Source organism: Galbibacter marinus, assembly GCF_000300875.1.
Lineage (GTDB): Bacteria > Bacteroidota > Bacteroidia > Flavobacteriales > Flavobacteriaceae > Galbibacter > Galbibacter marinus.
In genome coordinates this window covers 173,015-230,685 of record NZ_AMSG01000002.1, presented here as the reverse complement: position 1 = coordinate 230,685, position 57,671 = coordinate 173,015, and the positions used below count along the sequence as shown (strand labels likewise).

At 36.3% G+C, this 57,671-nt stretch carries 43 protein-coding genes (2 of these 43 running past the window's edge); 25 read left to right on the top strand and 18 right to left on the bottom strand.

From position 1 onward, the window contains the following. Positions 1–665, top strand: partial view of a tyrosine-protein phosphatase gene (locus I215_RS02755; protein WP_008990425.1) — the 3' portion only. 76 nt of this gene lie to the left of the window's left edge; the window shows 665 of its 741 coding nt (coding positions 77–741); the start codon falls outside the window, past its left edge; its stop codon occupies positions 663–665. Between the two features lie 5 nt (positions 666–670). Here the strand turns inward: I215_RS02755 and I215_RS02750 are convergent, their stop codons facing one another. From I215_RS02750 to I215_RS02735, 4 genes are read right to left on the bottom strand one after another with little or no spacing between them, the layout of a single operon-like run. Next, positions 671–3,019: a GumC family protein gene (locus I215_RS02750; RefSeq protein WP_008990424.1), complete on the bottom strand. Its 2,349-nt coding sequence runs from the start codon at positions 3,017–3,019 to the stop codon at positions 671–673. Beyond that, positions 3,016–3,774, bottom strand: coding sequence for a polysaccharide biosynthesis/export family protein (locus I215_RS02745; protein ID WP_008990423.1), 759 nt, complete (start codon positions 3,772–3,774; stop codon positions 3,016–3,018). The genes I215_RS02750 and I215_RS02745 overlap by 4 nt, the downstream gene beginning before the upstream one ends. A gap of 18 nt (positions 3,775–3,792) precedes the next feature. Continuing rightward, positions 3,793–5,760 (bottom strand): polysaccharide biosynthesis protein, encoded by a 1,968-nt coding sequence (locus I215_RS02740; RefSeq protein ID WP_008990422.1) that lies wholly within the window; start codon positions 5,758–5,760, stop codon positions 3,793–3,795. Continuing rightward, positions 5,757–6,890 carry a DegT/DnrJ/EryC1/StrS family aminotransferase gene (locus I215_RS02735; RefSeq protein WP_008990421.1) on the bottom strand — a complete coding sequence of 378 codons (1,134 nt, stop codon included), beginning with the start codon at positions 6,888–6,890 and terminating at the stop codon, positions 5,757–5,759. Before I215_RS02735 ends, I215_RS02740 begins: the two co-directional genes overlap by 4 nt. Positions 6,891–7,510: 620 nt before the next feature. Between I215_RS02735 and I215_RS02730 the strand changes: the two genes are divergently transcribed. The 9 genes from I215_RS02730 to I215_RS02690 all read left to right on the top strand — a co-directional run bounded on the left by I215_RS02730 (position 7,511) and on the right by I215_RS02690 (position 17,655). Then, positions 7,511–8,851 (top strand): nucleotide sugar dehydrogenase, encoded by a 1,341-nt coding sequence (locus tag I215_RS02730; RefSeq protein ID WP_008990420.1) that lies wholly within the window; start codon positions 7,511–7,513, stop codon positions 8,849–8,851. A 109-nt stretch (positions 8,852–8,960) separates the two neighbouring features. Further along, positions 8,961–9,116, top strand: coding sequence for a DUF1272 domain-containing protein (locus tag I215_RS16600; protein WP_316928321.1), 156 nt, complete (start codon positions 8,961–8,963; stop codon positions 9,114–9,116). A gap of 546 nt (positions 9,117–9,662) precedes the next feature. Beyond that, positions 9,663–11,177 (top strand): lipopolysaccharide biosynthesis protein, encoded by a 1,515-nt coding sequence (locus I215_RS02720; protein WP_008990419.1) that lies wholly within the window; start codon positions 9,663–9,665, stop codon positions 11,175–11,177. A 59-nt stretch (positions 11,178–11,236) separates the two neighbouring features. Next, the gene (locus tag I215_RS02715) at positions 11,237–12,364 is read left to right on the top strand and encodes a glycosyltransferase (RefSeq protein WP_008990418.1); all 1,128 of its coding nucleotides are present in this window, start codon (positions 11,237–11,239) and stop codon (positions 12,362–12,364) included. Positions 12,365–12,371: 7 nt separating this feature from the next. Further along, positions 12,372–13,391, top strand: coding sequence for a glycosyltransferase family 2 protein (locus tag I215_RS15660; protein WP_008990417.1), 1,020 nt, complete (start codon positions 12,372–12,374; stop codon positions 13,389–13,391). Beyond that, entirely contained in the window at positions 13,373–14,446 is a 1,074-nt protein-coding gene (locus tag I215_RS02705; protein WP_008990416.1) for a polysaccharide pyruvyl transferase family protein, read from the top strand. The genes I215_RS15660 and I215_RS02705 overlap by 19 nt, the downstream gene beginning before the upstream one ends. Further along, positions 14,446–15,543, top strand: coding sequence for an EpsG family protein (locus I215_RS02700; protein ID WP_008990415.1), 1,098 nt, complete (start codon positions 14,446–14,448; stop codon positions 15,541–15,543). Before I215_RS02705 ends, I215_RS02700 begins: the two co-directional genes overlap by 1 nt. A 1-nt stretch (position 15,544) precedes the next feature. Beyond that, on the top strand, positions 15,545–16,525 hold the full coding sequence (locus I215_RS02695; protein WP_008990414.1) for a glycosyltransferase family 2 protein: 981 nt from the start codon (positions 15,545–15,547) through the stop codon (positions 16,523–16,525). Continuing rightward, on the top strand, positions 16,522–17,655 hold the full coding sequence (locus I215_RS02690) for a glycosyltransferase family 4 protein (protein WP_008990413.1): 1,134 nt from the start codon (positions 16,522–16,524) through the stop codon (positions 17,653–17,655). Before I215_RS02695 ends, I215_RS02690 begins: the two co-directional genes overlap by 4 nt. A gap of 69 nt (positions 17,656–17,724) precedes the next feature. On the opposite strand, the gene I215_RS02685 is transcribed toward I215_RS02690, so the two are convergent. Together I215_RS02685 and I215_RS02680 are read right to left on the bottom strand one after the other, a co-directional pair. Next, on the bottom strand, positions 17,725–19,617 hold the full coding sequence (locus tag I215_RS02685) for a right-handed parallel beta-helix repeat-containing protein (protein WP_156800180.1): 1,893 nt from the start codon (positions 19,615–19,617) through the stop codon (positions 17,725–17,727). 321 nt (positions 19,618–19,938) lie between these two features. Beyond that, entirely contained in the window at positions 19,939–21,246 is a 1,308-nt protein-coding gene (locus I215_RS02680; RefSeq protein WP_008990411.1) for a phenylacetate--CoA ligase family protein, read from the bottom strand. Between the two features lie 172 nt (positions 21,247–21,418). On the opposite strand from I215_RS02680, the gene I215_RS16570 reads away from it, so the two are divergent. From I215_RS16570 to I215_RS02670, 3 genes are read left to right on the top strand one after another with little or no spacing between them, the layout of a single operon-like run. Next, positions 21,419–21,553 carry a hypothetical protein gene (locus tag I215_RS16570; protein WP_262486261.1) on the top strand — a complete coding sequence of 45 codons (135 nt, stop codon included), beginning with the start codon at positions 21,419–21,421 and terminating at the stop codon, positions 21,551–21,553. Then, on the top strand, positions 21,553–23,799 hold the full coding sequence (locus I215_RS02675; protein WP_008990410.1) for a TonB-dependent receptor: 2,247 nt from the start codon (positions 21,553–21,555) through the stop codon (positions 23,797–23,799). The genes I215_RS16570 and I215_RS02675 overlap by 1 nt, the downstream gene beginning before the upstream one ends. Before the next feature lie 18 nt (positions 23,800–23,817). Further along, entirely contained in the window at positions 23,818–24,171 is a 354-nt protein-coding gene (locus I215_RS02670; protein WP_008990409.1) for a heavy-metal-associated domain-containing protein, read from the top strand. Between the two features lie 10 nt (positions 24,172–24,181). Here I215_RS02670 and I215_RS02665 read toward each other — a convergent pair whose 3' ends face one another. Continuing rightward, positions 24,182–24,997 carry a hypothetical protein gene (locus I215_RS02665; RefSeq protein ID WP_008990408.1) on the bottom strand — a complete coding sequence of 272 codons (816 nt, stop codon included), beginning with the start codon at positions 24,995–24,997 and terminating at the stop codon, positions 24,182–24,184. A gap of 215 nt (positions 24,998–25,212) precedes the next feature. On the opposite strand from I215_RS02665, the gene I215_RS02660 reads away from it, so the two are divergent. The 5 genes from I215_RS02660 to I215_RS02640 all read left to right on the top strand — a co-directional run bounded on the left by I215_RS02660 (position 25,213) and on the right by I215_RS02640 (position 30,940). Then, a complete protein-coding gene (locus I215_RS02660) occupies positions 25,213–26,190 on the top strand; it encodes a GlxA family transcriptional regulator (protein ID WP_008990407.1) in 978 nt (325 codons plus the stop codon). A gap of 282 nt (positions 26,191–26,472) precedes the next feature. Continuing rightward, positions 26,473–26,937: a DUF2975 domain-containing protein gene (locus I215_RS02655; protein ID WP_237738914.1), complete on the top strand. Its 465-nt coding sequence runs from the start codon at positions 26,473–26,475 to the stop codon at positions 26,935–26,937. A 3-nt stretch (positions 26,938–26,940) separates the two neighbouring features. Continuing rightward, a complete protein-coding gene (locus I215_RS02650; protein WP_008990405.1) occupies positions 26,941–27,156 on the top strand; it encodes a helix-turn-helix domain-containing protein in 216 nt (71 codons plus the stop codon). 266 nt (positions 27,157–27,422) lie between these two features. After that, positions 27,423–29,942, top strand: coding sequence for a zinc-dependent metalloprotease (locus tag I215_RS02645; protein WP_051009160.1), 2,520 nt, complete (start codon positions 27,423–27,425; stop codon positions 29,940–29,942). Positions 29,943–30,055: 113 nt separating this feature from the next. Continuing rightward, positions 30,056–30,940, top strand: coding sequence for a DUF808 domain-containing protein (locus tag I215_RS02640; protein ID WP_008990403.1), 885 nt, complete (start codon positions 30,056–30,058; stop codon positions 30,938–30,940). A gap of 58 nt (positions 30,941–30,998) precedes the next feature. Here I215_RS02640 and I215_RS02635 read toward each other — a convergent pair whose 3' ends face one another. Then, a complete protein-coding gene (locus I215_RS02635; protein WP_156800179.1) occupies positions 30,999–31,460 on the bottom strand; it encodes a protease complex subunit PrcB family protein in 462 nt (153 codons plus the stop codon). 504 nt (positions 31,461–31,964) lie between these two features. Between I215_RS02635 and I215_RS02630 the strand changes: the two genes are divergently transcribed. Both I215_RS02630 and I215_RS02625 read left to right on the top strand, forming a co-directional pair. Beyond that, positions 31,965–35,006, top strand: a complete 3,042-nt coding sequence (locus I215_RS02630) for a SusC/RagA family TonB-linked outer membrane protein (protein WP_008990401.1) — start codon at positions 31,965–31,967, stop codon at positions 35,004–35,006. Between the two features lie 11 nt (positions 35,007–35,017). Beyond that, entirely contained in the window at positions 35,018–36,490 is a 1,473-nt protein-coding gene (locus I215_RS02625) for a RagB/SusD family nutrient uptake outer membrane protein (protein ID WP_008990400.1), read from the top strand. Positions 36,491–36,940: 450 nt separating this feature from the next. Here the strand turns inward: I215_RS02625 and I215_RS02620 are convergent, their stop codons facing one another. From I215_RS02620 to rpmH, 4 genes are all read right to left on the bottom strand, one after another. Next, a complete protein-coding gene (locus I215_RS02620; protein WP_008990399.1) occupies positions 36,941–41,155 on the bottom strand; it encodes a hybrid sensor histidine kinase/response regulator in 4,215 nt (1,404 codons plus the stop codon). Positions 41,156–41,957: 802 nt separating this feature from the next. Further along, on the bottom strand, positions 41,958–43,502 hold the full coding sequence (locus I215_RS02615) for a glycoside hydrolase family 43 protein (protein WP_008990398.1): 1,545 nt from the start codon (positions 43,500–43,502) through the stop codon (positions 41,958–41,960). 213 nt (positions 43,503–43,715) lie between these two features. Continuing rightward, on the bottom strand, positions 43,716–46,568 hold the full coding sequence (gene carB / locus I215_RS02610; protein WP_008990397.1) for a carbamoyl-phosphate synthase large subunit: 2,853 nt from the start codon (positions 46,566–46,568) through the stop codon (positions 43,716–43,718). Between the two features lie 100 nt (positions 46,569–46,668). Then, positions 46,669–46,827, bottom strand: coding sequence for a 50S ribosomal protein L34 (gene rpmH / locus I215_RS15815; protein WP_008990396.1), 159 nt, complete (start codon positions 46,825–46,827; stop codon positions 46,669–46,671). Positions 46,828–47,156: 329 nt separating this feature from the next. Between rpmH and I215_RS02605 the strand changes: the two genes are divergently transcribed. Then, the gene (locus I215_RS02605) at positions 47,157–47,672 is read left to right on the top strand and encodes a membrane protein (protein ID WP_008990395.1); all 516 of its coding nucleotides are present in this window, start codon (positions 47,157–47,159) and stop codon (positions 47,670–47,672) included. Between the two features lies 1 nt (position 47,673). On the opposite strand, the gene cls is transcribed toward I215_RS02605, so the two are convergent. From cls to I215_RS02590, 3 genes are read right to left on the bottom strand one after another with little or no spacing between them, the layout of a single operon-like run. Then, a complete protein-coding gene (cls, locus tag I215_RS02600) occupies positions 47,674–49,128 on the bottom strand; it encodes a cardiolipin synthase (RefSeq protein ID WP_008990394.1) in 1,455 nt (484 codons plus the stop codon). Continuing rightward, a complete protein-coding gene (locus I215_RS02595; protein WP_008990393.1) occupies positions 49,128–50,084 on the bottom strand; it encodes a lytic transglycosylase domain-containing protein in 957 nt (318 codons plus the stop codon). The genes cls and I215_RS02595 overlap by 1 nt, the downstream gene beginning before the upstream one ends. A 41-nt stretch (positions 50,085–50,125) precedes the next feature. Further along, positions 50,126–50,776, bottom strand: coding sequence for an alpha/beta hydrolase (locus I215_RS02590; RefSeq protein ID WP_008990392.1), 651 nt, complete (start codon positions 50,774–50,776; stop codon positions 50,126–50,128). Positions 50,777–50,987: 211 nt separating this feature from the next. On the opposite strand from I215_RS02590, the gene I215_RS02585 reads away from it, so the two are divergent. After that, positions 50,988–51,281, top strand: coding sequence for a GNAT family N-acetyltransferase (locus I215_RS02585; protein WP_008990391.1), 294 nt, complete (start codon positions 50,988–50,990; stop codon positions 51,279–51,281). Positions 51,282–51,340: 59 nt separating this feature from the next. Here I215_RS02585 and mtaB read toward each other — a convergent pair whose 3' ends face one another. The 3 genes from mtaB to I215_RS02570 all read right to left on the bottom strand — a co-directional run bounded on the left by mtaB (position 51,341) and on the right by I215_RS02570 (position 54,414). Further along, on the bottom strand, positions 51,341–52,675 hold the full coding sequence (mtaB, locus tag I215_RS02580; protein WP_008990390.1) for a tRNA (N(6)-L-threonylcarbamoyladenosine(37)-C(2))-methylthiotransferase MtaB: 1,335 nt from the start codon (positions 52,673–52,675) through the stop codon (positions 51,341–51,343). 151 nt (positions 52,676–52,826) lie between these two features. Beyond that, a complete protein-coding gene (locus I215_RS02575) occupies positions 52,827–54,002 on the bottom strand; it encodes a GlmU family protein (RefSeq protein ID WP_008990389.1) in 1,176 nt (391 codons plus the stop codon). Between the two features lie 160 nt (positions 54,003–54,162). Beyond that, on the bottom strand, positions 54,163–54,414 hold the full coding sequence (locus tag I215_RS02570; RefSeq protein ID WP_008990388.1) for a type B 50S ribosomal protein L31: 252 nt from the start codon (positions 54,412–54,414) through the stop codon (positions 54,163–54,165). Between the two features lie 180 nt (positions 54,415–54,594). On the opposite strand from I215_RS02570, the gene I215_RS02565 reads away from it, so the two are divergent. The 3 genes in view from I215_RS02565 to I215_RS02555 are tightly spaced (at most 49 nt apart) and all read left to right on the top strand, a layout consistent with a single transcriptional unit that may run on beyond the window. Next, a complete protein-coding gene (locus I215_RS02565) occupies positions 54,595–55,116 on the top strand; it encodes a DUF4199 domain-containing protein (RefSeq protein ID WP_008990387.1) in 522 nt (173 codons plus the stop codon). Between the two features lie 40 nt (positions 55,117–55,156). Beyond that, positions 55,157–56,104 carry a glycosyltransferase family 2 protein gene (locus tag I215_RS02560; RefSeq protein WP_008990386.1) on the top strand — a complete coding sequence of 316 codons (948 nt, stop codon included), beginning with the start codon at positions 55,157–55,159 and terminating at the stop codon, positions 56,102–56,104. 49 nt (positions 56,105–56,153) lie between these two features. Further along, positions 56,154–57,671, top strand: the 5' portion of a protein-coding gene (locus I215_RS02555; RefSeq protein WP_008990385.1) for a phospho-sugar mutase. Its footprint extends 201 nt past the window's final position; the window shows 1,518 of its 1,719 coding nt (coding positions 1–1,518); it begins with the start codon at positions 56,154–56,156; its stop codon lies off the right edge, out of view.

The window sequence follows — 57,671 nt, the reverse complement described above, 5'->3', positions numbered from 1 at the left end:
TACACGATATCGATGATGGGCCTAAGACCCTTGAGGATTCTTACCTTCTGGTTAAAAGGGCTATGGAGTTAGGAATCAAAGGTTTTATTGCTACGCCTCATATAATGGCTGATATGTATCCTAACACCCCTCAAAATATCAGTGCTAAATACGATGAACTCAAACTTCACTTACAGCAGAAAGATTGTTTGCCTAAGGTGTTTAAAGTAGCAGCCGAATACATGGTTGATGACAACTTTGAGATTCAACTCAACGACAAAAATTTATTGCTATTAAGCGAACGTTATGTCCTTATAGAATTCCCATTTATTCAAATCCCCATGAATATTGAATTTATTATTGACAGTCTCTTCGCCCATGAGTATATACCTGTTTTAGCACATCCAGAACGCTATCGTTACTTCCATGAACAAGGTGATTTTCTAACCCTTTTAAAACAAAAAGGGTGTAAATTTCAAATCAACGCTTTATCCCTTAGTACTTATTATGGTAATAGCATTCATAAATCCGCTATGAACTTATTGGATGAAGGATTCTACTCTTTCTTAGGCACCGATATTCACAATCAAATGCACCTTGACAAATTATCAGAAATTAAGGTAAAAAAGAACATGGAAAAATTAATCGTTCCCTTGATTGAAAATAACAAAAATATTTTTACCTAAACCTGCTATCCCCTCTTTAGCCAAGAACGTTTGGAAGTTCCCTCCACTGCGTAACCATAGCCCAATTTTGCTCCATATCCAAGATTGGAATACTTTACATCATTAAGCACTAGGAACAAGTTTGGTAATTTCTTTTCTTGATGTAACTCATCAATAAAATCCAAAAGTGGTTTTTCAGAATAATTCGCTCGTACAATATATAATACTCTATCAGCATATTTACCAATTAACAAAGTATCGGTTACTGGCAAAGAAGGTGCGGTATCAACAATGATCACATCATATTGTGTTTTCAGGGTTTCAAACAAGATTTCAAGGCGTGAATCCATTAATAGTTCTGCTGGATTAGGAGGTATTTTGCCAGAGTGCACCAAATCCAAGTTCTTCTGCGATAATACCGGCTGAATCAAGTCCTCAACCTCTATATCACCGTTGAGGTATTCAGATAATCCTGGCCCTGGTTTAGCACGTGTAAAAGAATTTAAACCTGGTTTTCTAATGTCCGCTCCGATGAGCAACACCCGTTTATGGGAAAGGGCATAAATCGAGGCTAAATTTTGTGCAACAAAGGACTTCCCTTCCCCAGGTATGGAGGATGTTACAAAGATCACCTCCCCTTTACCATGTCCATTAGAGGATCTCATGTAATCGATATTAGTTCGAAGGATTCTAAAGGATTCTGCCAATATAGAACGATCATTATCCTTTATCATCATTTTACTATTGTGTTCAACATGTGGTAGCTGGGCCAATACCCTTGAAGATGGGACCTCACTAGTCACATCTTCTTTGGTTCGAATCTTAGTATCAAAAAGTTCTTTACCATAAATCACACCAAATGGAATAATGAGCCCTAACATCAATGCCGCAAAATAAACTTTTGTACCAGAAGATATAGGATTGAAGCTACTATAAGCTGGCTCAATTACCTTTGAGTTAGGTGAGGTAGCAGCCATAGAAATCGCAGATTCCTCCCTTTTTTGTAACAGGTATAGATAAATTGCTTCTTTAATATCTTGTTGACGTTGAATATCCCTGTTTTGACGCTCCTGTCCAGGTACTGCAGAAATTCTCGCATTGATTAATTGCTCCCTAGCTTGAAGATTTCTAGACTGTATATTCAAGGTGGATTCCAAATTGTTTAAATTCTGAAGCATGGTGGCTTTTAGACCATTTAGTTGCTGATCTAGCTGAACTACAACTGGGTTATTCTCCCCTGAAGCCTTCAAGAGTCTTTGACGCTCTAAGACAAGTTCATTATACGTGCTTGTGACTGAAGCCACGTTTTGATCTGACAACCCGACATTGCTCGGTAAGAGCTCAAAATTATCCTGATCCTCAAGATAAGAAGACATATAACTAACTGTGTTTAATTGTGTTCCTAATTGGATAAGTTGTTGTTCATTCTGAGCCCCAGTTTCAAGAAAAATTCCAGCTTCGGATTGAATATCTGTAAGTTTATTACCTACCTTAAACCTTTCCTTTGTAACATCTACCTCAGATAGATCAGCTGAGATAAGTTTAATACGATCATCGATAAAAGTTGCAGTAGCTTTAGCCACTTGATTCTTTTCATCTACGGAATTTTTGTTGTACACCTTGACCAAGGTATTGACAATATCCTTGGCTTTTTCTTGTACGGGATCTTTTAAATAAATTGAAAGAATATTAGATCCTTTACTAATGGGATACACTGAAATTCGATTCTTATACTTCTCCCGCACTTTACGAACAGGGGTAATAACTACCTCGAGTGTTTTACCAATGAATTTATCAAATTGCGTTCCACTGGGAATAACGATCAGATTACCTGCTCTGGTTTGAATGGTTTCACCAAACAGGTAGGTTTTAGGGGTTCCGTCTTCAACACTGTACTGATATTCTGTTTTGGAAGAAATATGAATATTAAATTTATCCGCGATGTTTTCAAGGATAGAATCTGAGATCAAAAAATTCAACTTTACAGGTGGGTCATTATAAACCTCAGCCTTTGTAATTCTACCTTTGGTAAAAAATTGTACCTGAAGATTTAATCGTTCTACCACCTCTTGCATTATGGCTCGGGATTTTAAAACCTGTATTTCTCCCTCGACCATAGTTGAATTAGTGCTGTTACCTGAGAGTCCTGCTAAAAGTGTAGCGTCTGGAGATAAATTATTTTCATCCACGATCATAATGGTCGCCGAAGCATCATATGAGGGTACGGTGTATCTTTGGTAGACAAAGGCTATAATCAAGCATATTAAAGGAACAATTATAAACCAGTACCAGTTTCTTAGATAAGGTTTTAGCACATCTTTAAGCACAAGTTTAGGTGCCCTTAAATCATCATTGTTTTTTCCTACGGTGTTCATCGAATAAGCGCAATTACGGTGGTTAGAATAATAGAGAAAACAGATAAGCCAATGGTTAGTCTGCTATCTAAATTTGATGTTCTTACTACAGAATTATTTGGTTCTACATAGACCACATCATTCTGGGTGAGATAATAAACGGGCGAATTCACAAATTCTTTACTGGTTAAATCTACCCTAGTATAGGTTTTCACGCCATCAAAATCACGTATTATTAATACATTTTTGCGTTTTCCTTTTATATCTAGATCCCCCGCCAAACCAATAGCTTCTAGTAGGGTAATACGTTCGCTTTCTACCATATAGGTGCCAGGTTTATGAACTTGACCCAGGACGGTGACTCTAAAGTTTTTAATCCTTATATTGACAATAGGATCCTTTAAGTAGCCCCCCTCTACAAGTCGCTCTTTAAAAAGCTCTTTAGCATCGGTGGTAGAGAGTCCTAGAAGTTTGATTTTACCAAGAACAGGAAAATCTATATTCCCTTGCTTGTCAATTACATATTCGAGTTCTCTTATGTTTTGCCCAGCACCAATAGTGAGATTAAAAGGGGCTGTCGCTTCCATATCAAAACTTGAAATATAAATGCTGACAATGTCATCTATTTTAAATTTAGGTTCAAAGGTATTTGTGACAACCTCTGTTTCAAAGGGTCGTGCATTTTGTAAATACACGATATTTTTTCTTGAACCACAGCCTATAAACATAAAGAGCACAGCAATTCCAAGACTAAATTTAATCAACTTATAATACATAGTACGTGTTTTCTTAGCTTAGATATTGAAATTATTAGGCGTGTAATTCAGTGACTGCAACAAGGAGTAATTGGGCAGATTTCTTTCAATAACACGAGCATCCATATTTTCGTATTCTGAATTTTGTGAAATAAACTCAGGCACAATTTCCTTCAGCTTTTTTACAATGATATTGGTATCGTGGTAGAGGTTTAACATACACAATGCATCGATCTGAGATTTTTTCTTTTCATAATCTAAGGTCATTGTCTTGCTAATCATTATTTTCTCATGATAGGTCGGCAAAGTGTTCTCGCCATCGGCTAGCAATTCCTCATAGAGCTTTTCACCAGGTCGCAAACCAGTGATTTTAATTCCCATCTCCTCTGGATATTTAAAGCCGGAGAGTCTAATCATGTTTTTAGCCAAATCCATAATTTTAACGCTCTCACCCATATCGAAAATAAAGATTTCTCCTCCCTCTCCCATGGAACCAGCTTCAAGAACTAATTGTGATGCTTCAGGGATGGTCATAAAATAGCGGGTTATTTTTTCATGAGTAACCGTTAGTGGTCCGCCTTTTTCGAGTTGTTTTTTAAACAATGGAATCACTGAACCATTAGATCCAAGGACATTTCCAAAACGTGTTGTTATGAATTTGGTAGTGTTGTCCGGGTTGTTTTGTAAACTTCCAATATAAATTTCAGCAGTTCTCTTTGTAGCTCCCATGACGTTGGTTGGATTTACGGCCTTATCGGTAGAGACCATTACAAACTTATCTACCTGGTATTTCATGGCTATTCTGGCCAAGGTTCGAGTACCTCCAACATTGATTTTAACAGCCTCATAAGGGTTTTCCTCCATCAGCGGCACATGCTTATAAGCAGCAGCATGAAAGAGAATATTAGGCGTGTGTGTTGAAATAACATTTTCAATTCCAAACTGATCCCGTACATCTGCCACAATTGCTACAAAATCTTTCACACCATCTCGTTTAAATTCCTGTTGAAGATCATATAGGGCCGACTCCGCAATATCGACAAGGATAAGTTTTTTAAAATTAAACTTGCTCAGTTGTCTGGCGATTTCACTTCCAATAGAACCTGCAGCACCAGTAACCATTAACACCTTACCTTTAAATTCGTGTTGCAATTTTTTATTCTCGATGTTAATAGGGCTTCGATCCAATAAATCTTCGAGCTTAATTGGTTTGATTTGATTTACGTTCAATTCTCCACTGATCCACTGTTCAATTGGAGGTACCACTTTAATAGTAGGTACGTAATCAATAAAAGTTTCCACTCTAGTTCTCAGCTTAGAAGAAGCTGTATTTTGAATGGAAATGATGATTTCATTTATTTGATGTTTTTGTATGAAATGCTTATCAACGGCTCCAGTTTCAATCACTCTAGTTCCATTAATGCTATTGCCAACCTTTCTTAAATCATCATCGATAAAGGCCACAATTTTAGTGTTTTTATCCATGTTACTAGCCAGGGCATATTGCGTCATAATTCCTGATTCACCAGCCCCATATATCAAAATATTCTTTCTTGCTTTAAGTTTACAATTCACAAACCTATAAGCTAATCCAACGATAATACTTGTAATAGCCAGTACTACAAAACTTAAGAATGTGTGTAAGATGATGATCGATTTAGGTATGGTAATACCAGGTAGTATGACATAAGTCTTATTAAGCGCCACTACACCCATGGCTAAAAATCCTAACAGCAAACAAGCTCCAAAGATATTTAAAAGATCCTTCATTCCTGTATAACGAATCATACGTTTATAGGTTCCCATAGCCGTAAAACTTACCACTGACAGCACAGCAACAATAGGCAAATCCATTAGGAAATTTTCAATATTAAAGTTCACCGTTAGGTGAAACCTTATGAAATAGACCATAAAAAAGGTTAACAAGACAAGGGTCACATCGAAGGTTAGTACTAACCATTTCGAAACAAATTTCGGTGCTAATGAGCTTAGATATCTATAAATCATCTCAGTAAAGTATTTTTAATCAGGTTGGTTGTTCTCTCTAATTCTTCTTCACTGAGATTTGAACCACTGGGCAGACAAAGACCAGTGTCAAATAAGGACTCAGAGAAGCCATTCACATACGCCTTACAATCTTTAAAGACTGGTTGCATATGCATGGGTTTCCACAGAGGGCGGGATTCAATATCTTCTTTAGCTAAGGCCAATCGAATACGTTCCCTGGTCTGGTAGGAATCGGTCCTAATGGCGGTTAACCAACGGTTGGAATACACCCCTTCTGGTTCACTTAAAAAATTGAGCTCTTGGAAATCTCCTAATTGCTCAAAGTAATAGTTATAATTTGCTCTTCTTTGTTGTACTCTATCCTCTAGGACTTCCATTTGCCCTCGTCCAATTCCAGCCACCACATTGCTCATGCGATAATTATATCCAATTTGTGAGTGCTGGTAATGAACTGCTTGGTCTCTTGACTGGGTAGCCAATTTTACAGCTGCATCCTTTTGTGCCTTGGTTTTAGTTATCAAAGCACCTCCTCCTGAGGTTGTAATAATTTTATTTCCGTTAAAAGATAGAATAGACAAATCCCCTAAAGTACCACACTTGATCCCTAGATATTCACTTCCAAGAGCCTCCGCACTATCCTCAATCACGGGGATATCATACTTTCTAGCTACCTGGTTAATAGCCAAGGCATCATAAGGCATTCCATAGAGGTGGACCGCGACGATAGCTTTAGGTTTTTTATGATTCTTTATACGATCCACAATTGCATTCTCCAATAATTCTGGAGACAAATTCCAAGTCTGTTCTTCACTATCGATAAAAATCGGATTAGCTCCCTGATACACTATAGGGTTTGCTGAGGCAGAAAAGGTTAAACTTTGACATAATACGTCATCGCCTTTACCGACTCCCAGCACTATCAAGGCTAGATGGATTGCTGATGTTCCTGAAGAAACTGCTGCGACATGAACGCCTTCTTTTAAATATGAAGTAATCGAAGCTTCAAATCCGTCTACATTTGGTCCAAGAGTGGCTACCCAATTGGTAGAAAAAGCCTCCTCAACATACTTTTGTTCCTGACCACCCATATGGGGAGATGAAAGCCAGATTTTTCTTTGCGTTGTTATCATTTTTAACTCTTATGTTTTTTCTTTAAAAGAGTTAAGCTATGTAAGATGGGTTGGTTAATGTTGATTTAATACCAATGGTACTACATCAAATTAAGGAACATCTTAAAAGGAAGTTTTTAAATGATAGCTGATAACTATCATGGAATTTCTCCGGTATCCAATTAAATTAATTCCTTGCTATTAATCAATTTAACTTTTCGAAGAATCAGCGTAAAATTAACAAAGTAAAGCGTCCTTCATTCGCTATTTCGGTGAATGTTAGCTTTATTTCGGTTAACGACGAAATCATAAATTAAAGTTAAAATGCTTTAACCATTCATCGGTAAAATTGGAAGTAAGCCGCATTTATTTTGAATTGGAACCCGCAATACAAATACCCCAAAACACTACATTTTCAACAAGTTACGCTTCTATGAATTTCACTTGATACAGGGTATAAATTAAACCAAGTCGATTTTTTAGGTAAGAAGTGTGCAGAAGCTTATATATTTGTAGGTAACTTAAAGTTGCTTCGATACTAAAGGAGTAATTTTCATACTGTAGTACTTTTAAATCAATTGAAGTTGAAAACGATTAAAAATATATGTTGCATAGGTGCGGGCTATGTAGGAGGACCGACAATGAGTGTGATCGCATTTAAATGTCCAGATATTAGGGTTACCGTGGTTGATATTAACCAAGAACGAATCAAGGCCTGGAATGATACCGATTTGGAAAATCTTCCCATATACGAACCAGGACTTAAAGATATTGTAGCCACAGCTAGGGGAAGAAATTTATTCTTTTCCACTGATATAGATCAGGCTATCGATCAGGCTGATATGATATTTATATCTGTAAATACTCCTACCAAAACCTATGGTAAAGGCAAAGGACAAGCGGCAGATTTAAAATACATTGAACTTTGTGCTAGAAACATAGCACGTGTGGCTAAGGATGATAAAATAGTTATCGAAAAGTCAACACTTCCAGTACGTACGGCTCAAGCAATAAAAAATATTCTGGACAATACGGGTAATCATGTCAATTTTGAAATTCTGTCAAATCCCGAATTTTTAGCAGAAGGAACTGCTATCAATGACTTATTAAATGCAGACAGAGTCCTAATTGGTGGAGACTCCACTCCAGGTGGTGAGGCCGCAAAACAAGCCTTAAGCTCTATTTATGAGAACTGGCTCCCTAAAGAAAGAATCCTTTTGACTAATGTATGGTCATCAGAACTCTCTAAACTTGTGGCCAATGCTTTTCTAGCGCAACGAATTTCTTCAATAAACTCCATTTCTGCTCTGTGTGAGAAAACGGATGCTAATGTAGATGAAGTTGCCAAGGCCATTGGTTTGGATAGCAGAATTGGACCTAAGTTTTTAAATGCATCTGTTGGGTTTGGTGGATCGTGTTTTCAAAAAGACATCCTCAATTTAGTTTACATTGCTAAGAGCTACGGATTAGAAGAGGTTGCAAATTATTGGGATCAAGTAATTAAGATTAATGATTACCAAAAACAGCGCTTCGCAGACACCATTTTATCCACTCTGTACAATACAGTGGCAGGTAAAAAAATCGTATTCTATGGTTGGGCCTTTAAGAAGGACACTAATGATACCCGAGAATCGGCGGCAATTTATGTCGCTGACGCACTCTTAGAGGAACAAGCTGAAATTGTAGTATATGATCCAAAGGTTAGCGAGCAGCAAATTTACGCAGATCTGGACCGGTTAAACACCCGATCAGAGCAGGAAAATCGTCGATTGTTAAGGGTAAGTAAAGATCCATTAGATAGCGTAGATGACGCACATGCCATAGCTGTACTTACAGAATGGGATGAATTTAAAACACTGGATTGGGAAAAAATCTATACCAAAATGCTAAAACCTTCATTTGTATTTGATGGAAGGCGAATTTTAGATAGTAATAAACTAAATGGTATCGGTTTCAAATATTACAGAATCGGTGAATCTTAAATAGGATATTTAAGACAGTTGATTATACTAATAAATTTAAACGCATATGTTAGAGTTAAGACAATGGTGTGAAAACTGTGGTAAGTAGTTACCAAATGATAGCGACGCCATGATATGCAGCTATGAATGCACTTACTGCAAAGATTGTGTTGAAAATATATTACAGAATGTTTGCCCAAATTGCGGTGGTGGTTTTGAAAAAAGACCTACTAGACCTAAAAAAACAATTGGAAAAACACCCCATGAGCACTGCAAAAATCATTAAGCCAACCAAGAAAATATCTTTTTTAATCGAAATATAAATATCGACCCCAGAGAGCGATAAATTTACTTTGAAAATACGTTAGCTAATCGATGATTAATCGGTAGGTCATAAGCTTATAAAAACCTAATATCCATTATACAACCAACAAATTGGGCTTTTAAAAGCTTCTTAGTAAAATGTTTTAACTCGATCAATGACATAATTGTTATTTGTGCAGTGTTCCCTTTTTAAATAGAAATAGACTAAATCCCATATAGTTGGAAGCTTATTATTTCCGCTAATCTACAGCAAGTGGAATCGCTCTCAAAAGTATCAACAAACCCTTTAGTTCATTTGAAAAATACCGTTCAACCGATTAATGAGCATTTCAAATTATTCTCAATTTCAATTAACGCTTTTTCTAGATATTTAACACGACTTACAGGAATCTAAGTACTTAAAATTTCTGTTTTTAGTATACGTCCACACTAGTGTAGCCAAAATCAACAGTCATTAAATAGATTAATAGCAGGATTTATTTAAAGGAATTGAATTTTAGGAAGCACCATGATATCAAAAGAAATTAAAGGCGGAGCACTGCTTTCATATGCCACCATATTTGCAACAAATATAGTAGGTATCGTATTAACGCCATATATTATAAAGTCACTTGGAGCTTCAGAGTATGGGCTTTATACAATGATAGGTGCCTTTGTGGGCTACCTAACTGTGCTAGATTTTGGGATCAACAACTCTATCATACGTTTTGTTGCCAAGTATCGCGCTGAAAAGGATAAAAAAGGAGAAGAAAATTTCCTAGCGGTTTCATTTATAATTTATGCCATCATCTCTCTGACAATTATTATTTTGGGAAGTATTGGTTATTTATACCTAGATGACCTCTTTGGTAAGACGCTTACTTTAGAACAATTGAATAAGGCTAAAATCATGGTGGTTATCCTAATTTTCAATGTAGCGGTGACTATCCCTGGAGGCGCATTTAATGCTATTTGCATGGCTTATGAAAACTTCCGTCTTCCAAAGGCAATCAACCTTGTAAAGTACATACTACGATCCATTTTGGTGGTGGTTATTCTATTTTACGGTGGGGATTCAATAAGCTTAGTGATCATAGACACTGTAATGAATTTAATTTTTATTGTTGCTATGGCCTATTTAGCCTTGTATAAGCTAAAGGTTAAAATTCGCTACTATACCTTTGAGAAAACTCTAGCCATGTCCATATTTCATTATTCGGTATGGGTCTTTGTTCTGGCTTTGGTTAATAAACTAAGATGGCAGTTCGGTCAGCTGGTTCTCGGGCTTAATTATGAAACAACTATCATAGCCATTTATGCAGTCGGAATTACTTTAGGAAGCTATTATGGGGCATTCTCTTCAGCCATTTCTTCATTGTTTCTTCCCAAAGCTATGCAGATGACTGTAAAGAGTGAATCACCTCAGGTAATGACAGAAACTTTTATTAAGATCTCTCGAATTTCTACCTACATCCTATTTTTTATCCTAGGGGGCTTTATACTCGTGGGTAGACAATTCATCCACCTATGGGTAGGTGACACTTTTAGAGAAGCCTATCTATTTACAGTTCTTATAATGATTGGACTCACCTTCACCCTTAGCCAATCCTTTGGTAATGATTTACTACAGGCTAAAAATAAGCACCGTTTTAGAGGCATTGTAATTTTAACAGCCACCTTACTCGGTGTTGCCCTTGGTTGGTATTTATCACTCAGTCACGGCGCCATCGGCTTAATTAGCTCCATAGTAGCATTTATCTTTCTAGAGCGCATTGTCATGTGGTGGTATATGAATAAAGAGTTACAAATCAATATGCTCTATTACTTTAAAGATTTCTCTGGACAGTTGATTTGTTTCCTTGTAGCCTTGGTGATTTCCTATCCACTTTTAGGATTAGTGACCACCGCTGGTTGGTTAGGTCTGTTTTGCAAAATAGCACTTTTTGGGGCGATGTACAGTTGCTGTATGTACCAAGTGATGAACAGAACTGAAAAACGTCTTGTCTGTGATTTGATACCAGCATCTTTAAAAGTACGAAGATAACCTTTCAAATGTTAAACCTAATTATTTAAAAAACACATTATACCATAACCACTAAAACAATGATCATTAAAAAACCTAGCATATTATTTGTACATCCCGATTTAAGAGGAGGAGGCGCCGAAAAGGTGCTGGTGAACCTTTTGAATTCCTTGGATCCCGATAGGTACGACATACATCTTTTGACTTACTTCGAGGAAGGTGTTAACCGAAAAGACCTCAGGGCTTCGATTAAACAGCGCTATATATTTAAAAAGGTCTTTCGAGGTTGGTCTGTACTTCAAAAGCTTTTTTCACCAAGGAAGCTCTATAGACTATTCATCAACGAAAAATACGACATTATAATTGCTTACCTGGAAGGCGTGCCCACTAGAATGGTAAGTGGTTGTCCACATAAACAAACCAAACTCATTTCTTGGCTACATACGGATTTAAATCTGGCTGGAATTGAAAAAGTATATTGGAATAACAAGGAAATGAAGGCTTGTTATGCACGCTTTGACCGCGTGATAGCAGTATCCGATCAGACCCTAGAGTCCTGTATCAATCAATGTAATTTAGATAGAGCTCATGGTCAGATTATTCACAATGTAATTGACACTGATTCTATCATAAAAAATGCAGTTCAATCTCTCAATGGTCAAGGGTTGAAAAGAGATGTTATAAATATTTGTAGTGTAGGAAGGTTGACCAAAATAAAAGGCTACGATCGATTAATACAATCGCTGAGTAAAATAATAGAAGACTTCCCCAAAGTTCATCTTTATCTCCTAGGAATTGGGGAGGAAAAGACTGCCTTGGAAAATTTAGTAAGTCAGCTAAAGATGGAAGACTATGTTAGCTTTTTAGGCTTCCAAAAAAATCCACATCGCTTTGTTTCAAAATGTGATTTGTTTGTCTGCTCCTCCTATCACGAAGGATATAGCACAGCAGTTACGGAAGCTGTTATACTAGGGACTCCTGTCCTGACAACTCAATGTTCTGGAATGAATGAAATTTTGGATAATGGAGAAATTGGAATGATTGTAGAGAATTCTAATCATGGAATATATCAAGGTCTTTATAAGCTCCTATCAAGGCCAGAACTGCTGGCTTTATATGCCGATAAGACTAGGGGTAAATCCAACTATTATCAACAGAACAATAATGCAACTCAAGTAGAGGAACTCTTTGACACTCTTTTAAATTAAAATTATTATGAATAATCCGTTTTTCTCGGTCATCATGCCTGCCTATAAGGTAGAACAATATATTGCCAAAGCTGTTGAAAGTGTACTGAATCAAAGTTTTGAAAACTTTGAGTTGCTTATAATCAATGATGGTTCACCAGACAATAGTGCTGCACTTGCAAAAGATTATTCCGCCCTAGACTCCAGAGTTAAGTTATATAATAAAGAAAATGGTGGGCTCTCGGATGCTAGAAATTTTGGTATAGAACATGCTAAAGGAAGCTATCTATATTTTATGGACAGTGATGATTGGATCGAAAATGATCTTTTAGAATCCATCTACAATAAAATTCAAATTAACCCAGTAGATATCTATGTGTTTGGATATTTCCTAGATCAAGAAGACCAACAGGGTCAATTATTAAAGAGACATCCTACCAAGCCTGAAGATTACAAATTTGATATCGGAACTGAGAAAGCGCCAAAATTAAACGGTGATTTAATGGGACTGCTAGGGTACGCGTGGAATAAGATCTATTCCAAAATATTTATCGATTACTACAAGCTTCGATATGACCAAGGAATTTCGTTAGTGGAAGATATGCTCTTTAACGCTAGGGCTTATCAAAAGGCAAATACTGTTGTAATGATAGAAGACTGTTTTTACCACTATATCAGCCGAGAAGTTCCCACACTAATCAAAAGTTACCACAAGGATTCCTTTGAACTAATATTGTCTAAACACCATGCTATAAAGCCTTTTTTAGTGAAATGGGGGTATGGTAAAAACAAAATAAAACAGACAATGGCTAACAACTTAGTGGTGGGTATACAGTACTGTATCAACAATCTATTGTATTATAAAAGCGAACTGTCTACAGCGGAAAAAAAGAAATACATAAACGAAATTCTTCAACATAAGGAGACTAAAAAATATATCGATTACTATCAACCCTCTACCAAAAGTGATCAATTGTATAAAAAACTAATTAAATACCGGTTAAGCTCGGTTATAATGTATATCAAATCATGGAAAAAAGCAGCTTGATAACACAACTAAAAAATAAAATTCCCTTTGAGACTAAGGTACAGTTTCAATTACAAAAATTAAAGTGTAGTTCTGATCAGGATGATTATTTTAATTTTAATGCTAAAGAGAAGAGAATTTTCATATTCCTCGCCGCAGATTATGGCAATCTAGGGGATGTGGCTATAACCTATGCTCAGCATCAATTCTTAAGCAAAACCTATCCCGAGTACCAAGTAGTTGAAATACCAATAAGTAGAACCCTTAAAGGAATTGTTCAGCTAAAGAAAGTCATCAAAGAAATGGATATTATAACTACCGTTGGAGGAGGTAACACAGGTGATATGTACTATCAAATTGAACATTTTAGGCAGTTGGTCATTCAAAATTTCCCAAATAATCCAATAATTTCCTTTCCGCAAACAATCGATTTTTCAACGACAGAAAAAGGTAGAAGACGTTTAAATAAGGCCAGTACTATTTATGCCAACCACCCTAAATTAACGCTCATTGCAAGAGAGTTAAGGTCATATCACTATTACAAAAAGCATTTCAAGAATAAGGTATTGCTTTTGCCTGATATCGTGACTACTTTGGATCGCTCCAAACCCGAATTTGAACGAAATGGAGCAATTATTTGCCTTAGAAAGGACAAGGAGCGAAAACTCAATGAGCAACAAGAATTGGAACTCACAAATTATGTAAAAGAACGCTTCAAAAACTTTGAATACTACGATACGCATATTGGCGGTCAAGGGATGAGTATGAGAAGTAAGATCACTGGACTTTTTAAAATCTGGGATGCCTTTAAAGGAGCTGAATTGGTGATCACAGATAGACTGCACGGAATGATCTTTTGTCATATCACCAATACACCAGCATTGGTGTTTTTAAACAATAATCACAAAATTGAACAGTCCTATAAATGGATCGCTCACAATCCCAGAATAAAACTAGTTAAAAAGTATCACGTCGGGGATATCGCTACAAAAATTAACCAGCTAAGTCAGCTTCCTGAAACCGATAAAATTTCATTGATCTCAGCGTATAATAACTTTAAAACCATGGTTGATTAATGTATGATTTATTCCCTATAGAAAACTACAGTAGTATCTATTACAACATCCAATTGGTTGTTATATTGTTAACCCTACTACATACCCAACTATTCGATTATAGAGATAAGGCTACCCATAAGTACCTCTCTATAATTGGGTGGCCATATGCACTGTTTATAGTTCTGTTCATTGGGCTGCGCCCAGTGAATGGAATCTTTGTGGATATGACTACCTACGCTTATATGTTCTACAGGGAAACCATTGGAAACCCCGTTGAAATCGGAACTGATATTGCCTTTGCTTTTTTATTAAAACTAAGTGCACGTCTAACCAATGAGACTGGATTTTTCTTTATATGTGCCTTTCTTTACATTGGAAGTTTAGTCATCGCTAGTAAGAATTTCTTTAAATCCTATTGGATCTACTGTTTTATAGCCTTGGTGGCTTCTTTTTCCTTCTACGCCTATGGAGTAAACGGAATTCGAAATGGAATGGCTACTTCTATATTTGTATTGGGAATTTCTTATCATAAAAAACCAGTGATTTCCGGTATAGTTCTCACGGTATCTTGTCTATTCCACCAATCGATGTACCTACCCACTCTAGCCTATTTAATTACTTTTTTCCATAACAATCCCAAAACTTATCTTATTGCCTGGTTTGCCGCAATTCCACTTTCACTTGTTTTTGGATCTTTTTTCGTGGGGTTATTCGCAGGACTTGGTTTTGCGGATGATCGTTTAAGTGATTATTTGCTCTCAGAAGCAAGCGCTAATGAATTTTCCAGTACTGGATTTCGATGGGACTTTTTAATTTATGGAGCCACTGGAACTCTTGCAGGCTGGTATTTTATATTTAAAAAACAATATAAAGACAAGGCGTATCATCGCATATATGGAACCTTTCTTATTGCCAATGCCTTTTGGATTTTGGTGATTACTGCTAATTTCTCTAACCGCTTTGCCTATCTATCTTGGTTCTTGTTGGCCATTGTAATCTTTTATCCCTTTTTAAAAAAACGCTTCTTTGCCTATCAACACCAAGTCTTTGGAGCGGTATTACTATTGTACTTTTTGTTTACCTATTTGATGAATCTATTAAAACCGAGCTTATAAAATGAAGTTAAGTATCATTATACCCGTTTATAATGTCGAAAAATACATTGAAAGATGTATTCGTTCATGCTACGATCAAAAGTTGGCACAAAGCGAATACGAAATTTTAGTGATCGATGACGAATCACCAGATAACAGTGTTAAAATAATCCAAGGCCTCATTGATTCTTATAGCAATTTAAAAATCATAAGTCAAAAAAACAAAGGCTTAGGTGGTGCAAGAAATACTGGCATTCAAAATGCTAAGGGACGTTATGTGCTTTTTTTAGATTCGGATGATTATCTACTGCCCAATGTTCTAGATAAACTAATGGAGATCGCCATTGTAAATACTTTGGATATTATCGATTTTGCAGCCAATGGTGTACGCGAGGATGGTAGGGTTGTATATTCCATTAGCCATCAAAATTGTCCACAACCTATTACAGGCCCTGAATACTTTATCAAAGGCCACCATAACTCGGCTTGTGTTCGCTTATATCGTACTGAATTTCTCTTACAAAACAATTTATTATTTAAGGAGAAAGTGTACATAGAGGATGTGGAATTTAATTTTAAAGGGGTATTTTTGGCACAGCGAATTATGTCCACCCCTATAGTGGTTTCCAACTTTGTCCAAACCTCAGACTCTATTACACGCAGTAGTAATACTAAAAAAAACCAGAAGCTAATCCAAGACATTCTAAAAAGTACACTTCTAATTGATTCCTATAGCAAACACAGCATCACCCCAAATTCCATCGCTTATCAAAAAAGTCGAGCTAAGGTAAATGAATTGGTTATTTCATTGCTCAAAAACCTATTTTCCAAAAGCAAAAGCCAACAGCTCTTCTACGCTACTATTAAGGCTTTAAGAACCGCGGAATTATACCCTGTACGCTATATTTCAGACAATCCCCAACGGAATTTATTTAAAAATTTTGCTAACCAGTATTGGATTTTCAAACAATTCTATACACTAAAAACACGATTTGGATCATGAAAGATACCTTTCTCATAATAACCACCGTGCCGCAGTCTCTAAATTTTTATCAGGGACAAGTTAAAGTACTTAAAACAAAGTACCATATCGAAGTTGCCTCGAGTCCTGGGCAGAGACTTGATACCTTTGGAGAACTCGAAAAAGTTCCCATTCACCCAGTGCCCATGAAAAGAGAAATTTCGATATTTTCAGATCTTTTAAGCTTGTATAGGCTCTTTAAACTTATCAAAAAAATAAAACCGAAAGTAGTTCACGCTAGTACTCCAAAAGCAGGATTCTTAGGAATGCTAGCGGCATATTTAAACAGAACACCCGTAAGAATTTATTTTGTACTAGGTTTACGATACGAGGGTACTAGTGGATTTAAAAGGAAGTTCTTAATGTGGATGGAAAGCTTAAGTTGCAAACTTTCAACCCATGTGTTTGCCGTGAGTAAGGGCACCAAAAAAACCCTATTAGAACAAAAGATTACTAACAAAGAAGTACGGATTATTTGGAATGGTAGTATCAATGGCATTAATACAAGTCAATTTAACCTTGAAGCAACTCCTTGTGCCAATATTGACAAAAATCTCATCCCAGAAGGAAGTTTTGTCTTTGGTTATGTTGGACGTCTTGTAGGCGATAAAGGCACCAACGAACTTATCGATGCATTTACCCAAATGCATCAAAGCCATCCCGAGATTCGATTACTGTTGATTGGAGATTTTGAAGATATCCAGGACCCTGTTTCTGATAGAACGAGATCTTTAATTAAGAATCATCCAGCTATTGTATATGCAGGTTATCAAAGCAACGTAAAACCATTTTTTAAACTCATGGATGTTTTCGTTTTCCCATCCTATAGAGAAGGATTTGGAATGGTTGTCATGGAAGCCGCTGCCATGGAAAAACCTGTAATTTGCTCTGATATCACTGGATGCAATGAAATCATAATCGATGGTCATACTGGTGTTTTAATTCCACCGAGATCCACTGATATGTTATTATTAGCAATGAGTTCCCTTCGCACCAGACCTGAACTTTTAGAAAAGCTTAGTTCAAACGCTAGAGCATCTGTCATCCAGCGATATGAACAACAAACTTTGTGGAAACATTCGTTAGAGGCGTACGCTAAAATAACCAACTAAAATTCTAATATAAAAAAACCACCCCAAAATACAATGGGATGGTCAAATTTAAACTATGATTCAATTGAACTATAGAATCTGATTATTGGTCAATACAATATTCTCAGAATTTACAGCTTCTACTCTTTCACTTATTTCTGAATTTTGAATGGTTATATTTTTACTATTATAAATATATAATTCTCTATTAGACAAGAAGGTACAGTTATCGAACAACAATCTATCAACACTGCCCGACAATCTCTTGTTTAAATCATTCAAATATATTGGACGGTGTTGTACACTAATTTTATCACCTTTAATGGTCACATTTTTGGCAATAGAATTACCTCTAGAAAAATAACCATAGCTAACACTTCTATTACTCTCCAAGGTATTATTTGAGATTTGAGCATTTTCAATATCAGTGATGTTAATACCTGTCACAAAATCATATAATTTATTTTCAGAAACAGTTACATTTTGAGTACCGACTTTCATAGAGGTATCATAGCCTGAAATGGTATTTCCCGTCACTTCTATATTATACGTTAAATGTTCTGTATCGTTCACAATAAAATTATCAAAGCTCACTGCAATTTGGGTTGTAATTCTATCACCAGCGGTAAATTCATTATTGGCGATTTTCACATCATGACCAGCATGAACTCCTACCCTATTGTCAAAGGTATTCCCTATAATATCAACAAAGCTAGCGGTATAAACAATCACATCGGCTACATCATTTCCAACAAATTTATTGTTTCTTATGGTTACATTGGTAACTCTTTCATATTTATATAGACTACCATCAGCTCTACGCTCTCGATATGCTTCTAAATCGATTCCAACTTCAGGAGCAGTACCTGCATAATCTTGTCCACTTTCATCTTCACCGCCTGCATTAGAAATCACATTATTTTCTATAATCACCCCATTAGCATCAATGATAGAGAAGTTATTTCTTCTACATTTATCAATTAAGCTATTCTTAATTACAACATTTGAAGACTCCATTTCACCTGGCTTTATTGAACCGTCCGTATTTCTAATGGCTGAAATCTGAACTAAAACACCATCGCCTTCTCCTTCATAGATATTGACATTATCCACTGTTATATTCTGAGATCCAGCTATATTAACAAGTGAACCATACCCATGAGTATTTCTGGAAACCCCTGTCTCATCGGTAACATTTGAATAATCATGTAAATAACGGTCACCTACTAGGTTTCCACCTTCAATAATCACATTTTGTGCCTTAAAGGTCATAAGCAAACGGCTAAACGGATTGTTTGTTGGTTGTACACGGATAAAGGTATTATCACTCATAAGAAAATGAGTGTTAGAAGGCACCTTAATAGAGTTATCCTCATAGGAAAAAGGAGCATGTGAGGTAAGTCTTCTTCCAAAAAAGTATGCATCTAATTTATCGATTTCAAATACTTCCATACCTAAATCATGCGTAAGTTCAATGGCAGTATTTAGATTTTCTTTATTTTGGAAAGCTTTATCATCCGTGGTTTTTCCTTGAACCATGTCCCAACGAGAAGGCACAAAGATAAAATGGGGATGTTCAATAGCTAAATCTCCCTCTACTTGAAGATCAATATTGAGTAATTGTCCGTCGATGACCCCCTTTGAGGAAAAAACCAAACTACCGTTGGTGATTTTACCTCCATCAAAATTAAGCTTAACTCCATCTGGTAAACTTATACGTTGACCTTTAAGATCGTAATCACAACTAATATTTAAGGATGCATTCACCGTTGTAGTTGTAAAATCATAATCACATGGAATATCAACAGCATCTGTAATGACATTATAGGGATCATCCGTTCCAGGTTCGGGATCAGGATCAATTATTTCAGAGTTCTCATCATCTCCGTTTAAAAACCCATCTAATACCTGATCGTCATCACAGGAAATAAACATAAACACTAAACTTACGAATAGCAGCATCAACCAACTTCTTTTATACATGGCTAAGTTCAATTTTATTAATAATTATACATTAGGGCTTGTCAAAAAAATAGATGAAATGCACTTTTCATCGACAAACCACAATTCTTTTGTAATTATACGCTTAATTGCTTGATTTAGATTGCTTAAGACTACGCATAAACTGTTAAAAATTGTGATTAAAATGCAATTCATTGTATTTCAATGCATTAAACATACATTAAAAAATACTTTTAACATATAAAAGAATGAAAATCAGTCGTTTGTGCCGATATTTAGGACGAAAAATAAGAAGGTCATCAAGAAAAATCTTACACTCTTATGACGAAGAAACTGAACCAATTACTTCGAATGCATTTTGTTGATGACTAATTTTCGTTTTCCTGAGTGAAGTAAAGGGATATCATTGACATAAATGACCTTAATATTAGCATCTTCTCCAAGATGGTTTTTGAATTCATCTATGATATAATTTTGCTGATCAAAATCATTATAAACATTAAGTTTAATAATATAGGTATTGTGGTTCTCTTGTATAAGTTGGAACTGTTTAATCTTATCATACTTAAGTAAGTGATAGGTAATGTAGGAGGTAATGAGTTCTCCTTGGGTATTGTAGATCATGTCCATTTTTCTCCCTTCCACATGTTGCAAATAAGGTGCCCCGTTAAATGGATCATCATTCTTTAAGTATCCAATATCTCCAGTATCATAGCGAATTAACGGCATGCTGTAATTGTATAAATCGGTAATTACTATTCTACCTGGCTTTCCTATTGCCACAGGCTTGTCACTGTCCAATTCCAATATTTCAACATTGTAACTAGCCCAATTGATATGAAATATAGGACTCCCTGGAAATTGTTGAGCAATAATACCATTTTCCACATTGGAATAACGGGAAAGACCTTCAACTCCAAAGTAAAACTTAAGTTGCTCCTTAATATCAGGGCTTAAATATTCTGACATGGCAATAATAGACTTCATGTTTGCATCTATTGGATCGGATTCAATCTTGGTGAGGTAATTGCAAATTGTGGTTAGTGCTGAAGCATAGCTAAGCATAGCCTTCGGGCTTTTATCCGTAGTGATTTTTTGAATTAAATCTGCAATCTGCTCGTCCTTTAAATTAGACACTGGATGCATTAGAATGTTTTGTACAAAGGCGGCTAACTTATTCTTTCTATTGTATTGATCCCAGTGCCGTAGGTACACTAATTTTTGACCTAGTTCGAACCCTGCCTTTTTGGCAAAGTAAAGAGTATCGGCGGTATTCTGTAATTTTTTATACTTATCGTGGTATATCCGAAACGGGGTTCCAGTTGAACCACTTGTATATTTGGAGAATAGTGCGGCTCCATCAAACTCACTAGATCTAAAGGCGTCAAAATTATCACGTATTAGATTTTTGTTGATAATGGGAAAGTCCGATAACTCTCGGACATTTTCCAACTCCATATAAAACGGAACGGATTCAGTAGCATGCTTGATCAAATTTTTCAATCGTAGTGCACGTAACCTAATAGATTCTGGATCCTGATAATTTTCAAGAATAAATGCAATGTCGTTTACTCTTTTAATAATTTTGGAGCCTTTTAAGAAATCAAGTGCCCAAAATGATTGGCGTCGAACAGTATTGATTACACTCATAGTTGTATACTAAAAAAAGGTATGTTGAAAACATCTCTATTATTGGGATGTGTATTTATTGGAATTAAACTGCACTGCCTAATTTCCAGATCCCTAGATATTATTAGGTGTTTGAGCTATTCTCCCGATAAAAGTAATTTAAAAAGGAAATGCTTATTGGTAATTTCTATAAATGGCAAAGATAATCTACGAAATACGATTTGGTTATGTCGGTAGAATTGCCATTTACATCGAACTCAATGCTGCGTCTCTTTATATTGGTCTATTTTTACCGCCACAACCAAACCAAACAATCACATCAGCATAATGAAAACGGTTCTATTCTTTATTTTATTTTCAATAGTAGGACTTCTACATGGACATGCTCAAATTCAAATACAAGGGACCCTAAAGGCTTACAATCACGGCCAAAAATTATTTCCTTTAAGTGGTGCGAAAGTCTCATGGTTAAATAATAAGGACTCCGTTTTAACCGACATAGAAGGGAAGTTTAAAATTTTAACAAGTCCTTCCTCTAATAGACTAGTTGTTCATTATTCTAATTTTAGAAATGATACTTTACTTGTGAATCGCCCTAATCTAGGTTTACTTATCCTTAAACCAGAAATTGAATTACAAGAAGTAGTGATTTCTAAGGATAATTCCTCTGTGCAACGCTCCTTATTTGATGTTCAAAATGTTGTAACGGTAGATAGTCGTGAAATGCTCAAAGCTGCTTGTTGTAATTTATCTGAGAGTTTTGAAACCAATCCTGCCGTGGATGTCAATATCGCAGATGCTATCACTGGAACCAAACAAATTCAAATGTTAGGTCTTAATAGTCCATATCTTTTAATTACCCAAGATAATATACCGAGCACTCGGGGTGCATCCTCGGCCCATGGCCTATCTTTTATTCCTGGAAATTGGATAGAAAGTATCCAAATCACCAAAGGGATGGGAAGCGTTGTAAATGGTTATGAAAGCATTTCTGGGCAAATTAATACCACCCTGAGACAGCCCCTAACAGATCAGCAGTTTTTCTTAAATCTATATGGCAATAATTTTGCTAGGTTTGAATTAAACAGTAGGTGGAATACATTTCTCACAAATAAATTATCCACTGGAATATTTTTTCATGCCAATACACGTATGGCAAGGGTGGACGATAATAATGACGGTTTTTTGGACACCCCCCTATCAGAGCAAATTAATCTTATGAACCGTTGGCAATACGGTGACCCTAACAGTGGCTGGATAAGCTTTTTAAACTGGCAGTACCTTAGAGACCACAAACAAACTGGAGAAATGCACTTCGATAAAAACAGCGATAAATTATCTACCGAGCATTGGGGAAGCGAGCATGATTCAGATCGCTTTGACATTTCATCTAAAGTAGGATATGTCTTTGCTGATTTACCCTACCAAAGTATTGGATTACAAATGGCTTATACCTATCATAAACAAGATGCTTATTACGGCCTTAGAACTTATGACATTCAACAAAGCTCCTTCTATGGGAATCTTATTTTTAGTAGCATAATAGGAAGCACCATGCATAAATACAAAACGGGAATAAATTATATGGCGGATAATTACAAAGAACGCTTAAATTCATCCCCTTTGGATCGTAGAGAGAACTCAATGGGAGCCTTTTTTGAATATACATATTCCGATTTAGATAAGTTTAGCATGGTGGCGGGAATTCGCTTTGACATTCACAATCACCTAGATGGTTTTTTTAGTCCACGTCTTCATTTACGGTATGCTATATGGGATAAGGGAGCCTTACGAGCATCGATAGGTAGAGGAAAACGCAGTGCGAAGATATTGGCAGAAAATCAAAAACTATTTAATTCCTCCAGAGAGATACTTATTGAGAACTCAAATGCAAGTGCTTACGGCTTACAACCAGAAATCGCATGGAATTACGGACTTAGTTTTACCCAAAAGTTATACCTAAACAAACGACTGATGGTGTTATCTGCCGACTTCTATAGAACTCAGTTTGAGAATCAGGTGGTGGTTGATTGGGAAACACCTACAGAAATTTCCTTTTACAATTTAGAAGGAAAAAGTTACTCCAACAGTTTCCAGATCGATCTAAGCTATGAATTAATTCAAAATCTTCAACTTAGAGCAACCTATAAAAGATATCAAGTCAAGACAGATTACAAAGCAGCCAAACTAGATAAACCACTACAACCAAAACACCGCTTTTTTTCTAATTTAAGCTACCAAACTGTAAGAAGTCCTATTGGAAAGCAGTGGCGATTTGATACCACCATCCATTGGCAAGGAGAACAACGGATACCTCGTAGTAATTTGGATCTATTTACGAATTCATTTGGGACCTACAGTCCATCCTATGTCCTACTCAATGCCCAAATCACTCGAGTACTAAGCAATACTTTTGAACTTTATATTGGTGGAGAAAACATTACAAATTATGCGCAAAAAGAGCCTATCATAGCATCTAATAATCCGTTTGGACCTAATTTCGATGCCAGTATGAACTATGCACCTGTTTTATCGGGAGTCTATTATATCGGTTTTCGATATAAATTAAATTAATCATTAAATATATAAAACATGAAATTAAGACTTATTCTTATGATTTGCTTGATCAGTTTTTCTCTTTCTGCTCAGGACAAGAACAAAAATGAAACCATTCTAGTGGAAGCTAATTGCCAAATGTGTCAAAAGCGAATTGAAAAGGCTGCCATTAAGGTAAAAGGAGTTAAATATGCTTCTTGGGATATTCCCTCTAACCAATTAACGCTCATTTACAATGAGAATAAAACAAACCTTAAGGATATTCAATCAGCCATTGCTGAGGTAGGACATGATACAAAGGAATATATAGCAGAAGAGGCAAGTTATCAAAACTTACCTCCTTGTTGTTTATATCGTGATCCAACCACTAAAGAAATGGATCATCATTAGAATTGGGGCATTACAGGGCAGCCATCTTAAAGTTTCCGAAAAACACTCTTGATTCCTTATCATACTTGAAAGGGGCAGTGATATAAAAGAATTTTGAGGTTCCTGTAGCAAACATAGTACGGTCGAGAACCTTTGATTTGTCCAAATAAACTCGCATTTCTTTTCCTTGTACTACGATAGATACACGGATCTTTGTGTTGGAATAACTTTTAAATGGAAAATTTAAGGTGTGATAGGCATCCATGTCTTTACTTGAGTGTGTAATGTCCTGATTGTGAAAATGAAACTTCGTAGAAGTTACCGCACCATGATTGTATGCATCCAATAGAGTCGATCTCACGCTATTATCTTTAGCAAACCCAAAATTCATGCTTCCAATATCCTCTGCTTTATCACTGCTGGTAATCAAATCAAATTCTATGGTAAAATTCTCAGGTACTTTTATCAAGGTATCGAGCTTGAAGGTAGAATTTTCTCCCATCATTACCCATTTCCCAGGGTAGGCATCCAATTCAACAATACTACCATTACCAGAGGTTTTCCAGTATTCAGGCATTAAGCCTTTTTGGGCATCGATGAATTGATCTTCAAAAATTAAGGTACCTCCAGGCTCAAAGGTAAATACTTCTTCTATATATGGAGTTTCACGTTTTGAAGAAGCCTCTGCACCTTGTTCGGAGGTCTCTTCAGATCCGCTTAAGACTTTATCGACTTTCTCGGCGGCTTTATCCTCGACTTTCTGTTGGATTTTTTTCCAAAACTGGGCTTGAGTAGATGTGGTAGTCAGAAATACTATACTACAAAGAATAAGAAGTTTTGTCTTCATTGATAGTTGATTAGCTTTAAATGATTAAACACTATAAAGCGTCTTTTTAAAACTTTGAGACGCCATAATTAATTGGTAAATCTAAATGAATTTCAATTTCTACACAAGATTTTTCTGACGTGAAAAAGGTGAATTTTCAGGATACATTTTGTTGAAACTGCGAAAAGATATAACCACGGGGTCATTCACGCCAAAAAATTAGTATATTTGATACTATGTTAAAAATAGCCCTCTTAATTCCAGAAGCTGCGGTGTCTGCAGCAGTCACAAGTACTCGTTATGTATTTAATACCGTTAATAAGTTTTTAGTTGGTAGTGGGAAAGCTCCGTTTTTCGATATTCAACTAGTTGGATGCAAAGAACACGTCCCATTACAGGACGGAATAACCTTCATAAAAACAGACATAGATATTGACGAGCCCATTGATGTCGATTTGGTTATCATTCCACCCTTATATGGGGATTTGAAAGCAGCCATTGAGATCAATAAAAGGACCACCCCATGGATAAAGAAGCAACGTGATAAAGGAGCAGAAATTGCCACACTTTGCGTTGGGGCCTTTTTGCTTGCAGAAACGGGTTTACTTAACGGAAAAAAATGTTCTACTCATTGGGCGTATTATTCAGAATTTAAGTCTACTTATCCTAAAGTCGAATTAGTGGATGGCGCAGTAATCACCGAGGATGATGGAATATACTCTAGCGGTGGAGCTGTATCACTTTGGAATCTATTGATATATTTAGTTGAAAAATATACTAATAGAGAAATGGCCATTATGACAGCCAAATACTTTAGTATTGATATAGACCGTAACAGTCAAAATGCCTTTATGATATTCAAAGGGCAAAAAAATCATCAGGATAAGGAAGTTAAAAAAGCACAACTCTTCATTGAAAAAAACTATCACAAAAAAATCACTGTGGATGAATTAGCCAGTATGGTAGCCATTAGTAGAAGGAGCTTTGAAAGACGTTTTAAACAGGCTACTGATAATACAGTGCTAGAATACTTACAGCGAGTTAAAGTCGAGGCTGCAAAACGGAGCTTTGAAAATAGTCGAGATAATATTTCAGAGGTGATGTACGATGTTGGTTATATGGACACTAAAGCGTTCAGAAATATTTTCAGAAAATACACAGGGCTTACTCCTGTTCAATATCGCTATAAATACAACAGGAGGTATACTGCGTAATCTTAATTCCAACGTATATTTAATAAATCAACTTTTGGCACAAGCTTATAATACTAACTTTCTAATCTATTAAAAAACCACAAAACTGAAAAAAGAGCAAACAGAACCATACCATTTATCATTAAAATTAATTTGTTAATGGTAAAATTTTTATTGATTATCAATAAAAATAATTATATTTGACAAATTGACCATCAAATTTTAATAGGTATGACTAAAAGAAATAATATCATCTGGAAGGTAATTAAGACTGTTTGCTGGGTAATCTTTTTTCTGTATTGCATGAAAACATTAGATTTGATTGTAAGCTATAGTTATAGTCTATATAACCCTGCGGATGCTAAAGACCTGTATAATGGTCTTGACCTTTCTCAGCTCTACTTTAGTAATAAATTACACTACTCTTTAACCGTCCTTGTTATAATAATCATATCCGCACTAAAGGCATTAGTCTTCTACTTTGCAACCACACTATTTAAAATACTCAATTTTGTCAAACCATTTAGCAGGGATATTTCAAGAATTATAACCAAGATAACGTACTATACGTTTGCGATAGGGATAGTTAGTGGTATTGTAGAAATATTTGTCAATAGATTATCAGCTAATGGTTATAATTTTAGCCCCATTGAATCATTATGGGGAGATGGAGATGCATACTTGTTTATGTCGGCAATATTATTTGTTATTGCCTTGATCTTTAAAAAGGGCATCGAGTTACAATCCGAAAACGAATTAACAGTATAAATTATGGCGATCATTGTCAATCTAGATGTTATGATGGCCAAGCGAAAAATTTCACTTAACGAGCTATCTGAAAAAGTAGGAGTAAGCCTTTCAAATCTCTCCATTCTTAAAACTGGAAAGGCAAGAGCGGTACGATTTAGCACTTTAGAAGCTATTTGTAAGGCTCTTGACTGTCAGCCTGCGGACATTTTAGAATATGTTGAAAATGCCAAAAAATAGACCTTAGGATGATCCACTCCTACAACAGTAACACTTTAATTCAGGGTTTCTTCTTAAGTTTTTAGGACAAAACAAAAATTGCATATAGCTCACCTCAAGCTGTTAAATCATTTGGATTTAACAGGAAAAAAAGGTATAATTAGACGATGTTTCAATTAATTATAACACTAAAACCTAAAAAATAGTGGCATCCTAAGCCATACTTAAGACCATCGCGAGCGCACAACCTAACCTAAAAATGTTGTGTAACAATAAATTCATCTCAAATGAAATTGTTCTTAAGAATAGCATGTATTATGTTGTTGATAGCTGGGTGTGGCCCAAAAGCATTGGTAAGTTCTGACCAAAAGTCTTTTAATTATACAAAAACTGTCGATTACGACAAAGTCATCACTGATGATGCGCTGACCAAGGAAGGTCTCTTTGATATTCACAAGGTTAAAAACCAATACTATTTTGAGATTCCAGATAGTCTTTTAGGCAGAGATATTCTGGTTGTAACACGTTTTATCAAAACCCCAGCGGGTGCTGGTAATTATGGTGGTGAAGAAATTGGAGAAAAAACAATTTACTTTGAAAGAGGTCCTGCCAATAAAATATTCCTTCGCATCGCTACCTTTGTAAGTCAAGCCGATGAGAATGATGCCATTGCTAAGGCAGTGCAAAACTCAAACATCACTCCTATTCTAGAGGCGTTCGATGTAGAGGCAAGAGGAGATAATAACAAAAGTTCGGTCATCGATGTCACCGATTTTATAAACAGTGAAAACAACCTCCTTTCCCTGAGCAGTGATCAAAAAAAATCGTACAATCTAGGGAGTCTGGAGAAGGATAAATCATATATCAGTCAAATCAACTCCTTCCCTATTAATATCGAAGTTAAGACCGTTAAAACCTATAAGGCAACGGCTAGCTCAAAATCCAAAGACCTCATCCCCGCAGCAGTACTATCTGGGGTAGTGACCATGGAAATCAACAACTCCTTTGTACTCTTACCCAAAGTACCTTTGGAAAAACGTTTCTACGATCCTAGAGTAGGCTACTTCGCTAGTTCCTATCTCCGCTATGGTGATGATCAACAAAAAGTTGCCCAGGACACCTATATCCACCGCTGGCGGTTAGAGCCTAAGGATGAGGATCTGCAAAAGTGGAGAAATGGAGAATTAGTAGAGCCTAAGAAACAGATTGTATATTATATCGACCCGGCTACACCAAAAAAATGGAGACCTTATTTAATACAGGGAATTAATGATTGGCAAGAGGCCTTTGAGCAAGCAGGATTTAAAAATGCCATTGTTGGTAAACCATGGCCAGTGGACAATGATAGCATGAGCTTGGAAGATGCGCGGTACTCGGTTTTGCGTTACTTTGCATCCCCCCATAAAAACGCCTATGGACCAAATATTGTGGATCCCAGAAGTGGAGAAATCCTCGAGAGTCATATGGGATGGTACCACAACCTGATGAACCTATTACACAACTGGTATATGGTACAGGCGGGCGCTGTTGACCCAAGAGCTCGAAAAATGATCTTTGACGATGAGCTCATGGGAGAGCTTATCCGATTTGTGGCATCACACGAGGTCGGACACACCCTAGGATTGCGTCACAACATGGGAGCAAGTCACGCCACACCTGTAGAGCGGTTAAGAGATAATGAATGGCTTAGCAAAAACGGACACACCAGCTCTATTATGGATTATGCTCGATTTAATTATGTCGCACAACCTGAGGATAGTGTTGATGTTGAAAACCTTATGCCAAGAATTGGGGATTATGATAAATGGGCCATCCAATGGGGATATTCCAAATTATCCGATACCTTATCAATGGCTGAAAAACAACAACACCTAGGTCAGATGGTAACCGATAGCGTTGCTTTAAACTCCAGGTTGTGGTTCTCTGGTGAGGGAAGAGATTTTGATCCTAGGTCACAAACCGAGGATCTAGGGGATAATGCGATGACAGCTTCCTATTATGGCATTAAAAACCTGCAACGCATACTCCCTCAAATTATCCAATGGACAGACTCTAAGGAAAATGATAATTACAGAAACCTCGATCAGGTATACCAAACCATCGTCTCTCAATACAAAGATTATATGTATCATGTGGCTAAGAATATTGGAGGTATTTACGTGACTAAAAAATCTAGAGAGGAACAAGGTCCTGTGTACCGTGGGGTGTCAGAGGCAAAGCAAAAACAAGCCTTAATGTTCTTAAACAGTTATCTCTTCACCCAGCCATCATGGCTGTTAAATGATACTATTTTAAACATCATAGAAGAGCCTAAAAGTAAAAATGCGGTCACTCAAATGATGGAAGGGATGATGACTACCTTACTGGGAGGCAGTAGGATTAGTAGAATATCATTTATTGCTGAGCGCTACAACAGTGACAACCCCTATAGACCTCAAGAGTACTTAGAAGATATCACCAATTACATCTGGAGTAACTTAGATGTGTTTTATGATCCAAACGCCTATCAAAGAGAGTTGCAAAAAAATTATGTCTCAAACATGATCGCCCTCTATAGACCTGATAAGGCTAATGAGCCGTTAAAACTTCTTATGGCTAAACTCTCAGAAAATAAAACCAGTAACACCGATATTAGGTCTCTAGCTCTAAATCATTTAATACAACTCCACGGAAAAATAAATAGAGTCTTACCAAGGGTATCGGACAACATAGTAAGGGCGCATCTTCAGTATATCGAAAAACAAATTGAAGATGCTGTAGGAGAAATAGAAGGCTCATCCATGCCCTATCGCCCTATTTTAAATTAAATAGGAAACGAAATTTCCCCATGGTTTTGTCTGTAAAAAATTTAATTACTTAATTTGTTAATATGTAAATACACCTGAGTCGATTCAGGCGAGTATCACTAAAAACCAACATTATGGCATCAGGAATTTTTGCAGTACTGGACGATATTTCAGTTTTAATGGATGATGTAGCGACAATGACCAAGATTGCTACAAAGAAAACTGCAGGTATTCTAGGAGATGATTTAGCGGTCAACGCAGAAAAAGCCACGGGTTTTGTTGCCAATAGGGAACTCCCTATTCTTTGGGCAATAACCAAAGGTTCATTTTTAAATAAACTCATAATTCTGCCAATAGCATTTTTACTGAGCGCTTTTTTACCCAGTGCAATCGTTATAATATTATTAATTGGAGGTATGTACTTGGCATATGAAGGTGCAGAAAAAATATATGAATTTTTATTCCATCGTAAGCCAAAGGATCAAAATTTAGAGGTTAAAGAGGTTAAAGAAGAAGACATTGCCGAATTTGAAAATAAACGTATAAAGTCAGCTGTACTCACAGATTTTATCCTTTCTATAGAAATTATCATTATTGCTTTAGGAGCCGTCATTGATGCTCCATTGTTAAACCAAATTATAGCTGTGACCATTGTAGCCATTATTGCGACCATAGGAGTGTACGGAATCGTAGCACTTATTGTAAGAATGGATGACTATGGATATCGGCTCATAGACTTTAATGATGAGAAAGACAGTATTTCTGATAAAATAGGTAAAGCTTTGGTTTTTTCACTTCCATGGGTAATTAAGAGCCTATCTGTCGTAGGAACCATTGCACTGCTACTTGTCTCTGGTGGGATCTTCAATCACAATATTGAATACCTACACCACTTTTTTCCAAGTATTCCGTCCCTACTTAAAGACTTTCTTACTGGATTAGTTGTTGGAATTATTGTAATGCTGATTTTAGTGCCATTTAAAAAGATATTCAACCGTAAGAAAGCTACAAAGCATTAAATTATGAAGGTGAACTAATAAGCTCACCTTCTCTACTTGTATTAAAAATACTTAAAACCTAAATTTCTTTGAAAATAATGGGTTTTGTTGTTTTTGGTATCATAACCAAGTGATAAGGTTGTGTAATAACCGTTAACATCCCACCTGTATTTAGTCGTTCAATTTGAACAAGAAATCTATCTTCCTGTTCAGTTACCTTGGTTATGTCGATGGAATGTCCTCCATGAGATTTTACATCATCAAATACTGCCAGTACAATATTTTCATCAAAATCTACCATTGGAATTGGAGACACTTCATCATTAATAGTATTCATTTTAGACAATAAAACGGTAAACACCTTTTTATCAGTAATTATTAGCTTGGATTTTTCAATTCCTTCGTCTCCGTTACCATTTAAGTCTCCTTGACTTAAAGTGGAAAACTCAACAGGTTGTATTACTTCACTATTATTCTTCTTTTCTGTACAAGAAAACATTAAAAGTGTCAAAACAATCACGTAGGTTACTCTAGTTTTCATTATTATTTTTTTTGAGTTCTATTCCTAATAGATGCCATTTATTAAATTAAGTTGCTTGAATATTAATAATAAATACACAACTATCCCACAAAATGACATCCATTTATATCCATTTATAACGATGGCGAAGAGCCTTTAGTACTTAAAGAAATCAGAACTTTTGCACCTTAAAACAACCTATAAAGTGATGATTTGATTGCATTTACTCCATAATGTAACCTGGAGTTAAGGATGTGTAACATATCGTCATAATGACTATAAGACTTCCTATTAGCTTTGTTTCACTAGCGAACTTGTCTTGTGCAATACTCCAGAAGCCGCTTTAGCGGTTTAAACTTAAATTCTAAACTAATGGAGTTACTAAAAAAGCTAAGTAGAACACCTAGCTTTAAGGCCGTTGCCTTAAAATTATAAAAAGGGAATTCCAGCAGCGAAGAATAAATAGTTAAAAACTGTATTGGCAAAAGTATGACGAGCTAGTTAACTTTCTAACACATCTAATTTATGAAACATTCTAATTTTAAACGATTTTTGTTCCTACTGAGCTTATTTAGTTTCGGCTTGGTTCAAGCACAAGGAGGGATTACCGTCTCCGGAACTGTTCAAGATGAGTCTGGCCCTCTACCAGGGGTCAACGTAGTATTGCTTGACAATTCAAAAGGAACTTCAACAGACTTTGACGGTAACTTTACATTAAGCGGAGTTGATCCACAAGCTACAATAGTCTTTAGCTATGTTGGATTTAAAACAGTAGAAGTTCCAGTAAACAACAGAAGTACACTTAACGTTACTCTGGAATTAGACTCCCAATCACTGGAAGAAATTGTTGTTGTAGGTTACGGTACCCAAAGTAGAAGCGAAGTTACTGGGGCAATTGCAACAATCGAAGCAGAGGAAATCTCTAGTTTACCTGTAGCTAGAGCGGATGAAGCACTACAGGGACGAGCCCCTGGTGTTAGCGTTGTATCGAGTGGATCTCCAGGAAATCAACCCGTAATTCGAATTCGAGGACTAGGTACTCCTAACTCTAACGATCCACTTTATGTGATCGATGGTACCATTTCAGGTGGAATGGGGAATTTAAATCCAAATGACATTGAATCTATTCAGGTTCTTAAGGATGCATCTACTACCGCAGTATATGGGTCAAAAGGTTCCAATGGGGTTGTTATTATTACCACAAAAAAAGGTAAACCAAGCGAAAAAGCGACTTTAAGTTTTGATTCATATTCTGGAGTCAACTTTATATCTGATCGCTATGATGTTTTAAATGTCGAGCAGTATAATCGCTATGCTTCTGAGATAGGTCCAACTCCAGACAGAATATCCAATTCAGCATATGAGTCTTTGTCATCACATAATACTAATTGGCAAGATGAAATATTTAGAACAGGTTTTATTCAAAGTTATAACCTTGCTCTGGCTGGTGGAAACGAGAATAGTAATTTCCGTTTCTCCGGTGGATACTTAGGACAAGAAGGTGCTATGATTGAAACTGACTATGAGCGTTTTAACTTTAGAGCAAATAGTCAATTTACCTTTGGAAATTTAACTATTGGAGAAAGTTTTGGAGTTTCCTTTGACAAACAACATCCAGAGCGTGAGAGCGGTGGACGTTCAATTTTAGAACACGCGATTAAAATAGCTCCTTACCTACCGGTGTACAACCCAGATAATTTAGGAGGATTCCAAGGACCTAGTAGTTCACTCGACCTTCAAGATGCAGAGAACCCAGTTCGTGCACAAACCTTGGGTGAGGTAGTTAATAAATCCATAAATATAAATGGTGGTATATTTGCTTCCTACGAGCTCTTCGATGCCTTAACCTTTAAAACTCAAGTTGGTCTTGATTATAGCAATGGAAAAAACTCAAGTTTTATTCCTTCATATAGCGATGACGAAACCTCTACTAACAGTACAGCGTACGCTCAGATCAATAAGAACACTAGCATTTATCAATCGCTAACATACACCAACAGTTTAACTTATACAAAAACCTTTGGTGATTATCATAACTTGGAGTTGTTAGCCTTGGCTGAGCAACAAAAAATAAAATTTGAGAACGTCAACGCCAGAAGTACCAATGATATTACGGATGCTGTAAATCAACTTTCAATAAACGGAGTTGACCTTAGTTCAGGGGCTACAGAATACCTTAGAATCGGATATTTAGGACGAGTTAATTACAACTTTGATAAGCGATATCTTTTTTCTGCCTCTATTCGTAGAGATGCTTCCTCAAGATTTGGTGCCAATAACCGTTGGGGATATTTCCCATCAGTTTCTGCAGGTTGGAACATAGGTAGAGAGGCCTTTATGGAAGGCTCTGCGATTAATAACCTAAAACTAAGAGGAAGCTGGGGAATAACTGGAAATGACAATATTGGAGATTATCTTTATAGCTCAACATTATTGACAAACTTTATCTATCCAATTGGTGGTGCTGCTGTTCAAGGAACCACCGCGAATGGTTTGGCTAACCCTGATCTAAAATGGGAGGAAACCACCATGCGTAACATCGGACTTGATGTAGGGATTAATGATAATAAATTCACATTTACATTAGAGTATTACAACAATAAAAGTGATGATTTATTAGTAGATCTTCCACTTCCACTTTCTCATGGATATAACAATCCAAATTTAACTTCGAATGTGGGATCAGTTAAGACACAAGGTTTTGAATTTAATTTTGGCTATAATGATTATGAGGGTGATTTCACTTGGTCTGCTAACATGAACATTAGTCATAGTAAGAACGAGGTGGTAACCCTTAATTCTAGTGGAGAAAGTAGCCCAATTTTCGGAGCTGTTTTCGAAGGGGAAAGTCTTTCCGCTATTAGTATAAATGAGCCATTATTCCATTTTTATGGATACCAATTCGATGGAATTTATCAAAATGAGGCCGAGGTTGATGCCGTGCTTAGTGCAAATCCAAATCAAGATGTAGTACACCCAGGTGATGTTCGATACAAGGATTTAAACGGTGATGGTGAGATTACTTCTGCTGATAAAATGAAAATTGGTAATCCATATCCAGACCTAGTATTAGGACTTAACTTAAGCGCTAATTATAAAAACTTTGATTTCAATGCTTTTATAACAGGTAGCTATGGCAATGATCTTTATAACACGAATCTGTATGACCTTCATGGGATGACCCGTTTGTTCAATTCTGGAGTTGCCGTTTTAGATCGTTGGACTGGTCCAGGGACTTCTAACACTATCCCAAGAGCCTTAGGTGCCACTCAGAATACCAGTGCATCAGACCGCTTTATTGAAGATGGATCTTATACGAGATTTAAAAATATCACAATTGGTTATACTATACCAACGGATTTTTTCAACGATGCGATTTCAAAGTTTAGAATCTATATGAGTGGTCAGAATTTAATCACGATAACAGATTACAGTGGTTTAGACCCTGAAATTGGTTTACCTAGTGTAAACAATGGAGGCGTAAGAAACCAATTTGAATTAGGAATAGATCGTGGAAATTACCCTCAACCAAAGTCAGTGGTTTTTGGATTACAACTTGAATTTTAAATCAAAAAATTATGAACAAATTTAAATATATTTTTACCATCCTCAGTCTAGGGTTTGTTTTGCAATCCTGTGATACCGATGGTTTGGAGTTAAGTAACCCGTCACAACTATCACCTGAAACCTATTTTGAAAACGAGGTTCAGGTTAGGTCAGCGGTAAACGCCGTATATGCCAATTTACAGACAATTGGTACCTATAGTAGAAATTACTACTTTATGATGGATAATATGGCGCATGAAAATGAAGGCAACCCACAGTTGGAAGCCAATAAAAGGCTATTCTTAGATTTTTCATTTGATGATAGTTCCGAATTGGTAAACCAGTTCTGGGATAGTTCCTATAGAGGAATCAATAAAGCAAATTTTGTGATCAATAATGAAGAAAAAATTAATGAGATACCAAACTCATTAATGAATCAAAATTTAAAGAATAAATACCTAGGCGAGGCAAAGTTCCTCAGAGCTCTTTATTACTTTAATTTAGTCACACTTTACGGAGGGGTCCCTTTGATCACAGTAGTTCCAGAAAACAGTGAAGGTTTTCCAAGGAGTTCCGTAGAAGATGTATATGCTCAAATTGTAGCTGACCTTACTGAGGCTGCTCAAACCCTTTTACCCAAAGCAACAGAAGAACAAGGTAGAGCAACAAGAGGTGCTGCCTATGCCCTACTAGGAAAAGTTCAACTCTATAGAGGAAACTACACAGAGGCCTTAGCTGCATTTGACAACATCTATGATGTGTACCAGCTTACCGATAATTATTTTGATAACTTCATGGAAGAAACCGAGCATAATTCAGAAACTATTTTTGGAGTTGAATTTGACGATGATATGGGTAACAATGCATTCTGGAATAGTGGTGTAAGTGGTGAAGGTCCAAATGAGGCTAGTTTAAGAGGACAATCGTACGGATTTGTAGATTGGTTTAACTGTTATCCATCGGATCATCTACTAGAGGCATTCGAACCAAATGACCCAAGGTATAAAGCAAGCTTCTACGAAATTGGAGATACCTATGCTGGTGGAGAACTTACCATAACAGAAATTAGTTTAGGTAGAAGAGCGGTATGGAGAAAATATCAAAACTATTACAAAGATGCTAACGAGGATCTACAATCTGGAATTAACTTTGGTATTATTCGATATGCAGATGTACTTCTTATGATGGCTGAAGCCGCAAATGAGACAGTGGATCAAAACACCGCTATTGATTATATCAATGAAGTTAGAGATCGCGTAGATATGCCATTATTACCCTACGGCTTATCCAAAGCAGCAGTATTCGAGGCTATCGTTCATGAGAGAATGGTTGAACTCGCTGGTGAGCAAGTACGTTTTGCGGATCTAAAACGATGGGGCATGGCAGCCCAGGTATTAAGTCAGTTTGGATTCCAATCAGGAATTCACGACCTATTACCAATACCTGAGGCAGAAATTAATTCTAACTCTGCTTTAAGCCAAGAAGATCAGAATCCAGGTTATTAATAAATTTTAGAATTAAGTTTAAGTTTAGAATTCATCCAAGGCATTTTGCTATGGGTGAATTCTTTTTTTGTAACTGTACCATTTCAAGCAGCCTTTTAAAACAGTAGTATGATCACTATTATCAAATGACTGTTATACGGTACCTAAGAGATTTATGTTTGCAAATAAAATAGGGACATACTCTGGTTTATCTTTAGACCATATCCATTGCTTTTTAACAAAAGAGAGATCCTGTTATTATCCCCAGTAATTTTAAGGATCAGACTCCCTTATTTGACAGTTAAAGGCTAGTAATACAAGGATCCAAAGACGGTCTTAGCATTTAGCCTATCAAAAAACCCAGGCAATTTAACTAAAAATCACCTGAGTTAACTAAGTTGGTTATATCGAGAGTACTTTTAAATAGGAATTACTTCTTAATTAGGCTGTTGTGTCACAAAATATACCGAACTAACTCGCCATTGAATCCATATAATCCTGCGGCGCTGCATTTTTTAAATGTAAGCTCTTATACTCCTTTGGAGAACAACCATAAAACTCCTTAAAGCTGGATGAGAATTTAGAAACATGTGAGAATCCGGTAGCATAAGTAACCTCGGTTACACTAAGATTCTTACTTGCTAACAGGTCAGCTGCCTGTTTTAATCGTATGTTTCGCACAAAGTCACGTGTAGACTGATTGGTCAACTCTTTTAATTTTCTATAAAGATGCACACGGCTAATTCCAATTTCTTTGGCAATTTTTTCCACATTCAGCTCAGGGTTATCTAGGTTATCATTAATATACTTTGTCACACGTTCCATTAACTTCTCATCAGCTGATTTCATTTCAATAGGTGGCAATTGTCCTTCTGGCATTTGATTACCAGAAAATGAATTTTTAAGCATCTCTCTATTGTTAATAATACTCTTAATGGTTGTTTTTAAGATTTCTAAGTTAAACGGCTTAGCTAAGTAAGCATCTGCCCCGATATCCAAGCCAAGGATATTATCTTGCTCTCTTGATCGAGCAGTCAGCAAGATCACTGGAATATGGTTAATATTGATGTTCTTTTTAATCTTTCTACATAAACTCACCCCATCCATAACTGGCATGGAAACATCACTAATAATAAGATCAGGAGTCTGATTCAGAATCATGGAATATCCGAGTTTTCCATTACTGGCCTCTAAAACATGATAATCCTCACCTAATTCACTACTAAGATAATTTCGGATTTCACTATCATCGTCAATGATTAGTATTCTACTTCTTCCTCTTCCTTTATAAATTTCTGTTTCCCCAAGTTTTGCATCAACTTGGGAAAGCTCCGTTTGTTGATTCTGCTCATGTTGAGGATCAGTCTGAGACAAATTCATGGATGTTACTTTTTGAAACACTTCCTTTTTAGTATTCACTGCAGATTGACAATCTAGCGGCAACTCCATAATCATTGTACATCCCTTCTGATCCTGGTTGTTTATCGCATAAATATGGCCTTTATGAAGATGCACTATAGATCTAGTTAAATGCAACCCAATACCTGTACCTTCCTTAGGGTGCAATTCAACCATATTTGATCGATAGAAACGATCAAATATCTTGTTTAAATCCTTCTCTGCAACCCCTATTCCATTGTCTTTTACCCCTAATCTAAAACTTGCAACTCCATTGCTATTTGTAAAGGGTTCTAGTACAATATCAATAGTACCACCCTCAGGTGTGAACTTAAATGCATTAGAGAGTAAGTTTAATAAGGTCTTGTCAAAATAACTTGGATCCAAAACTACATCAAGCTTCGGGACCGTACTTTGGAAGTTTAAACTAATGTTTTTAGTACCCTTCTGATCTTCAAAAAGAAAACAAATATCCTCAATAAAACCAACCATATCTATCTTACGATGCGTGAGTTGAATTTGACCCTGATCAATTTTTCGCATTTCCATGAGTTGGTTAATCAGATGAAGAATACGCTCAGAATTTCTGTGCATCACTCCATAAACACCTTGACGAGCTTGATCTTGGTCAGACTTCATAAGGGTTTTTAATGGGTTTAAAATTAAAGAAATAGGCGTTTTTATTTCATGAGAAATATTTGTAAAGAATTGTATTTTGGCTTCTTTTATTTGATTTTCATAATTTTGAGCACGTACCTTTTCTCGTATCTTATGACGTTGCCTTAATTGACTAATAACTACCCATGCAATAGCTACAAACATTAAAACGTATATTATTTTTGCCGTAAGGGTTCCATACCAAGGTGGTCTAACCACCACAATAAATGTCTTAACGGGTGAAAATGCTCCCAATTCTTTAGCCTTCACTCGAATGGTGTAATTATCTGGAATAAGATCGGCAAAACGAATAGTATTGGCCCCCTGTTGCAAGCTAACCCATGAAGCATCATCTACAGCATAATAATAAGTAAGTCGCTGTGGATCTATAAAATTTTTGGAGGCAAATTCCATGGTAAAGGTATTATCATTATTAGCTAAAGAAACCTTATCTGCTTGTAAGATCGCAGCATCTAAAATAGGTTTACCACCAGATCGCGAGGATGCATTTATCTGGTTATTATCCAAATAAAAGGCAGTCAAACGAATTTCTGGTACAATTCCTTGTTCTGAAATTTGATTTGGATCAAAATAGGAAATCCCGTTAATTCCTCCAAAATAAATAGAACGTTGGTTTCCAACTGTTACCGCTCCCTTATTAAACTCATTTCCTTGTAAACCATCATTAAAATAGAAATTTGTAAAATTCTTATCTAAGGTATTGAACTTAGATATTCCTCGATGAGTACTTAACCATAGGTTTCCTTCAACCTCCTCAATGGCACATACCATGTTACTTGGCAAACCATCTTCAGTAGAATAGTTTTGGAGCGCCCAACTTTCTTTAGGCTTATAATACAAGCCTTCAGAAGTTCCAATCCAAAGATTACCTTGGGAATCTTCATGCAAGGCATATACTATTTTATGTCCTAATACATGGTTAAGTCCATCTTCAAAAATAAAGGTATTAGTATCCAAATCCAGACAGCTCAACCCATTATAAGTACCTATATATAATTTATTATCTGAGCTATAATACAGAGTGTTTATCCAATTATTTTGCATATAATCTTTTGGATCACTCGGAAGATCTGTGGTGTTAGGAATATTCCTTTCTGTTACTTTACCAGTTTTTAAATCCAGGGAGAAAAGGCCTGAACCCATGGTTCCAATCCATAAATTTTTATCACCATCTTCAGTTAAGGCATAAATACGGTCCACTTTACCACCTTTACTATCCAAAATTGGATTATTAAACTTAAAGTCATCTGTTTTGTCATGATAAGATCCAAGCCCATTTAAGTATGTTCCAGTCCAGATAGTTCCATTAGAATCTTCATAAACACACATAACACTTGTAGACTCTTTAATCAAATAATGACTAATTTGGTTATATTCAGCATCTAATTTATAGATTCCATCACCATCAGTTCCCACCCACATTACACCAGAATCATTACCTTCCTTTTGCAAAGCGGTTATACTATTTGATCCGATGGTGTTTCTGCTAATTGACTGATAACCAATATATTTAAAGTTATTTGGTTTAAAAGGAATCAGCGCAATTCCTTTTTGATAAATTCCAAGCCATAAATTCTCAGAACTATCCATCATAATTGAATGCACTTTAGATTTAGCAAAGTCAAACTTGTTAATACCTAAAGATAAATCCGCAAAAGTTTCTGTTTGAGGGTTGAAAACTTTCATTCCATTATTTTCAGTTCCCACATAAATCCGCTCCGCATCAACCACATACAAATCCTTAATTGCTAGGTGGCAACCGGTATAGGGAATCTTTTCAAAACCTTCCTCTTCAGAGATAAAGCGGTACAATCCCTCATTGAGTTTTCCAAGATAAATATTCCCATTATCTGCTTGAATAATACACGAGAGATTAGATTCAGTTTCGTTTTCATAAAAATAATGTGAGACTTTCGCATTCGAATCACTAGGTACGATAAACAAACCGTTATCCTGGGTCATCACCCATAAACGCTGTTGTTTATCCTCAAATATATTCTGGATAAATTCAGAATATACCATCTTTTCCAACTGGCCTATATAATTGTTGTTTTTATCCTTAGTTAGACGAAAAATGCCACTTCCGGAGGTCCCGATAAGGATCTCACCATTATGCCGTTCTAACATGGTAGTAATATGAGGTTGCATTAAGGTACCATCTCCACTGTACATCGGAATTTCATAGAAACGTTGAGTTGGATAATCATAACGCTGTAATCCATTAAAGTAGCCAATTAATAAGGTCTGATCAGAGAGTTGATACGTCCCCCGCACATAATTATGTAGGATAGAAGTTGAATCCTCCGCTTGGTGATTAAACTTTTCAACCTTAGCTCCATCCAAGCGGTTAAGACCATCTTCAGTCGCGACCCAAATAAGCCCTCTATCATCCTCAAACACTTGATTGATTAAGGTGCTGGATAATTTGTTATCCGTAGAGAAAAATCGCGCAGTTTGAGCATGTGAACTACTAAGAGTACTCCCAAATAGTAATACACAGAAAACTAGGTGAAAGCTCTTAAGACTTGATCTGAAACTTAGAGTATTGTTCCCAAAATTTAAGCTAGACCACAACTTGCGATCTAATTTTACAAAAGTGAAAGCGTTCATGGTTGTTAGTTTGTTTCAAAATTAGCGGTAATGGCCATTTCAATCGTTTGCGAGGTTCATTCAGCACTTATAAAATTTAGACCTCTTACCTATTAGTAGTTTAAAAGCCAATTAACACTCATTTCTAATAGTTAATTTGACTACAAGGTAGTCTTTATAATTTATAATTCACAATAATTTATCAAAAATTAACAAAATACGCAGACATACCCCTATTATTGTTGTTGTTATGACAATGAAACTACAAAAAGACCATATTATTAAAAGTACAACATACTTTAATCGCAAAAATGACCATTGTGTATCATAACAGTAAAGGATGGTAACCAAAAAAGCCATTGATACCTCCAAGTTTAGCTACTTTTGAATTGTAAGATTTAAACAAAGAGATTAAATAAGTTAACCAACCAAAACTTTTTGAAGCATTAAAAATTTTACTGGAGTTTGTTAGTTTGAATCTAGTAAATTATTAGCTAGTTTGATTGAAAGACTGCCTCACAAGGGCAGTCTTTTTTTTTTGCAACCTACGGAGCCAAAATAAAACAAACCAGGTTCCACAATCTGATTAAGACAGCTGCATGGAAGCACCCAAGTTTTTGTTTTAAATAACTTATAGAATCAATTAAAGGATAAACTAATTAAAAACATGTACAACGTCTATTGTTCTTGGAATTGTGTGCAAAAAAAAACACCTAAAGTACCGTGAGTTTAGTTCTATACAACAAAAACAATCAGCAGCTTTATTGTCGTACAACACAATGAAATTAGGTGTTTCTTAAACAAATATGATGAAAGAAGCGTATTACTTACTTATTTTAAAGTAATCAAAATCAGCACTACCTCCTGTACTTTCAGTAGCATAGTTAAAAAGCCCAAATCGATAACCCATAAAGTGCGTCAAAGTATATTTCATCTCAAGAGGTTCCCCAATAGCATTCCAAGAGTTTCCGTCTAAGCTGTAATAGAACCTAGCTTGATCCTTCATATCTTTGTAGTCACATACCGCTTTTAAAAATATTTTAGACCCTACTAATGGAATTTTTTCTTTTATAGTCTCTTTACCTGACTCATTAATAGCATGAACTATGTAATTCTTACCTTTTTCTTTTTTTACTCCCACATACCCAAAATACTCAGCAAGCAAAACTAATCCAGCAACATCACCAGTTTTCATGGACGAAATATCAATAGCTGTTTCTCCCTGACTCGTTGGTCCGAAAGTTCTTTGAGTAAGGGTATTTTTTGCAGCCACTACACTACTATCCAATCGGATAGTTTGAAGTCTTAAATAACCAGGACGTTCACTTAGCGACCAATGGCTATCCACTGGATTATGATTCCATTGCCACACAAGAGGTAAAACAGGATCCCTTGCAGAACGCTCAAAGTCATCGCTTTGAACAATACCAGGAATTAAACCTTTACTTTTGGGAAGTTCTAGGGTCTGAGGTACTTTACCATTAATTCCTATTATCGGCCAATCGTTCTCCCAACTAACTGGAACTATATATGGAATTCTACCCACGGCCCCATTATCTTTAAATAAATAAGCAAACCAATCACCTTCTGGAGTATCAACTAAACCTCCTTGAGCGACTCCCTGATCCTGAAAACTCAATCGTCCTTCATAAGGCCCTGTAAGCTTATCGGCCCTGTGAACCACTACTGTTCGCATCCCACCTCTAGGCCATGTAATGACAAAAAGGTAATATTTTCCATTGACTTTAAAGAGTTGCGCACCTTCTGCTCCCAACATGATATTTGGTCCTGCAGGTGCAGATGCATTTTGGATTAATACACGATCAGTCCCTGGAATAAGTCCAGTAAGATCTTTCTTTAGTTCGACCAAATGAAGTGTTCCATTACCGTAAATCATATAGACTCTACCATTGTCAAAAATCAAACTACTATCATGTAGACTAGGACTAAAAGATTTTTCCTTCCAGTTACCAGATTCTATATTCTTAGTGTAGTAAATATAAGTTTTACCAGTTGTACTTGAGAATGTGGAAACGTAAAACGTTCCATCGTGAAAACGAAGACTACTAGCCCAAGAACCTTCTCCATAGGCATTTTTATTATTCTCCATGTTTAAAGCATCGTTCTCTCCCAACCTGTCGTAGGCATAGGAGGCAAGTTCCCAATTCACTAGATCAGAAGATTTCATAATAGGAACTCCAGGGCTCATGTGCATGGTAGTACTACTCATATAATAGATGTCCCCTACTCTAATGATAGAAATATCTGGAACATCCGCATGAATTATAGGGTTTTTTGCCTTTGATTGGCCATAAACACCTACATTAAATATTAGACTTATAAGAAATAATAAAATAGACCTGTTCATATAATTTTAGTCATTAAAAAGGTTAGACAATTCGAACTTCAACCCGAACAACCTCAAATATAATTACTAGAAATTTATTTATAGGTGTATTTGATACATTTATTTTAATTAGTGTAACATTCTTTTACTATGGTGCGATAATGGATACAAAAAAACTGCTAAGTTTCCCTAGCAGTTTAATTTAAAATATTGAGATCAAAAATAATCTAAAGCCTATTTACTTAGATACATTTTTCTTCTTTGATACAATTCGTAAAACTGATCATCCTTTAGACTGTCGATAAACAAAATACTTTCTCCAGTACTCTTCATCTCAGGCCCTAGATTTTTATTCACATTCGGGAACTTATTAAAAGAAAATACAGGTTGTTTGATCGCATACCCTTCTAATTGAGGGTTAAAATCAAAGTCACTGAGCTTTTTCTCACCTAGCATTACCTTAGTGGCGTAATTCACATAAGGTTCTTTGTAGGCTTTAGCGATAAATGGTACTGTTCTCGAAGCACGTGGATTGGCCTCAATGATATACACCATGTCATCCTTGATCGCAAATTGAATATTGATAAGCCCTACAGTATTTAAAGCTAAGGCAATCTTTCTAGTGTGATCCTTAATTTGTTGTAATACTAGATCACCTATGTTAAAGGGTGGAAGTGTTCCATTAGAATCACCAGAGTGAATACCACAAGGTTCAATATGTTCCATTATCCCAATGATATAAACATCCTCTCCATCACAAATCGCATCAGCTTCTGCCTCGATAGCCCCGTCTAAATAATGATCTAGAAGTAGCTTGTTGTTTGGTATCTTTCTTAGCAGATCAACCACATGCTCCTCCAATTCATCTTTATTAATCACAATTTTCATTCCCTGTCCTCCAAGAACATAAGAAGGACGTACTAGGATAGGGAAATCTAACTCATCGGCTAATTGTAAAGCCTGATCAGCAGTTTCAGCTACGCCAAAGTCAGGATAAGGAATATTATTTTCCTTTAGCAAGGTTGAAAAACTCCCTCTGTCTTCTGCTAGGTCAAGTGATTCAAAGCTTGTTCCTATTATTTTTATACCGTATTTATCAAGCTTTTCAGCTAGTTTTAATGCGGTCTGACCACCTAATTGTACAATAACACCTTCTGGTTTCTCATGACATATAATGTCATAGATATGTTCCCAGAATACTGGTTCGAAGTACAATTTGTCTGCAGTGTCAAAATCTGTTGAAACAGTTTCAGGGTTACAGTTGATCATAATGGTTTCATAACCACACTCAGCTGCGGCAAGAACACCGTGAACACAACAATAATCAAACTCAATTCCCTGACCAATTCGATTAGGCCCAGAACCAAGAACTACAATTTTCTTCTTCTGGGTAACAACACTCTCATTCTCTGAGTAACGTGAACCGTCAGCCTTTTCTACTTCGTCCTCAAAGGTAGAGTAGTAATAAGGAGTCATCGCTTCAAATTCTGCCGCACAGGTATCCACTAACTTATAAACTCTATTGATGTTGAGCTCTTCACGTTTTTTGTGAACTTCACTCTCCCAACACTCTAGCATATGAGCTATCTGACGGTCCGCAAAACCTTTTTGTTTTGCTTCAAGTAGCAAGCTCTTTGGAAGGGTCTCTATGGTATGGGTACTGATTTCTTTTTCCAAAACATGCAGTTCTTCGTACTGTTTTAAGAACCACATATCAATTTTGGTAATTTCATGAATACGGCTAAGTGGTATCCCAATCTGAATTGCATCGTAAATCACAAAGACACGATCCCAACTCGGGTAGGTCAACTTTTCGATGATCACATCATAATCTTTATGCCCCTTACCATCGGCACCTAAACCATTTCTTTTTATTTCTAATGACTGCGTTGCCTTATGTAAAGCTTCTTGAAACGATCGACCGATTCCCATTACCTCACCAACACTCTTCATCTGAAGTCCTAATTCTCTATTAGATCCTTCAAATTTATCAAAATTCCATCTTGGGATTTTAACGATCACATAATCTAAAGTAGGCTCAAATAAAGCGGAAGTAGATTTTGTGATTTGGTTATCAAGTTCATCCAATGTATATCCGATAGCTAACTTACTAGCTATTTTTGCAATTGGATATCCAGTTGCTTTTGAAGCAAGAGCAGAAGATCTCGATACACGTGGATTAATTTCAATGGCGATTATATCTTCTTTTTCATCCGGACTTACAGCGAACTGAACATTACAACCTCCAGCAAACTCTCCGATACTGCGCATCATCTTAATGGCCATATCTCTCATTCTCTGGTAAGTTCTATCAGATAAGGTCATCGCAGGTGCTACAGTGATAGAGTCCCCTGTGTGAATCCCCATTGGGTCCATATTTTCAATAGTACAGATAATAACAACATTATCATTTGCATCTCTTAAAAGCTCAAGTTCGTATTCTTTCCAACCCATAAGAGCTTTGTCAATCATCACCTCGTGAATCGGGGATATCTCTAAACCTCTACTGAGGTGATAGTCAAAATCTTCTGGCTTATATACGATCGATGCACCTGCACCACCTAGAGTATAGGAGGCTCGGATCACTAGTGGAAACCCAAACTCTTGCGCTATTTCTTTCCCTTTCAAAAATGAGGTTGCGGTAGCTTGCGGGGCCATACCCACACCGATATCTAACATCAACTCTCTAAACTTCTCCCTGTCTTCAGTAATATTGATCGCATCAATATCTACTCCGATAAGTTCAACGCCAAAATCCTCCCAAATTCCTTTTTCATCTGCTTCGATACATAAGTTCAGAGCGGTCTGTCCACCCATTGTAGGTAGTACCGCATCAATATTAGGATGCTTCTCTAATATTTCTACAATGGACTTGGTGGTTAAAGGTTTTAAGTACACATGATCCGCCATAGTCGGATCCGTCATAATTGTGGCAGGATTACTGTTGATTAAAATGGTTTCAATACCATCCTCTCTAAGGGAACGTAATGCCTGTGATCCAGCATAATCAAATTCACAAGCTTGCCCAATAATTATAGGCCCTGAGCCTATTAGAAGTATACTTTTAAGGTCTTTTCTTTTTGGCATTTTTTTATCGATAAATTATATAATAAGACGTTATTTTATATAAAAAAAGGTGTTACTTATAAAAAGCAACACCTGAATATTTTAAGAATCAAAAAGATCATTATTTTTTATGTCTTATCTCAGATGAAACAGACAGTTTTTTTCTACCTTTTGCTCTTCTGCTAGAAAGCACCTTTCTACCGTTTACAGAAGCCATTCTTTCTCTGAAACCGTGCTTATTTTTTCTTTTTCTCTTCGAGGGTTGAAACGTTCTTTTCATTATTAAATATCTTTATCTACTTTGTAATTCTATGGTTAAACGGCTTGCAATGTATCTTCACAAAAGCGCGGCGCAAATATACGAAGACTTTTCACTTAGACAAACCACTTTTTAAAAATATTTTTACCTAATTATGAAAATAAATTTTAAAACCACTCATCACCAGCAATATCAGTGGTTTTCACCATTTTAAAAATTTAATATTCCCATAAATTTCAGGTCTCTTTAAAAGTGCGAAATAGCAAACAGTAGAACTTTAATAGACCTACGAGTTGTTAAATAGCGCCTGTTTTTATTACCTTTGGCAATTCAATTAAATGACCTGAAAAATGTTCAACAAAAATATAAAATTAGTTATTGCGGCACTAATATTTGCGTATGCCATTTATCAATTTGTAGAAGGATTTATCGGTAATGGTATTGCCCTAATCTTGCTTGCAGGGATATTTGTCTTCCTTTATTTTAGAAATGAATTCATCTTACTTGCTTTTTTAAGAATGCGCAAACAAGACTTTGTTGGAACTGACAAATGGTTAAATAAAATTAAAAATCCTCAGGTTGCCCTAACTACAAAGCAACAAGGTTACTATAATTATCTAAAAGGGATTATGACCTCCCAAACCAATTTAACTCAGGCAGAGAAGTACTTTAAAAAGGCACTGAAACTCGGTTTATCTATGGATTATGATGTAGCGATGGCAAAGTTAAGCCTAGCGGGGATTTCAATGCAAAAACGACGCAAACGTGAAGCCACCATGCTGTTAAATGAGGCTAAAAAGCTTGACAAGCAAAACATGCTGAAGGATCAAATCAAAATGATGCAAGATCAACTTAAGAGAATCTAATTTACAATAAAGGAGCCCAAAGTCTGCAAACTGATTCTAACAGACGTTGAACGGTTCCGCGATTCTCCCAACGTCCGAGATCTATTATAGAGCTACTCTCTAAGTCTTTAAGAAACAACTCACGCATTTCTATGGCAGTATCATTATCGTACACCATAGCATTCACTTCAAAGTTTAGATGAAAACTCCTGTTATCCATATTAGCTGTTCCGATGGTTGAAAACACATCATCTGCGACTATGGTCTTAGCATGAATATTACCTTTCTCATAAAAATATACTTCAACCCCAGCCCTTAACAAACCTGTTAGAGAAGCATAGGTGGCATATTTAGCAATTTTCGAGTCACAGTTTTTAGGAATCAGCAAGCGCACATCAACCCCACTTTTCGCCGCAGTTATCATAGCCAAAGTTATTTCTTCATTAGGAATAAAATACGGAGTGGTCAAATACACGTAACGCTTTGCAGAATTAATAGCCGCAAACATCGCCTCCATTATACTTGCCCACTTCATATCAGGACCACTGCTAATTATTTGTATAGGTAACTCATTTTTGACTTCAGACTTAGGGAACCACCGCTGCTTAACCTCAATGCTTTGTTCACTAACAAAATTCCATCCCAATAAAAAATATAACTGTAGCATTCCTGTGGCTTGACCGTGAATTCTCAAATGTGTATCCCTCCAGTATTCTCGGTCTGGAGCGTTGATGTATTCATCTCCTATATTAATACCTCCCACATAGCCAATCACTCCATCTATCACGACAATCTTGCGATGATTTCTATAATTGATTTTAGAGGCAAACCTAGGGAAGTATATCGGCATAAAAGGAAAGATCTCCACCCTTGCTTTCTTTAGTTTTGACAAAGATGAATTCCTTAAAGAACTTCCAACAGGGTCATAGCTAATTTTCACCTCTACTCCCTGCTTAGACTTTTGGCAAAGAAGTTCTATAAGCTCTGATCCGATTTGATCATCTCTGATAATATAATACTCCATGTGAATTGAAGATTTCGCAGCCTGGATATCTTCAATGAGCCGTTTGAATTTGGCCTCTCCATTTACTAAAATTTCAGCCTGGTTATACAACGTAACTGGAGCGTAACGCTGTTCATCGATCAGCTTAATTATTTTGGTATTTCCCTCTAGGATCTTAGATGACAAATCAAATGCCTTATCCTCAAGAATCTTCAACTTATCAGTCCAATTCTGAACATTAACTTGATTGAGAAGTGCCCGCTTTTTAAACATTCTAAACTTGCGGTAATCTTGCCCGAAAAAGTAATATACAATTAACCCCAGACCTGGAAATACAGCCAAAACAATTATATACGAGAGTGTTTTGGTCGGATTAATGTTTTTAAGAAGTATTAGAATTATAGCTAATATAGCAAGCACATAGTTCGCTACAATTAAAATTTCCCATATGTGATCTTTAACAAAGTTCCACATTATTTCAATGGTGGGTAATACCCTTGCTTTGGAATTTTTATGATATATTCTTTTCTAGATGCATTATTTAAGTGAGCTTCCCTGAGCCAAGGATTGTGTATTTTTAAGGTTTTATAACTAATCCCAAATTCCTTAGCAAACTTCGGGAAACTACTTACCGCGGTATCTACCACAACCTCATTTACAGGGATGTGAGTATATAAATCTTCCTGATCAAAATTAAACCCATATCCTTTCGGATTTGAAAGAATCTCCTTGATTGCTAAAATTCTAAAAACATACCTACTGGTTTCCTCTCCCAGAAGTACATTATAATACCCTTCTATTTCTTGACGATCCAATTGTCTAGCCATACCGTAGTTTCCAGCATTATAAGCAGCCGCTGCCATGGTCCAAGTCCCAAAACGATCTTTGGCTTTCTTTAAATACACGCAAGCTGCTTCGGTAGACTTTTGAATATGGTAACGTTCATCCACATTAGCATTAACCTCCAAACCACGTTCTTTTGCCGTTGCTTTCATTATCTGCCAGAATCCCGTTGCTCCAGCTGGTGAGACCGCCTGAGTCAATCCACTTTCTATAACCGCTAGATATTTAAAATCATCTGGAACACCGTGGTATTTTAATATAGGTTCTATTATCGGGAAATATTTGTGAGCTCTTTTTATAAGTAATAGTCCATTGGACTGCCAATAGGTATTAACAAGAAGTTCTCTATCTAACCGCTCCCTTACATCAGGATCTTCCACAGGGACTCGTTCTCCTGCAAAGTTTATACCTTCAGGGATTTTGATTGCATATACATTATAATCCTCTACCAAACTTAAACTATCATTGTCAACTTCATTAGCCTCAACTGTTCTTGGTGCCACATCAGTTGTCTTTACAGCATTGATAAAAACTGCCGCAATTACAACCACAGCAACTACAACAACCACTTTTTTAATTCCATTCATAATCCAAACTTTTAATTTAAATACCTCTCTAATTTACTAATTTATTCAACAAATAACTTCGGAAGATTCTCGTTAAACCACTTATACTTATTTATAATCATAATATGAGTCCCCCCTTTTACTACCACACAGTCCTTGATATAAACAAATGGAAAAATTTTATCTTTATCTCCATGTATATGAACGGTATTAGGCAGAGTGTGTTGTTGATCCCATTTGATAATTTTATCGATCGCCCAATCCAAATAATATTTATCCCTAACCGATAGATACTTCTGATACAAATCTAATCTCTTCACCACAGAATCTCCATAAGCGTACTTGGCAATAACATCAAGTTTATATACCAAGGAAGTCGGTATTAAATGATGTAGACCCGTATACTTGGCTAGAATCATACGTCTTGGAAGTTCATATTTGGTTTTTACACTAGAGATCAACACTACCTTTTTCACCTTGATTAACTTAGCCATTTCTTGAACAATGACCCCACCAAAGGACACCCCAACAAGAATAGGATTATCATGTTTAACACCTATAATCAGTCGTTTAACATACCCCTCTAAGCTCTCCTTTTTTTCGGGCATTATCCACTCCAAATAATGCATTTTATATTGATCTTCAGGAAGTTTAATATACTCAAAAATAATTGAATTTGCAGCCATTCCAGGCATGAAATACACATGGGTCATTAGCTCACCTTTAGTTTATACGCTGAAAAATAGCTATTTAGGCAATTTTTACGTATCTTTGCAGGGCTAAAGTTATGTATTTCTTCATCAAAAAAGCAAAACGACCTTACTAAATTAGTTCACTAAGAGCCGTTTCTAAGCACCAATCAAAAGCTGTGAAGAAGATGTGTTAGAGGTTGATAAATTTTAAAGTAAAGTAAAATTCACAATAATGAATGAAGTAGTAATTAACAACAACGAGTTCTTACGTCAGTACGAAACAAAGGTTGATGGCAAATTGGCCAAAATTGAGTACGCATCACAAGAACGTAAAGTTTTTCTAACCAAACTGGTAATCCCAGAGGGGGTTACCGATCCTGAATTCAAAGATGAATTCATAAGAACTGTACTTAGAAGTATAGAAGACAAAAATCTAAGTGTAGTACCGACGAGCCCCCAAATAGCTGGTTTTCTTAGAAAACACAAAGAATTTAAATGTCTGCTCCCTGTTGGGATCAGAATCTAAAAAATTAAAAAGGCTGTTTTTAAATAAACAGCCTTTTTAATTTTATGATCTTCCAAAGCTTAAACGGCCTCTTTAGCCTGCTCTGCGAATTCTATTTTTAACAGTCCATCCTCAGCAATACCCGTGAGCTTCACTCGGTGAAGAGTGTTGACTAGTGCTGGGTTCCAATGCAGTTTTACCTTAAGGTAATTCTCGGTAAATCCATGAATATATCCTTGTTTATTTTCACCTTCAAATAAAACGGTATGCTCAGTTCCTACTTGAGATTCATAAAAAGCGCGACGTTTTTTAGCCGAAAGACCTCGAAGCATTTTACTTCTCTTTGCACGTACCTTTTGATCAACCACACCTTGCATATCTACTGCCTCAGTATTATCGCGCTCCGAATAAGTAAATACATGGAGATACGATATATCCAAATCATTTAAAAAGTGGTAAGTTTCTAAAAAATGCTCTTCTGTCTCCCCTGGGAATCCTACAATTACATCAACTCCTATACATGCATCGGGCATAACAGATTTAATTTTAGCCACTCTATCAACATACAGCTCTCGCTTATAACGGCGTTTCATCTTGGCTAAAATCTCGTTGCTACCACTTTGCAGCGGAATATGGAAATGAGGCACAAAGGTTCGACTAGAGGCTACAAATTCAATTGTTTCATTTTTTAAAAGGTTCGGCTCGATTGAAGAAATTCTCAATCGCTCAATTCCAGGAACCTCATCCAAGGCCTTAACGAGCTCAAAAAAGGTGTGTTCGTGTTTCTTATTTCCGAATTCACCTTTTCCATAATCGCCTATATTAACCCCGGTAAGTACGATTTCCTTAATGTCTTGCTCGGCAATCTCTTTAGCGTTCTTAAGAACGTTTTCCAAGCTATCACTCCTAGAAATTCCTCGTGCAAGCGGGATGGTACAATAGGTACATTTATAATCACAACCATCTTGAACCTTTAAAAATGCACGGGTCCTATCCCCAATTGAATAACTTCCAACGTAAAAGTCAGCCTCTTCAATTTCACAACTATGCACTTCTCCAAAATCATTTTTAGAAAGGTCATTTAAATAATCTGTGATTTTAAATTTTTCTGTGGCTCCAAGCACTAAATCCACACCACCAACATCCGCTAACTCTTCTGGTTTTAATTGTGCATAACAACCGATGGCCGCAACAAAAGCATTTGGATTGGCTTTTTGTGCCTGCTTGACAATGGTCTTAAACTTCTTATCCGCATTCTCAGTAACTGAGCAGGTGTTTATTACATATATATCAGCCTTCTGTGAAAAATCAACTCTATCGAACCCCTCTTGGGAAAACCCGCGAGCGATCGTTGATGTCTCTGAAAAATTAAGCTTACACCCTAAGGTATAAAACGCCACCTTTTTAGCTTCCATTTGATTGAATTTAATCCTTGAAAAACAGTTTATTATGCCCCTTGTAAAAAAGCGCACAAATATACCAACTTATTTAGAGGAATAAAAGGTTATACTGAGTTTTAGTGACCAAAATATTTCATCAACCCAACAAAGCACCAAGCACCCAGTGTTAGTTTTTACGCCATTTAGCGGATTGATCGAAAATATGGTTTAGTATCTTTTCATCTTCAGGGGTAAAACAGACCCCACGTCGCTCCATCATAGCTTTTGCGGTTTGAAATGCTTTTTCTGCCTTATAGGTAGTAAAACCAGAAGCACCTCCCCAGCTAAAGCTAGGAATAAAGTTACGAGGATATCCACATCCGAATATATTTGAACTAACCCCTACCACGGTTCCGGTATTAAACATAGTATTAATACCACACTTACTATGGTCACCCATCATTAATCCGCAAAACTGCAATTGGGTTTTAGCAAAACTTTCGGTTTCATAGCTCCAGAGCTTGACAGTAGAATAGTCGTTTTTTAAATTGGAGCTGTTGGTGTCCGCTCCGATATTACACCATTCTCCCAAGACAGAATTCCCAAGATAACCTTCGTGACCTTTATTAGAATTTCCAAAGATGACCGTATTTGTGATCTCTCCGCCTACTTTACAATGTGGGCCGATGGTGGTTGGACCGTAAATTCTGGTTCCCATTTTGGTTACAGAGTCCTCCCCTAGATAAAAGCCACCACGAATCATGCTTCCTTCCATAACTGTGCTACCCTTAGCTAAATAAATAGGGCCAGGAGATGCATTTAAAGTAGCACATTCAACCACAGCACCTTCTTCTATAAAAATATTCTCTGGTGCAATCACTCTGTTATTACTTGGTATGGGTTGACTTTTTCTACCCTTAGTCAACAAGTCAAAGTCAGCCTGTAATGCAATACCATTTTTCGAAAAGATATCCCAGGTATTTAGTACCTGAATACACTCCCCTTCATACTCAATGGCCTGATAAGAATTAAGATCTACTTCTTCTTGGGCTTCTGTGGTATAAAAAGCAATTACCTCTTCTCCGTGAAAAAGTGCCTGATTCTCTTCTAATCCTTTAATAATCTGAGCCATTTCAATGTTAGGAAGGTATGAGGAGTTAATTAATACATTCTCCTGCATTTCAACCATCGGATAACGCTCAGACAAATAGTCTTCAGTAATTGTTGTGGTAGTATAGCCAAGGAATTTCTCCCATTTTTCTCTTATTGTTAGTATCCCTATACGAATATCAGCTACTGGACGTGTATATGTGAATGGCAGTAGAGCCTCTCGCGCAGGACCATCAAAAAGGATATAGTTCATTTGTTATTTTTGAGGTAAAATTAAAATTAAAGTATAGTAACTTAAAAAGAAATCCGACCAAAAAATTGTTTTACGGTCAAGTGACAATCTTTTACTCTTAAAAACAAAAAACCTCTGAGATTATTATATCAGAGGTCTTAAAAATAAATATAAAAATTTATTATTTTTTGAACTTGGCGTATTTGTTTTTGAATTTATCAATACGACCAGCTGTATCCACAAGTTTAGATTTCCCAGTATAGTATGGGTGCGATGATCTTGAAATCTCCAATTTAATCACAGGATATTCAACACCGTCTACTTCAATAGTCTCTTTAGTATCCGCAGTAGACTTTGTAAGAAAAACATCATCATTGGACATATCCTTAAATGCTACTAATCTATAATTTTCTGGATGTATACCTTTTTTCATCGCCTTTATATTTTTAACTATCTTATTCTTTCGATTTTTCGAGCTGCAAATTTATATAATTATTTTGAATCCCCAACACTTTTGATTCAAAATTTACAGCTGAATATTAATTTCGATTTTTATGTAACAAATATACACTATTTCATACTAATTTTATAGAAACAAAATCAACTATAAGAAATGGAAAAAACTCAACCCACAACAGGACAGTTTGCCTTAAGGTACGGATTAATACTTGGCGCTTTAACCATAGTGTTTAGCCTAATGCTCCACTTTATGGATATGCAATACGACCAAGGTATGGCAAAAAATATTGTCTCAATGATTATGCTAATAGGTGTAATTATCTTAGCTATCATACAATTTAAAAAGCTAAACAATAGTTATATCTCAGTTTCGGAGGCCTTAAAAATCGGTGTAGGTACTTCCCTAATTGGTGGAATTATCGCTGTGCTCTATATTTTGGTCTATGTAAACTTCATCGACCCAAATTTTCATGAGCAAATCGCTGAATTAAGTAGAGCTGGAATGATTAAACAAAATCCAGAAATGACCCAAGAACAATTAGATACAGCTGTAGAAATGCAACAAAAGTTCTTCTGGGTGACTTATCCTTTTATTTTGATTTTTAATATTTTCATCGGTTTTGTGGTATCTTTAATCACAGGACTTATCGTGAAAAAAGGGAAAAATGAATTCTAATTTATATCTTTGAACACAGTTATAGTGTTAATTAAGTTTCATGGATATATCAGTAGTAATACCACTACTCAATGAACAAGAGTCTTTAAAAGAATTATACGATTGGATTGCAGAAATTTTGCAAGCCAATCGTTTTTCTTATGAAATTATATTTATAGACGACGGTAGTAGTGATCAATCATGGGACATTATTCAATCACTTACGTCCAAAGACCCGCAGGTTAAAGGCATACGATTTTTAAAAAACTTTGGAAAATCACAAGCTTTGCATGCTGGTTTCCTAGAAGCTAAAGGAGATGTCGTTATCACTATGGATGCTGACCTTCAAGACAATCCAGAGGAAATCCCTCAACTCTTTAAGCGCTTAAAAAGCGAACAATTAGATCTTATCTCTGGATGGAAAAAAGTCAGATACGATTCCGTTCTGGCAAAAAACCTTCCATCTAAGTTATTTAACTGGGCAGCAAGAAAAACCTCTGGTGTTGAATTACATGATTTTAACTGTGGTTTGAAGGCCTATCGCAACGAGGTTGTTAAAACCATCGACGTGCATGGCGAGATGCACCGCTACATTCCTGTTTTGGCTAAAAATGCTGGTTTTACAAAGATAGAAGAACAAGTAGTCAAACACCAAGCTAGAAAATATGGAAGTACTAAATTTGGAATGGAGCGTTTTATCAATGGTTTTTTGGATTTAATAACAATTTGGTTTGTATCAAGATTCGGAAAACAACCCATGCATTTATTCGGTGCCTGGGGCGTTGTTATGTTTATCATAGGATTTGGGTTTGCTGCCTATCTGGGAATTGATAAGTTGTTCATCAATCCTTATGGGCGACTGATCGCTTTACGTCCGCAGTTTTACATCTCCTTGATCGCCATGGTTATTGGAACCCAATTATTTATTGCAGGATTTTTAGGAGAATTAATTCTAAGATCCAAAAAACAAGAAAAACGATATAAAATCGCAGAGACTGCGAACTTTTAACCCTTAGGAAACTTTCACTCCCTAAGGTATTTAAAAATATGTACAACAGATGGAAATAGAAGAAATCATCAAAAATGCTTCAGCTTGGTTAGCTGACACCTTTGATCCTCAAACAAGAGAAGAAGTACAACTGCTAATTGACAAGGATCCCGATGAACTAAGAGAGCGGTTTTACAAGAATTTAGAATTTGGTACTGGAGGCATGCGTGGTACCATGGGAGCAGGAACTAATAAAATCAACAAATATACCTTAGGTAAAAACACCCAAGGGATCAGTAATTATTTAAAGCAACAGTTCCCTGGCGAACAACTAAAAGTGGCTATTGCCTATGATTGCCGTCACAACAGTGACACCTTGGCTAAGGTGGTTGCTGATGTGTTTTCCGCCAATGGAATTAAAGTCTATTTGTTTTCTGACCTTCGCCCTACTCCAGAGCTTTCCTTTGCATTAAAATATCTTAACTGTCATTGTGGAATTGTACTTACCGCCTCCCATAACCCACCAGAATACAACGGGTATAAGGTATATTGGCAGGATGGCGGTCAAATTGTACCTCCACACGACCATCAAATCATACAGGAGATTGAGAAGCTTTCCTTTGCGGATATTAATTTTAAAAGCAATGAAGACTTAATCCAATATATTGACAAAGAAATTGACGAAGCTTTTATTAATGCCAGTGTAGCCAACGCTGGTTTTGGCGCTAAAAACAAGGATGATTTCTCCATTGTCTTTACCTCATTACACGGAACATCCATCACACTTTTACCAGAGGTTTTAAAACGGGCCGGTTATAAGAATGTCCATATTGTGGAGAGTCAAGCCAAACCTGATGGAGATTTTCCTACCGTAGCCTCTCCTAATCCGGAGGAACCTGAGGCTTTAGCCCTGGCAATTACATTAGCCGATGAGTTAAATGCGGACATGGTTATTGGAACCGATCCAGATGGTGACCGCCTTGGTATTGCAGTTCGTGACAACAATGGCAAAATGACCTTGCTAAACGGTAATCAGACCATGATCCTAATGACACGTTTTCTTCTTGAGAACTGGAAGAAGGATGGAAAAATTAACGGGAATCAATACATTGCCTCTACCATCGTATCTACACCTATGATGAAGGTGCTCGCAGAGAACTACCAGGTGAAGTACCGAGAGGCTCTGACTGGATTTAAATGGATCGCAAAGATGATAGTCGATTATCCGAATCAGCAATTTATAGGAGGGGGAGAAGAAAGCTTTGGGTTTATGGTAGGCGATTTTGTTCGAGACAAAGACGCTATAACAGCTGCATTGTTGGCCTGTGAGATAGCTGCAAGTGCCAAGTCCAACGGAAGCTCATTTTACAAGGACCTTATCGAATGTTACCTAGAAATGGGACTATATTATGAAAAACTGATCTCCCTGACTAAAAAAGGAATCAGTGGTGCAGATCAAATCAAGCAAATGATGATCCAATTACGGGAAAACCCACTAAAATCTCTTGATGGCTCTAGGGTGATTCGTATAGAAGATTATGCGAATTCAACACGATTAAATGTTGAAACTTCCACCACTGAGATTATG

Excerpts from the sequence above, each read along its gene's own strand:
- I215_RS02720 (WP_008990419.1), top strand. The coding sequence starts at position 9,663 with ATGATATCAAAAGAAATTAAAGGCGGAGCACTGCTTTCATATGCCACC.
- I215_RS02745 (WP_008990423.1), bottom strand. The coding sequence starts at position 3,774 with ATGTATTATAAGTTGATTAAATTTAGTCTTGGAATTGCTGTGCTCTTT.
- I215_RS02620 (WP_008990399.1), bottom strand. The coding sequence starts at position 41,155 with ATGAACGCTTTCACTTTTGTAAAATTAGATCGCAAGTTGTGGTCTAGC.
- I215_RS02625 (WP_008990400.1), top strand. The coding sequence starts at position 35,018 with ATGAACAAATTTAAATATATTTTTACCATCCTCAGTCTAGGGTTTGTT.
- I215_RS15660 (WP_008990417.1), top strand. The coding sequence starts at position 12,372 with ATGAATAATCCGTTTTTCTCGGTCATCATGCCTGCCTATAAGGTAGAA.
- I215_RS02740 (WP_008990422.1), bottom strand. The coding sequence starts at position 5,760 with ATGATTTATAGATATCTAAGCTCATTAGCACCGAAATTTGTTTCGAAA.
- I215_RS02670 (WP_008990409.1), top strand. The coding sequence starts at position 23,818 with ATGAAATTAAGACTTATTCTTATGATTTGCTTGATCAGTTTTTCTCTT.
- I215_RS02585 (WP_008990391.1), top strand. The coding sequence starts at position 50,988 with ATGAATGAAGTAGTAATTAACAACAACGAGTTCTTACGTCAGTACGAA.
- I215_RS02635 (WP_156800179.1), bottom strand. The coding sequence starts at position 31,460 with ATGAAAACTAGAGTAACCTACGTGATTGTTTTGACACTTTTAATGTTT.
- I215_RS02650 (WP_008990405.1), top strand. The coding sequence starts at position 26,941 with ATGGCGATCATTGTCAATCTAGATGTTATGATGGCCAAGCGAAAAATT.
- I215_RS02705 (WP_008990416.1), top strand. The coding sequence starts at position 13,373 with ATGGAAAAAAGCAGCTTGATAACACAACTAAAAAATAAAATTCCCTTT.
- cls (WP_008990394.1), bottom strand. The coding sequence starts at position 49,128 with ATGTGGAACTTTGTTAAAGATCACATATGGGAAATTTTAATTGTAGCG.
- I215_RS02575 (WP_008990389.1), bottom strand. The coding sequence starts at position 54,002 with ATGAACTATATCCTTTTTGATGGTCCTGCGCGAGAGGCTCTACTGCCA.
- I215_RS16570 (WP_262486261.1), top strand. The coding sequence starts at position 21,419 with ATGGCAAAGATAATCTACGAAATACGATTTGGTTATGTCGGTAGAATT.
- I215_RS02645 (WP_051009160.1), top strand. The coding sequence starts at position 27,423 with ATGAAATTGTTCTTAAGAATAGCATGTATTATGTTGTTGATAGCTGGG.
- rpmH (WP_008990396.1), bottom strand. The coding sequence starts at position 46,827 with ATGAAAAGAACGTTTCAACCCTCGAAGAGAAAAAGAAAAAATAAGCAC.
- I215_RS02685 (WP_156800180.1), bottom strand. The coding sequence starts at position 19,617 with ATGTATAAAAGAAGTTGGTTGATGCTGCTATTCGTAAGTTTAGTGTTT.
- I215_RS02570 (WP_008990388.1), bottom strand. The coding sequence starts at position 54,414 with ATGAAAAAAGGTATACATCCAGAAAATTATAGATTAGTAGCATTTAAG.
- I215_RS02700 (WP_008990415.1), top strand. The coding sequence starts at position 14,446 with ATGTATGATTTATTCCCTATAGAAAACTACAGTAGTATCTATTACAAC.
- I215_RS02655 (WP_237738914.1), top strand. The coding sequence starts at position 26,473 with ATGAAAACATTAGATTTGATTGTAAGCTATAGTTATAGTCTATATAAC.
- I215_RS02640 (WP_008990403.1), top strand. The coding sequence starts at position 30,056 with ATGGCATCAGGAATTTTTGCAGTACTGGACGATATTTCAGTTTTAATG.
- I215_RS02715 (WP_008990418.1), top strand. The coding sequence starts at position 11,237 with ATGATCATTAAAAAACCTAGCATATTATTTGTACATCCCGATTTAAGA.
- mtaB (WP_008990390.1), bottom strand. The coding sequence starts at position 52,675 with ATGGAAGCTAAAAAGGTGGCGTTTTATACCTTAGGGTGTAAGCTTAAT.
- I215_RS02735 (WP_008990421.1), bottom strand. The coding sequence starts at position 6,890 with ATGATAACAACGCAAAGAAAAATCTGGCTTTCATCTCCCCATATGGGT.
- I215_RS02730 (WP_008990420.1), top strand. The coding sequence starts at position 7,511 with ATGAGTGTGATCGCATTTAAATGTCCAGATATTAGGGTTACCGTGGTT.
- I215_RS02675 (WP_008990410.1), top strand. The coding sequence starts at position 21,553 with ATGAAAACGGTTCTATTCTTTATTTTATTTTCAATAGTAGGACTTCTA.
- carB (WP_008990397.1), bottom strand. The coding sequence starts at position 46,568 with ATGCCAAAAAGAAAAGACCTTAAAAGTATACTTCTAATAGGCTCAGGG.
- I215_RS02615 (WP_008990398.1), bottom strand. The coding sequence starts at position 43,502 with ATGAACAGGTCTATTTTATTATTTCTTATAAGTCTAATATTTAATGTA.
- I215_RS02605 (WP_008990395.1), top strand. The coding sequence starts at position 47,157 with ATGTTCAACAAAAATATAAAATTAGTTATTGCGGCACTAATATTTGCG.
- I215_RS02695 (WP_008990414.1), top strand. The coding sequence starts at position 15,545 with ATGAAGTTAAGTATCATTATACCCGTTTATAATGTCGAAAAATACATT.
- I215_RS02630 (WP_008990401.1), top strand. The coding sequence starts at position 31,965 with ATGAAACATTCTAATTTTAAACGATTTTTGTTCCTACTGAGCTTATTT.
- I215_RS02595 (WP_008990393.1), bottom strand. The coding sequence starts at position 50,084 with ATGAATGGAATTAAAAAAGTGGTTGTTGTAGTTGCTGTGGTTGTAATT.
- I215_RS16600 (WP_316928321.1), top strand. The coding sequence starts at position 8,961 with ATGATATGCAGCTATGAATGCACTTACTGCAAAGATTGTGTTGAAAAT.
- I215_RS02680 (WP_008990411.1), bottom strand. The coding sequence starts at position 21,246 with ATGAGTGTAATCAATACTGTTCGACGCCAATCATTTTGGGCACTTGAT.
- I215_RS02590 (WP_008990392.1), bottom strand. The coding sequence starts at position 50,776 with ATGACCCATGTGTATTTCATGCCTGGAATGGCTGCAAATTCAATTATT.
- I215_RS02665 (WP_008990408.1), bottom strand. The coding sequence starts at position 24,997 with ATGAAGACAAAACTTCTTATTCTTTGTAGTATAGTATTTCTGACTACC.
- I215_RS02660 (WP_008990407.1), top strand. The coding sequence starts at position 25,213 with ATGTTAAAAATAGCCCTCTTAATTCCAGAAGCTGCGGTGTCTGCAGCA.
- I215_RS02560 (WP_008990386.1), top strand. The coding sequence starts at position 55,157 with ATGGATATATCAGTAGTAATACCACTACTCAATGAACAAGAGTCTTTA.
- I215_RS02565 (WP_008990387.1), top strand. The coding sequence starts at position 54,595 with ATGGAAAAAACTCAACCCACAACAGGACAGTTTGCCTTAAGGTACGGA.
- I215_RS02750 (WP_008990424.1), bottom strand. The coding sequence starts at position 3,019 with ATGAACACCGTAGGAAAAAACAATGATGATTTAAGGGCACCTAAACTT.
- I215_RS02690 (WP_008990413.1), top strand. The coding sequence starts at position 16,522 with ATGAAAGATACCTTTCTCATAATAACCACCGTGCCGCAGTCTCTAAAT.